The organism is Methanoplanus endosymbiosus, from assembly GCF_024662215.1.
In the GTDB taxonomy this organism is placed as follows: Archaea; Halobacteriota; Methanomicrobia; order Methanomicrobiales; family Methanomicrobiaceae; genus Methanoplanus; species Methanoplanus endosymbiosus.
Genome location: NZ_CP096115.1, coordinates 2,190,799 through 2,248,469 on the forward strand (window position 1 = coordinate 2,190,799; position 57,671 = coordinate 2,248,469).

Consider the following 57,671-nt stretch of genomic DNA (forward strand, 5'->3'; position numbering starts at 1 on the left):
CAATTCCGGGCAGTGAATCTGTAATTCCGGCTGCGATCTCCACAACCTCAAGGGTATGGTGGGCAAGCCCGCCGTAGTAGGCGTGATGGTTCTTCTTCGCCGCCGGTTTTTCATAAAATCCGTCTGATGTTTTTATAGCTTCTCTGACGATCTTTTTAATCCCGCTGTCCTTTATGCCGGAGATATGCTTTTCAAGCTGTTTTTTAATCTCATCCGGATGTACGGGCGAATAGATATAATCTGTAATATTGAGGTTATTTTCATTCTCTCTGTATCTCAGGAATTCTATGCCGGAATTTACATGAATTTCCATTGAGCCTTTATATTCCCTCACTTCCCCGGCAATTCTGTAGATGTTTCCCTCAGCAATCAGTCCATAATATCTCTCAATCTCTTCCTCACTGCTGCCTCTGTTGCCCCAGATCTTGCATTCTCTTGTCCCTGTCCTGTCTGATATTGTGCATGTTATGAACAGTCCGCCTGTTCTTGTTTTAATGGACAGATTTTCGATGAGGAAAAGTGAATCTATCTTCTGTCCAACCGTTATCTCTTCAATATAGATATTTTTCATTGCTGATCTTCCCTTTATTTAACCGGATTAATTATTGATGCGGAACTGTTTGGATACGGGATTTTATGGAGATATTCCAAGCCTCATCTTCAGGAGCCTGATTATCATTCCTGCACCGTCTGCACGTCCCACTGAGGTGTCCTCCCTGTTCTCCCAGACAATTGGGACTTCCTTTATGCTGTAACCCTTCTTCGTAAGCCGCCAGAGCAGTTCTGCATCATATTCAAAACCTTTTGTCTTCATATCGGGCAGAACATCATTCAGTGCATTTCTTCTGAAAACTTTAGCGCCGCACTGTGTGTCGCTGAAACGTATATTCAGAATCAGCCTGATTGCAATATTGAAGAGGCGGCTCTGAACCCTTCTGGAAAACGGCTGCTTTACCACAACATCTGACCCTTTCATCCACCTCGATCCTATTGCACAGTCATAATCAGAGAGATATGAAAACAGGCGTATCATCTCACTCTCGGAGGTAGATCCGTCGGCATCTGTAAATCCGACATACTGCGTCTCTGAGTTCAGAATTCCGGCAGTTATGCCGCCGCCTTTCCCAAGTCTTTCAGGATATTCAAGGCATATGATCTCCGGAAATTTATCCGATATTCTCTCCGAAAAATTCCGTATGACATCAGGTGTCCTGTCAGTTCCGTCACAGACAAAGATTATTGTGCCTTTAAAAGATGATAATGATTCAAGGAAGGGTTTAATCCTCTTCTCCTCATTGTATGCCGGAACAATGATTGTGCAGTCCCCGGCCTTAATATTCTGCATAAGTTATCTGTTCAGTCAGCAGCCGAGTTTTTCAATAATTGCTTCGGCAAATCCCTTTGATACTGTCGGATGATTTGCAGTTATTATATTCATATCTGAGACTACCGGAATATTCAGGTAATTTGCTCCCCCTTCTTCTATCAGTTTTAAGGATGCAGGTGATTCAAAGACTGTTGCCTGCCTGCCCTTTAAGAGTCCTGCGCGTGCCAGAATTACCGGTGCAAGGCATATTGCGCCTATGACCTTCCCTGATTTTCCAAACTCTTCAGTGAGGGTTTTCAGATCGTCATCCGACCAGAGGAAATCACTTGCGCCAAGGCCGCCAACAATCACAATTCCGTCATAATCTGACTCTTTTGCGTCCTTAATCGCAAGTTTTGCCTCAATGATGCCCCCCATCATACCTTCGCACTCACCTGCCTTTGTTGATGCGACATCAAATTCAATTCCGGCCTCCTCAAAGATTTCTGCGGGTATTTCAAATTCCTCTTCCCTGTATCTCTTAGGTGCTACCACCATCAGCAATTTCATACAGGAAATGTGAGGCTTAAAAAAGTATAATATTACTGATGTTTCTCCAGGTGCTGCCTGAGCATAGTGTCAGGTTTACATCTGTCAGCAATCTCAAGCGCCCTCTGCCTCAGTTCGTTATGCTCAACCCTGCATGACTCCGGCACATCACCATTTCTCAGTATCCCCGATGTGTTCTCGGTTATCTGTATAAGTTCGGTTGCTATGAGGGAGTTGAGCCACAGCAGATCTTTAAGCATCTGCCTCTCTTCGTCATTCATACTTTTGTTATAATCTGTGTGAAAAATAAATTTCCGGTTTGATATTTTGTTGGCATAAATGGAAAATGCCATTTTAATCCGGAATATAGTTAAAAGATAATTAAGGGTTATTCTAATATGTCGTATATTGAAGATATTAAATCAAAAGGAAACGCTGCAAATCCTTACTTTTGCCTGATGGGCATTGAAGCAGGAGACTTTGGTGGCGGGCGGGCAGAACTGTCCATGAAAGTCAGGGGGGATATGTTAAACGGCGCAGGATGGCTTCAGGGCGGCGTATATGTATCACTGGCAGATGAGGCTATGGCTCTTGCGATATTTACAGTCCTTGAAGAGGGAAAGGGCATTGCAACAGTCTCCGAGTCAACAGATTATTACAAAGGTCTGAAGAGCGGAATTCTGACTGCTAAGGCAAAAATCATAAAAAAAACCAGAAAGCTGATCTTTGCTGAAAGTATAACCTGCTCAGAAGACGGCAGCACTGTCTATTCAAGGACTTCAGCATCTTTTCTTATCACCGGCTGATATTTGTGTAATATGCACTGCTCCGGATGATTCCATCTGTCCGGACAATTCCATCTGTCCCCGCCGGAAATACAGTACATTCTGCCTTTGATTATTCCGCAGAAAACTCCTTTTCCGGTGGCTTCATCAACGATTTTATCTGTAAAAAAAATCATATATATGAGTAGATTTAATCCGGAAATCTGACAGTTCAGATTCCGGTTTGCAGTAATAATTTTATGGACATATTGTGGACATTTCATTTCTGCTGATATTTATGGAGAGGGTCATTTGAAGTATATAATTGTAACCGGCGGAGTTATGAGCGGTCTTGGTAAGGGAATCACCACCGCGTCGATAGGAAGAATCCTTAAGAACAGGGGCTACAGGGTTACTGCGGTCAAGATAGACCCTTACCTGAACATTGATGCAGGGACCATGAATCCGGCACAGCACGGAGAGGTTTTTGTCCTCAAAGACGGCGGAGAGTCTGATCTGGATCTTGGCAATTATGAGCGTTTCCTTGACATAAGCCTGACATCTGATCATAATATCACAACCGGAAAGGTGTACCAGACTGTTATTGAGAAGGAGAGGCGCGGCGATTATCTTGGAGGGACAGTTCAGATAATCCCGCACATCACAAACCAGATCAAGGAGTTCATCACCAGCGCAGCTTCAAATCCGCTTGAGGACGGAGTGACAGCCGATATGTGCCTCGTTGAGGTCGGCGGAACTGTTGGTGACATTGAGAGTATGCCTTTCCTTGAGGCTGTGCGCCAGATGCACGGTGAACTCCCAAAGGAGGACATAGCACTTGTCCATGTCACCCTTGTGCCTGTTGACAACATGGGCGATCACAAGACAAAGCCAACCCAGCATTCAGTAAAGATGCTCCGTGAGCTTGGTATTCATCCGGACATCATAGTCGGAAGAAGCGATGTTGTGATGGGTGTAGGTACAAAGAAGAAGATCTCACAGTTCTGTGATGTCTCACACCGCGCTGTCATCTCTGCCGCAACAGCGGCTGACATCTATGAAGTGCCGATGGAGATGGAGAAGGAAGGTCTTGCAGATGTCTTAAGAGATCTGCTGGGGCTTGAGAAGAAGGAGGCAGACAATGACTGGTACAGGGTTGTCAGCCGGGAGTACACCAACCGTGCCTCAATTGCAATCGTCAGCAAATACGGCATTGAGGACGTGTACCTGAGTATAAAAGAAGCACTGCGCCATGCAGGAAGGCATCTCTCAACCGAGGTTGATATCCACTGGATTGATGCTGAGTCATATGATGAGAGTGAACTTGCTGAGATGGACGGCATATTAATACCCGGAGGATTTGGTAACCGTGGTATTGAAGGAAAGATCCAGGCCATCAGGTTTGCAAGGGAGAATAAGATCCCATTCCTCGGACTCTGCCTTGGTTTTCAGATGGCAGTCATAGAATTCTCAAGAGATGTCCTTGGCTGGGAGGGAGCAGGTTCTGAGGAGATGGGTGCTGAAAAGAATGTCATTGCAATTCTTCCGGAACAGGAGGATGTAACTGACCTTGGCGGCACTATGAGACTTGGTAACTGTGATGTCGATCTGATGCCCGGAACTATGATTGAGAAACTGTACGGCAGCAGAAAGATTACTGAGAGGCACAGGCACAGGTATGAGGTAAATCCTGAATATATCGATGAGATCGAAGAGGCCGGCCTGAAATTCACCGGAAGGAGCGGCAACAGAATGGAAGTCTGTGAACTTCCGGGCAGTGATGCCTTCTTCCTGGCAACACAGTTCCACCCGGAATTCCGGTCAACACCGACAAAGCCTTCACCGCCATACCTTGGGTTTGTTGATGCGTGCAAAAAATACAGGATGAAAGAGGAGTAAAAGGCCTTCCTGAAAATAATCTGAGTAAAAGTACCGGAGAATAATTATGGTAAATACAGAAAAATTCATTGAAAGTGCAATAAAGGAAATCCGCGGGAAAGCCGAGGGTAAGAAAGTTGTAATGGCGCTCTCAGGCGGAGTTGATTCATCGGTATGTGCTGAGCTTGCAAAGCGCGCAATCGGTGAAAATCTCGTATCAATATATGTCGATACCGGACTTATGAGGAAGGGGGAGACTGAGAGAATTAAGTCTCTCTTCTCCGATATCAACCTTGATGTGGTTGATGCCGGGGACGAGTTTATTGATGCACTGAGGGGTGTCAGTGATCCTGAAGTGAAGAGAAAGATCATTGGTGAGAAGTTCATCAGAATCTTTGAGCGCGAGGCTAAGAAGACAGGAGCTGCATACCTTCTTCAGGGTACGATATACCCTGATGTCATAGAGAGTGAGGGCGGCATTAAGAGCCACCACAATGTCGGAGGTCTCCCATACGATATTGCATTTGAGGGCCTCATTGAGCCTCTCATTGATCTCTATAAGGATGAAGTGCGGGATGTCGCAGGTGCACTTGAACTTCCGCTCGAAATTCAGCACAGAATGCCCTTCCCCGGCCCCGGCCTTGCAGTGCGCTGTGTAGGTGAAATTACGGAAGAGAAGATTGAGATTGTAAGGGAGGCAAACGCAATTGCCGAGGAGGAACTTGTTGAAAAGTTTAAGCCGTGGCAGTGCCTTGCAGCTGTAATCGGACTTGGCACAGGAGTCAAGGGCGATGTCAGGCTTCACGGATGGATTGTCTCGGTAAGGGCGGTATATTCAAGGGATGCCATGACAGCAGACCCTGTGGAAGTGCCCTGGGAGACACTGCACCGTATGGCAACCAGAATCACATCCGAAATTCCGGGTGTATCAAGGGTTGTCTATGACATCACTCCAAAACCGCCCGCAACAATTGAATACGAGTAAATCTGTGGGTAATATCCCATATTTTCTTATATTCTGTGCGGGCCATGAGCACCCGGAATAATATCCGGGTCTTTGGTTTCAATTAAAAATCCGGTTAAAATTCAACTTATGTTTAACCGAAATTTAGCCCATATTTAATGTTAATTGCAATGAACGCCGGAATTGTTAATATTCCGGGATTTGATATAAATCTATATAATTATTCAGTCGTGATCATGAATGAAGAATAATCCGGACTCAAAAGAACTCGACAGCCGCTACTTTATGCAGGCATTTAAGCGCAATCTGAAGATCGTAAAGGGCAGCGGCTCATATGTCTGGGATGATGAAGGGAAGAAATACCTCGACTGTGTTGCAGGCATTGCTGTATGCAGTACGGGACACTGCCACCCAAAGGTTGTTGAGGCGATATGCAGTCAGGCAAAGGAGCTGATTCATGTCTCCAATTTATATTATGTACCCAACCAGGGTGAACTTGCAGAAAAGCTTGTGGAGATCTCCGGGCTTAAAGGCGGACGGGTGTTTATGGCAAACTCCGGTGCAGAAGCCAATGAGGCAGCCCTGAAGCTTGCAAGGATCAGAACCGGCAGGAGTAAGTTCATCTCGTTTAAGGATGGTTTTCACGGAAGAACCTGCGCTTCCCTTGCAGTGACCCACAAACCGGCTATACGTGAGCCTTTCGGGCCGCTTCAGCCATATTGTGACTTTACTGACTATGGTGATCTTGAAGCCTTAACAGAACTGGCCGACAGGGATACAGCAGGCATTTTTGTAGAATGTATCCAGGGTGAAGCAGGGGTTATTCCCGCACCTGAGGGCTTCCTTAAGGGAATCAGGGACATCTGTGATGACACCGGAGCGCTTATGATTACAGATGAAGTCCAGACCGGAATGGGACGTACAGGCAGCTGGTTTGCATACCAGAATGCCGGAGTAAATCCGGATATTGTCTCCATGGCAAAGGGTATTGCAAGCGGTTTTCCGATGGGTGCAATTGTTGCACGTGAGGGTTTATCATTCAATCCGGGTGAGCATGGCAGCACCTTCGCCGGCGGGCCGATAGCATGTGCGGCTGCGCTTGCAACCATTGAAGTGATAGAGGAGATTCTCCCGCAGATTCCGGAGAAGTCGGAGAGGTTCAGAAGCGGCCTTGCTGCTTTAAATCCGCGTGTAAACGGGCTTATGATCGGTATATCTGCCGGTGAGGAGAAATGTCCGGGAGTGCAGCAGAGATGCCAGGAGAAGGGCGTTCTGGTCAACTGTGCAGGGCATGGCAATCTGAGGATTGTTCCGCCGCTGACAATCTCGGACAGTGAGATTGATAGTGCTGTTGAGGCGATTAATGCGTCATTTGATTAGGGATGTTTATTCAGGCGGAGGCTATGTCTTTGCAACAAAAGCAGCAGACATAGCCCGCAGTGCCGGTTATGCCAATCCTGCAAAGCTTGCCAGCAATGAAAATCCTTACCCTCCCTTCCCTAATGCAGTAAGGAAGGCATATGGTGCCCTTGAGGTCTGCAACCGGTATCCTGATGAGAAGATGAGGGAGTTAAAGGATGCACTTGCAGCGAGGCATGGCGATTACACATTCGTAACCGGAGTTGGTATGGATGGCGTAATTGAGACCACTTTAAGGGCACTTATAGATCCGGGTGACAGAGTTTCGGTCTCAGTCCCTACATTCTCCTTTTATGGCCTTGCAGTAAGGGCGCAGGGCGGAGAGTTTGTCGGTATCGGAAGGGAGGATGACTTTACTGTTGACCCTGAGGTTTTCATCCGGAAATCTAAGGGCTGCAAGCTTTCATTTCTCTGTTCTCCGAATAATCCTTCCGGGACAGTGACACCTCCTGAAGTGGTTGCGGAGATTCTTGAGGGCATTGACGGGTTGCTCTTTTTAGACAATGCGTATGTTGATTTTTGTGATACTGATTACCGCTCTCTTATGAAGAAATATGACAACCTGATAATCGGGATGACGATGTCAAAGGCATATGGGCTTGCAGGTATGCGGGTTGGCTATGCCTTTATCCCTGAATGGTTTGAGGAGTACTATAACCGGGCGCAGACACCTTTTGTTATGAATTCTGTATCTGCGGCAGCGGCTGCGGGAGCTCTTGAAGAGCCTGCATATATTGAGGGTTATGTATCTTCTGTCAGGGAGTGGCGGAAGAGGTTTGAGACTGAAACCAGGTTTAAGGCAGTGCCGGGTGGTGCAAACTTTGTGATGTTCGATGTCTCCCCGTACAGGGGTGATGAAATGGTTGAGATGCTTGCAGAGAAGGGAGTTATTGTCAGGTCATGCACAAGTTTTCCGGGACTGGGTGATAACTACATTCGTGTCAGTATAGGGGAAGACTGGGAGTGTGAGAGGTTTTTAGAGGTGTTTAACCCGCTATGATGGCTGCTGTAACCGGTACTCCGGGAACGGGCAAGTCAACTGTTGCCGGAATTCTTGAGGCACGCGGATTTAATGTTATAAGGCAGAATGATACAGTCAAACCCTATATCCTTGAGAGAGACTCTGAGAGGAATGCAGATGTCATTGATGAGGATAAATGGTATGAGGAGTTTGGGAAACCCGATGCGGTTGTTGAAGGCCATCTGACACATATCCTTGATGCAGACAGGGTTGTTATTTTAAGGCTCAGGCCCGATATTCTTTCACAGCGTCTGAGTTCGCGTGGATATCCGGAGGAGAAGGTTCATGAGAACCTTGAGGCTGAATGTCTGGATTCAGTACTGATTGAAACACTTGATATACATCCGGAAGAACATATTCTGGAGATTGACTGTACTTTTCTGACTCCTGAAGAGACAGCAGATATTATTGAAGAGTTTCTGGCCGGAAAAGTGGGTTATTCCTTTGGGAATACTGACTGGTCGGATTATATAGGTACATTAGTATGACACTTGACAGCTTCAGACCAAAGGTAAAGGGAATTATTGAACCTGTGGCGAGATTTTCTGTCCGTATTGGCCTGAGGCCGGATACGTGCACAGTTATCGCTTTCATTGCTTCAGTGATTGCCGGATATGCTTTTTATATCTCAGCTGTATTTGCGGGTGTGATATTTGTCTTCCTTAATGCCTTTTTTGATGCTATTGACGGAGCTATTGCACGTGAGATGCATACTGCAAGCCTTAAAGGGGACTTTCTTGATCATGTCCTTGACAGATATGCTGATATCGTGATGATCTGCGGAATCTTTGCAGGCAGCCTTGCACCCTGGACGGTAGGGGTTTTTGCGCTTACCGGCGTAATTATGTCGTCATATCTCGGCACTCAGGCACAGGCTGTTGGTGCGGGCCGTTTCTATGGTGGAATTTTAGGGCGGGCCGACAGGCTTGTTCTGACAATAGCAGCAGGGTTAATATTTATGGCATTTCCGGGTTATATTGCCGGTCTGAATGCTTTTGGCTGGCTGATGGTTATATTCGGAGTTCTGGGGCATTTTACAGCTATTCAGCGTTTTATTCATGTCTGGAATAATATCTGATGTATCTGTCCTGTAAATTTCACTTAATTTACTATTTTGTAAATATAACATATTTTTAATATGATTGGAATTGATCTTTAACTCAGGCAAAGGTGTTTTTGATGGGGTTTTGATTATGAAAAAAATAGCTATAGCTGCGCTTGGGGAAGGAACGATTGCTGATGAGGTTTCACCTGTCTTTGCAAGGTCACCGGTTTTCTGTATTGCTACTGTAATGTCCGGAGATCTGGTCAGTCTTGAGTCGGTAAAAAATTCTGCCGGAGATATTCCCTGTAGTGCAGGTGCTATCTCGGCTAAGGCTCTGGCAGATCTCGGTATTGACTCTGTGATTGCCGGAGATTTTGGCCCGCAGTCCTGTGGTGTCTTCAGGGAGAGCGGGGTTGCTGCTTATGCTGCCAGTGGCTGCAGGATCTCTGAGGCCCTTGAGAGATACCTTGCCGGAGATCTCTCGTTATATGATTATTCATATATTGCGGATGGCGATTTTTCCGGCAGAAGTGATGTTTCAGGCTTTTACTTTGGGCGCAGGGGTGCGAAACATGCCCAAAGGTCTCATGTCTGTGGCAGGTGCGGCTATATTTCTGGAGATATTAAGGAGAGAGGGGATAAATGCCCCAAATGTGGTCTGATGTCGCTTTGATTTTTTCCTTTATCTTCAGTTTTTTCTGCTCAGAATATTGAGGATATTTTCAATATAACAGAGTTCTCCTTCAATTCCGGTTATTGGTGCGTTGTGGAGTGATATCTTCTCCCTTGACGGGAAGGTTATCCCGAAGAATTTAGCTTTGGGGTATTTTACAGATTCAAATGACGATCCAATGATGAGATCAGGTTTTTCGTGGTTAAGAATCTCTGTTATGGTCTTCAGGTCATTGACGTAATCTTTTCTGTATCTATTGTGCTGATCTTCAGATTTTTTGTTGTATTCCGGAATTTTATCCGGCCTGTGGTCTTCAGGTGACAGATTGTTTCTGAGTCCTGTGTACAGTATATTGGCATCCAGATAATTCTGAAATATTTCTGCTGTATATCCGGCATACCCTTCCGTTGCAAATATTGCAGTTGCCGGCGGGTCGTGTTTTCTTAAGAACCGGTCACAGGCTTTGATGATATTCTCTTCTGCGCTCTCAGCCTCTTCCAGTACTTTATCCGGTCTGCACTGCGGGATCAGCTCTCCGAGTGCTTCAAATGCCCTGATGGTATTCTTTATTCCAAGCACAGAGTGGCTGTGTCCGGCACCCGATACTGCGTAATCCGGGTTTGCTGTAATGCTGAAGTCAGAAGGGTTTTTTACTGAGTCGTAACTGTCAGATGAGAGGATTGCCTCAACAGGCACTTCTGCAAGTGAGAGCAGCCTTCTGCATTCGTTTAAGTTTCCGGCATGGAAGGGATCAATGGAGCAGATCCCGTCTATGTTCACCCCTTCTCTGCCGGCATCCGGTGTTATTCCGATGGCTTCTGCTGCTTTTTTGTATCCGTAATCAAAATCGCCACAGTATCCGGGCAGGTCAACGAAGAGGGTGTCATAGTCGCTGAGAAAGCCGGTTATGTCGTCACCTGTGAGTGACGGCACGCATGTATTGATGACCGCGAATTTATCGTATATGCCGGAGAGGCCATCTATTATCTCTTTTATGCGCTCTTCTGTGCCGAATATAATTTCATCCTGTACCAGAAATGTGCTGCTTAAGGGATCAGGTATAGCGAGTTCGGCAAAGTAATAGCATCCGCTTGAACCGTTTATGACTACTCCGAGATCTTTAATTCCGGCAAGGAAGGATGCCGCACCGACCATGGCACACGGCCAGAGGGGGTTGAAACATGCGTTATGGCCGGTATTATCATTATTCTGCATGTCTGAGAAACCTCCTCCACTGGTGAAGCATTCTTTTTATGCCTGTACTCCCAACCGGCGCTGAGAATGGTATGGGAATTTCAGTGCCGTCATCATCCACCTTTATTCCGAAATATTCTGACATCTCATTGAGGATGTCATAATCTGCATTCTGAAAGCCGAATGAGTCAAAATTAATTGTTCTGCCCTTTATGTCACTGAACTCTTCAATGATGGACTGCTGGTATTTTCTTTCTTCTGCAAGAGCATATCCGGGATTGAGATCTAACTTTTCCGCGACTTTTTTTATGAATTCTATAGAGCCTGTAAATCCGGCGGGGAACTCTTCTATATATTTCAGGCCGGTTTTTTGGGTGAAATGGTCTGTTATGGTGTCCGGAAATTTTTCGCGGAATATATTCAGATCCGCGCTTTTCATATTCTGTATGTCGCTTACTGATGTGTGCCTTGCAAGGCGCATGTTGATTCCGACATTGAGGAGTTTTAGGAGTCTCTTTACTTCGGCATAGTTTTCGTCTATGTCAGATTCGAGGTTTTTCTCTCCGATTATGTTCACAGACGGAATTTTGGTTTTGCTTTGTTTTTTTGTTTTTTTGAGAATGGCGTTTTCATCTTCGGCAATCAGGGCGGAGACTGCGAGAAGTGCCTCTTCAAATCCGCTGGTAAATGATCCGCCGAGGAATCCTGCGGTGTTTACCGGAATTACGGGTATGTCCGTATATTCCCGGCAGACTTCTTCTATGCTGTCCCCTATCGTTGCGGATACGCATGTGCCAAGGACAAATACTGCCTTTGGGTTGTATGTGAGTGCCTTTTCTATAGCTTCTGCAAGTTTTTTTTCCCCGCCGAATATTATGTCGTTTTCGTTTATTTCGCTTGAGAGTATGAAGGGTATGTCAAAATAGCCGTTGTACATCAGGGCTGAGTAAAAGAATGCTGATGACTGGTGGGTACAGCCTGACGGGCCGTGTATTATTGTTATTGCGTCATCAACAAATGCGGTTATAGATAGAGCGCCCTGTATTGTGCAACCTTCATGCCTTGATATATCTGAGTGCGAGGTCTTCAAGTTCATCCATCTCAAGGGGGGTAGGTGTTTTGTCTGCCGCAGGTCTGTTATTGATTATTTTATCTGCAAGTTCTCTGTACACTTCTGCCTGTTCTGATTCCGGCGCGTATTCAAGAACTGTTCGTTTGTTTACCTCGGAGACTCTGACGGTTTTGCTTCTTGGAATGAAGGCTATCATCTCAGAGTTTATGCTCCTGGCAAATTCCTCCACCAGTTCTCTCTCGCCCTCTATGTTGGCTGAGTTGCAGATGACTCCGGCGAGTCTGCACCGGTTCTTTGACCGCTTTGACAGTCTTGCAATAGCCTTGCAGATGTTGTTGGCGGCGTACAGTGCCATGAAGTCTCCGGAGGTAACCAGATATACCTCCTGAGCGTAGCCTTCACGCATAGGCATTGCAAAGCCGCCACAGACGACATCGCCAAGAACGTCATATACGATGATGTCACCGTAGAGTGCTTTGAGCTTTTCGAGGAGCTGGAAGGTTGCTATGATGCCGCGTCCGGCACAGCCGATTCCGGGTTCCGGGCCGCCGGCTTCTACGCAGCGGATGTTGTTGTAGCCTTTGTGGACTATGTCTTCTGTTGTCAGGTTCTTCTCGCCGTTTTCCCGAATGAGATCAAGGACTGTTGGTATCCATTCCCCGCGCATGAGCATCCGGGTGCTGTCATGTTTTGGGTCGCAGCCTATCTGGAGGATATCGAGTTTTTTTTCAGATAAAGCGGCGGAGAGGTTTGCTGAGGTTGTTGATTTTCCTATTCCGCCTTTGCCGTACAGGGCGATCTGTTTCATTGTATATTGGTTTGTTTTGAAAGGGAAATATGGTTGTTGGAATTGTTTAATATCATAAGGTAGCAGTTGCTTAAAGTATCATTATTGTCATATTTGTCTGTAGGTTAACTCAACAATGTCAATAATCAGTGATTCTGTAAAGATAATGCGCTATCTTTTCAGCCCTTTTAAGAAGATAATTGCTCTGTATCTAATAGCTGTTATTATTTTGAGTTTTTTGGAAGTATTCAGAATTTCGCTTGTATATCCAATAATTAATTACGGTCTTGGCGTTGAAAACCAACCAAAACTTCTGGATGCATTTTATGATTTTCTTATTCCTTCATCGGTTGATCCGTTTCTGGCAGCTGCATTTCTGCTTCTTATAACTACACTTATTATTGCAGGGTTTTATGCGGTTGTTGCATACGCTGGAGCATATCTTTTTGCAACAGTTCGTGATTCACTGGACAGAAGGGTTTTTGATACAATACAGAGCAGGCCGTATAGTTTTTTTGCGTCAAAAAAACAGGGGGATCTATTATATATTGGTCAGGGTGCTGTTACAGAGTCTGGCATGGCCATAAATCAGTTTGTTGAACTTTTAAGAAATGCATTGTTGTCACTGTTATACCTGTTATTTTTATTTTATCTTTCATTCTGGCTGACTATTGGTGTTATGGTTCTTGGTGCAGTATATGCATTTTTTGTAAAACAGCAATTATTTTCACGTGTTTACAGGAATAGTGGTGAACTGAATAGATCATTGATGGAAAAATCAGTTGTTTACCAGGAGTTTATTTCCGGAATCAAAACGATGTTCATAACCGGTTCAGTCGGAGTCTGGAAGAAAAAGTATGAATCTTCAATAAACAGTCTCTTAAAAGCATATTTAAATGTAAATGCATTGTCCAAAATCCCGTCCATTGCGAATGATTTTATAATGTTCTCAATCATTGCGCTTGGTGGGATACTTCTGTATTTTTTCACAGGTGGCAACTTCATTCCTTATATTGGAATATTTGGTACATTCATGCTTGCATTATATCGTCTTGTACCTTCCCTGACTGCTGTACAGAGTAATTTGTCTGCTCTGGTGCAATACCTTCCTGCACTTGAGATGGTTTATAATATTCTGTCTGAGGATGAGTTGAACAAATCTCGATTGTCGGATAATTCAGGTAAATCACAAAAATTAAAATTTTCGTTTGAGAAAAAAATTGAATTTCATGATCTTTCTTTTAGATATGATAGTACAAAAGAAAATACTATTCAGAATCTGTCACTTGAAGTAAATAAAAATACTAAGGTTGCTATTGTTGGAAGTTCGGGTTCCGGGAAAACTACAGCTGCAAATCTTCTTGCACTTTTATATAAACCCTCATCCGGAGGAATATTTGTTGATGGTGTGAATTTAAATGATATTGATCATTCTGATTATCTGCGCCATTTGGGTTATATCGGGCAGGAAACTTTTGTTTATCATGATACAATAAAGGAGAATATCCGATTTGGTCTGGACTGTTCTGATAAGGACATAATCAATGCGGCAAAACTTGCTGATGCGCATGGTTTTATCATGGAGGCCGGAGAGGGATATGACACAATTATCGGGGATCAGGGAATAAAACTGTCTGGCGGTCAGAGGCAGAGAATTGCTATTGCGAGGATTATTCTAAGGAAACCTGAAATTCTGCTTTTAGATGAGGCTACAAGTTCTCTTGACAATATCTCTGAGCAGAAAATTATGGAGTCTGTTGAAAAATTATCTATAAATATGACGGTGATCACAATTGCCCATAGATTGTCAACAATTCAGAACGCTGATCTTATTTGTGTTTTAAAGGATGGGAGACTTGTTGAAAGCGGTTCGCATGAGGATTTAATGGAATTAAAAGGGGTATACTGGAATTTGTATCTGGGACAGAATGAGGATAAGGATATATCTTCTATGGATTGCTAAATAGATTACTACCCTTTCGCTGATCCGAGATCCTAAATCAGAGATTGATACAAATGTCCTAATTTGCCACACATTTCACCCAAAAAACATCTCAATTTCCAGAGGTGATAAGTAAAACCAGAATATCATCTTACTCTTTCATGAATAATAATTTCACCTATAATCTGGCACATATGGCCTTAATGTATAAAACAATCCCAAATCTAATGGTTTAAGGTTCAATTTGATCATTTGCCTTTTGAAATGGGCGAAAGGCCAGAGATTAATAAAATAAACAAAGAATATCAAATTAGAAAGATCATATATAATTAAAAGGTGTTACTTTGACTAAACAAGAAGAAATTTCCTGCTATATTTGTGGCAACAAAAAGTGCAGTCAAATCCATGATAATATAAGATATAATCTGTCCCCAAGACCTTTTCGATGTGATCAATGTGGATTTGTATTTATATACCCTAAAATGACTCCGGAAATTGAAAAAGAATTTTATGAAAAAACATATAGATCAGCGTATGATAATCAGGATGCCAAGGGTCTCTGGGAATCAAGTCTACCGGAAGCAAAAAGACGTGTTTCAAGATTTATGGATTTGTTTTCTACTGATTCAAAACTTCTAGAAATTGGATGTGCGTCCGGTTATTTTCTTTTTGAAGCAAAAGAACATGTGAAATCAGTTACTGGTGTAGAATTAACAAAAGATTATGTCAAATATGGAAGGGAAAAGGGATTGGATGTACGAGAATCATTGAATGATGTTCCAGACAATTACTATGATATTATTTTCATGTTTCATGTTCTTGAGCATATCGATGATCCAATTTATTTTCTTCAGGATTTAAAGAAGAAGCTGTCTCCAACGGGAAAATTAATAATTGAAGTTCCAAATGTTGAAGATGTGCTTGTTTCAGTCTATAGAATTAAAAATCATCTTGATTTTTACTGGGAAATTGCTCATAATTACTATTTCTCAAAAATTTCTCTGAAGCATGTGTTAGATCAGGCAGGATACCAGTCGGTAATATATCCATTACAGAGGTATGATTTATCTAATCATATGTACTGGATGCAATTTGGGAAACCCGGTGGCCAGGGGTATTATAATTCAATATTTACACCAGCACTTCTTGCAGAATATGAAAACAATCTGAAGGATAAATTCATCTGTGACACAATATACGCAATTGCGGAAAAAAATTGTGCGGGAACAGATCTGAAATAAAAAAGGCTCCTCGCTAAATTGCGTGGGTAATTATAACAGATTCTAATAAATCACTTTTTTTCATCAGGATTATGAAGCATTCCTTCAGTCAAATCACAGATTTACTGATTCATGACCTAATTTATGATTCTACCTATCAAATGTTACCCACTTGAAACAGTGAGGAGCCCAATTAAAGGAGTGAACTGTTCGCCAGTGTCTCTTTGTTCAATTGCTCCATTGATGAGACCTTCCAAGATCTTTGTAATTTTGTTCTTTTTACGTGCCATTATACTAAATTACCCAAATAGCTGTATATTACGCCCAACTTTGAACAGTACGACCGCACATTTTGTACACCCTGACCGTCGATTTTGAACAGTTAAAATACTGATCCTGAATACCTCTCTTCTTTAGATATTTACCCCCACTTTGCCATCGCTTCAGACGTCTCTATCGAGCCGTCCTTCAGCGAACAAAAAGGATGTATGATACATTGAATTTAGCCTGTGCAAAATAGTCCCTTGGTGTCAATTAGATGCCAAAAAGGAGCGTTTTGTATGAAAAACTACAAAGAGATTCTAAGACTGGAAAGTCTTGGATTAAAGAAAACGGAGATTGCAAAATCCTGCAACTGCTCACGAACAACGGTGGTAAATACACTGAAAAGAGCTAAGGAATACAATCTCGACTGGAACAAAGTCAAAGACCTAAGCAATGAGTCAATAGCAAAAAAGATCATGCCTTCCCATGCACCAAGTGTTTCCTATCAGATGCCGGACTATGAATATATTCACCGGGAGATGGCAAAGAGTGGTGTCACTTTGGGATTGCTCTGGGTTGAATACTGCGAACAGTGCCGCGAATCCGGTCTTATACCCTATAAACAGACTCAATTCAATAAATATTATCGTGACTTTATTCATAAAACCAAAGCTACCATGCATTTGGAGCATAAACCAGGCGAGATCATGGAAGTTGACTGGGCCGGACAAAAGGTAACAATATTTGATACAGATACAGGAAACTCAGTAAAAGTTTCTATTTTTGTTTCTGTTCTTCCATACAGTGGTTATGCCTACGTTGAAGGATTCCTCTCTCAGAATCAGGAGAACTGGATTACAGCTCATGTTAATTCTTACAGATATTTTGGTGGTGTAACAAGGATCCTTGTTCCTGACAACCTGAAAACCGGTGTAATCAAAAATACCGCAGATGAAACAATCATCAACAAAATGTACCAGGAACTTGCAGAGCACTATGGAACTGCAATTCTCCCTGCAAGGCCATACTCTCCAAAAGACAAGGCTACAGTTGAAAAATCAGTAAACACCGTATCAACATGGATACTTGCTGCACTTAGAAACCAGGAGTTTCTCTCACTGCGTGAATTCAATGAGGCAATCCATGAAAAATTAGTTGACTTCAACAAAAATGAATTCCAGAAAAAAGAAGGGTGCAGGGAATCCTGGTTTGAGGAAGAAAAGAATTACCTCATACCACTGCCGGAAAAACCCTATGAACCTGCCATATGGAAAACTGCCACAGTGCAGTACAATTATCATGTAACTGTCGAAAACAAGAATTACTCATGTCCATATGAATACATTAGGCATAAGGTTGATATTCGACTAACAGGGAGAATAGTAGAGATTTTTTACAGGGGCGAACGTATTGCTTCACATCCAAGGCTTAAGGGCCATTCTTCCCAGTATAGTACCCTTAAGGAACACATGCCGCCAAACCATCAGAAATACTCTTCCTGGAATGGAGAACGTTTCCAGAAGTGGGCCAGAAGTTATGGAATAAACACTCATGCTGTAGTCAATTATTTTCTTACACGGGATAAAGTTGAACAGCAGGGCTACAAATCCTGTATGGCACTTTTGAAACTTTCCGACAAATATCCACAACAACACATTGAAAAAGCGTGTGAACGTGCATTATCATATACTCCAAGACCGAGTCTGAAGAGTATCCAGACAATCTTAAGATCCAAGCAGGAGATTTTGCTTACTGAAAATGAATCCAAAGAAAAGGATACTTCCTCACAATATGCATTCACCCGTGGTTCTGATTATTACAGCGGAGATGATGATTGATGCTGGATGAAAATACACTCGGCAAGCTTTATGAGATGAGGCTGAACAGCATGGCACGGGATTTCCGTGAACAGCTGAAAGATAATTCATTTTCAGATATGCCATTTGAAGAAAGATTTGGGCTTTTGGTTGATTCAGAATGGCAATCCCGCAAAAACAGGAAACTGGAACTGCTTATCAGGAAAGCAGAGTATGTCTACCCACAGGCCTGTATTGAAGATATAAACTATGAACCAAGCCGTCATCTCGATAAAGGACAGATTCTAAGACTGTCGTTTTGTAATTACATTCCTGAATGCAATAATGTTATCATCCTTGGTGCTACAGGCACTGGTAAGAGTTATATTAGTTGTGCTTTAGGTGTGTCTGCGAATCGCAAATATTATTCCACAAAATACATCAGACTCCCCGATCTATTCGCTGAAATGGCAGTCTCACGGGGTGAAGGAAAATACAGAGATCTGATTAAAAAATATAAAAAAATAAACTTGCTAATTTTGGATGAATGGCTTTTAATGCCACTTTCACATACTGAAGCAAGGGATCTCTTAGAGATTATTGAAGCACGTTGTAAAAAGGGGTCTACGATATTCTGTTCCCAATTTGAAGTAAAAGGTTGGTATCAAAAAATAGGCAATGAAACTCTTGCTGATTCAATCTGTGATAGAATATCTCATAATGCCTATACCATTGTACTAAAAGGAGACTCTATGAGAAAATTAAATGGACTGAGAAAGGAAGAATTCGGGTTAGCTGATAAAGAATAAACCCACTTTTTTTAACTGTACAATATCTCCGTTTTAAGTGTCCAGAATCAGCGTTTTTAGCTGTACAATGTCTCCGTTTGAAGTGTTCAGACCAAAACGGTCACACTGTTCAATTGAAACGTTATTTACAAATAGCTAAAAAAGTGTACACTACTGCCAGTCATATTTTAAAAATATTAACGTCACTTCGTTATTTCATTAAAATATTCGATATACTGCTGAAAAGGATTTATTGAATGCAGTGTATATGTACACTGCCAGTATGTATTTCTATTCTCCACAAAAATGTCGTAATTTTGGAAATGAAGGATTTAAAAAAGAAATTGACCAATTTATTAAGCAGTAGTGTATTAAAAACTAGCAAAATGGGTAAATTATTATTCTTAATTCAACATAGTAATGTATGTTATCAATCAATAATTCGACACAGGTATTACAGGGTTCCGCAATGTGCGAACCAAGTGTCAAACTTGTGTTAAATATGGGGTCAAGGTAGCAAAACTAAGTTGTAATAATAGCTTTATCTTTGTTAATTTCTAGATATTGCCTCTCCTAAAAAAGCCATTCATGAACCCGCGGGTTCACAGATGGCAGATGAAACAAATGTTTCATAGGAGATAAATGGAGATTTTCAATTGATAATATCAATCTCTAAGACTGAAAATTGTCTAATATTATACCTGATTCTTGCAATATTCACCAATAAGGTGCATATCACACTGCCCTTTGCACTTAATATTAGAATTCAGGTTGAAATGATCCCATCGGAATTGTTGGTATTTTTCACCGTTCCATATATCAAACAACGATTCTTTTGAGACATCTCCAAGTATTATCTCATTATTAAAGTCTTCCATACACATGGCTGCTTCACCATTTGATTTAATTGTCATGGACATCCAAGGATGTTTACATATTTCAGACCAATGTACTGATGCAGTTCCATGATAGTCTTTTCTGTACCACTGCTGATCTTCACTTTTTAGATAGATATAGACATCTTTTCCTGCAAAGGCAGATTTTAATTTTCTAAAATCTTCCATCTGATCCGGCCTGTTGAGATCGAGCATAGTTATGATTATTGTTGTCTTATATCCAAATTCTTTTTTAATTGCAAGTAATTCCAAAATCTTTTTGTAAGAGTCTGAAAAATTTGATTCGTTACCCCTTATTTTTTTATGTGTTGTGTCAGACACACTTTCAAGTGAATATTTAATATAATCCAGATTGTTTTCAAACATTTCCCTGGTTACATCAATATTGATATTTGCCGGGTTGCAGCTGAAATAAGAAAAAAAATCTTTTTCATGCAGTAATCTGACGTACTCAGCCATATTTTGATCCAGAAGTGGATCTCCATAACCATGTAACTGAATAACTTTTGGAATTATATTGAGAAAAAAATGGTTTTCGCTCATATCTTTAGATGAAATCCCATATTCTGACTTGCAAAAGTACTCCCATTTATTCCATTCCTGCGCTGAAAATGGTCTCAACTGATCAATTATTCGTTCAAAGGTTTCCTTTTTTAGAGTTTTCACCGGCCTTGTCATCATTGTTGTCCGTGGACACATTTCACATTTCATATTACAGGCATTGGTAGTTTCGATATTGTACACAACCGGGACTTTGCTACGAAATTCTTCAAATTTTGCGAATAAATTATCTTTGGAAAATTTTTCGCCGGAATTTATCTTTTTCTGGATGTCACGTGCCTTCATATAAAAATTTATATCAAACATTATATTATTACCTCGATGAGAATTTTTCAATGACTTGAGATAAGATCTCCGCCTTTTTCCTTGCCAGATTTAAATCTCTGTAATTAGTTTTAAATTGCATCAAATGTGGCTGAACCTGTTCGGCTACAGGACACAATCCTGAATGATAATGAACATCCTTATAGATCCACGGGCATCGGGCCACAAATTTTCTTTCTGCGATTACAGGTTCAAAGTATGGTACTGCCCATGCACCATAGATTCCATCTCCACCGGCGTTAACATATGCCTTTCTGAATTCTTCCCACGTAACCCCAATACTCTCAAATCCATTATAGACTACTCCTAACGTGTAATACGAATTTGTATATCCTTCAGGTGTTTTTTGTGGAATTAAATAATCACAATGTTTCATAGTCTCAATGAAAATATGTGCCGAATCTATCCTTAACTGCACAAGATCCTCAATTCTTTCCAGTTGGGCCATTGCAATTGCTGCATTAAATTCAGACAGGCGGTAATTCCATCCCAAAGTGTCATGTCGTTTATAATTAGGACTCTGGAACGTATCCTGATTTAGTCGCACCCTGCCTTCGCTGGCTTTAAGATTTTTAAATCCGTGACCTCCAATTTTCCTTGCAGCTTCTGCATACTGTTCATCATTTGTAATCAGCATGCCACCTTCACCACATGAAAGGTGTTTGGTGTTTTCGAAACTATAACTGGCCATCTGTCCAAAAGTTCCGGCCATCTGTCCTTTATATGTACTTAATACACATTGAGCATTATCTTCAATTACTACCAAATCATGCTTTTTTGCGATTTTAAGAATTGGATCATAATCTGGGGGGAGGCCGTACAAGGAGACAGGAATAATTGCCCTTGTCTTATCCGTTATTTTTCTCTCAATGTCTTTTGGATCAATATTATAGGTTTCCGGATTTATATCAGCATATACAGGAACTGCATTTGCATGAATTGTTGCAGTACTATCCATTATAACCGTAAGGCCTGGTGAAATTACTTCATCTCCGGGACCAACACCTGCCGCTTCAAGTGCTGCATGCAGGGTGGATGTTCCAGAATTCATGGAGATGGCATATTTTCTTCCAATTTTTTTTGCAAATGCATCTTCCAGTGCCTGATTCCAATTTCCGGTAGTAGCAGACCAATTTTCTGAATTCAAAACTTTATTTATATATTTTAATTCATTTCCAAGATATTTAGATGGATTTTTATTATGGATCGTAATAGTCCTCCTCCATATTAGTCTATCTTTGTAATTAGTTAACTTTTATTCTTTTATCTGTTTACATTTAGAAGTTATACTTGACGCTCTTAGTAGATTAGATAACTCTTTTATTTATCATAATATTTAGGGACTAAAGTGCTACCATATGTTTATCAAAATGTGGGAGTAATATTTCTTATATATTGAATCAAAAGTAGCCAGTTCTATGATTCGATTGGAATATTTGCAAATAAATATTATGGTTGGATTAACTAACATTTAAAAAATAAAAATGATTTGAAAATAAGAGTTAAATTTCTTATTCCAGCAAAAATATCATTACAATTTCAGTTGTGAAAATAATGAACAGTTTAGATTCTCTTTATTTGAATAAAAAAGTTCTTGTAACAGGTGCAAGTGGATTTATTGGTCGGCATTTACTAGCTCGACTATATAATTCCGGCGCAAATGTTAATACAATCAGCAGGAAAAGGTGTGATTTCCAATTAGAGATCGGGCAATTCATTCTTGACATATGTGACGAAAAAGCCGTACGTGATTGTGTTCTGGAATGCCAGCCGGATTATATCTTTCATCTTGCTGCATACAAGGAGCGAAGTACTACAGTTGAATCACTTTATACTTCAATTGAAACTAATTTAATAGGTTCTCTAAACCTTTTCTCTGCTGCAAAAGATATGGGGTTGGTAAAATCAATTATAACTCTCGGTACTGCAGAAGAGTATGGGATCAATTCACTGCCTTTTTGTGAAAATATGAGGGAATCTCCTGCAACATCATATTCTTTCTCCAAATTGTGCGTTTCTAATTTGAGTGAACTCTTTTGGCGCCTCTATGATTTTCCTGTCACAATCATCCGTCCTACTCTTGCATATGGTCCGGGACAGGGAATAGATATGTTTTTACCTGCATTGATCATATCACTTCGGGATAACAAGAAATTTAATATGACATTTGGAAATCAGACTCGTGATTTTGTTTATGTTGAGGATCTTGTAGAAGCACTATTAGTATCTTCACAGACTTCTTTTTCCAAAGGCCAGATTATTAACATAGGGAGTGGTAAGACTGTTAAACTTTCAGAAATTGCATATATGGTCGAAAAAATAATGGGGAAGATAGGACTTGTTTGCCTTGGAGGGCACCCCTATAGAAATAATGAAGTCATGGATTATTATGTTGATATTAATAAGGCAAAAGATCTCTTGAATTGGAATGTCAAAACCCCCCTTGATGTAGGATTGCAGAAAACCATTGCTTACTATTGTGGAGAGAAAGAAGATTGAAGAAAAATATTCTCTTTTATTCGGATTGTGGATTCTTTGCAGGTTGTGAAAATATGCTTGCTAATTTTTTTAATGATAACTGTTTCACAGAAACTTACAATGTTTTGTTTATTTATCGGTGGACTCAAGAGTATCAAGAGGGATTTCATAAAAGAGTTTTCAATAGTATAAATCAAATTCCCCTTAAGCTCTATGATCATTATGATTTATATGATTCTGTGGATAAAATTCATTATAAATATATTAATAAAATACTTAAAATTGCTATAAATATTCTATTGCTTAAATATATTTTTCTTTTTTTTAACATGATCATCTTATACAAAACAATACGAAAACTGGATGTGGAAATATTACATATTAATAATGGGGGTTATCCCGGAGCATATAGCACCATTTCTATGGTTTTGGCAGCGAAATTGTATGGCTTAAAGCATATTGTGTACGTTGTTAACAATATTGCAGAAGATTATCGTTCGCCAGAACGATGGTTGGATTACATTTTTGACCGTATGGTGATTTGCATAGTGTCGGTTTTTGTAACAGGTTCTAATTTTGCAGGAAGTGCATTGAAAGATAATCTTCATATCCCTTCAAAAAAAATATTATCAATACCTAATGGTATTTCTCCTAGGGTTATAACTGAAACTCCAAAACAGGTTATTAAGAGACTAAACCTTCCCTTAGACAGGATGATCATTTCAGTTATTGCTGTCCTTGATGAACGTAAAGGTCATATATTTTTGTTAAAAGCATTATCTGAGATTAAGAAAAGTCATCCTCAAAATATGCCATATTGTATTTTCGAAGGAACTGGATCAGAAGAAGATTTTTTAAGGAAATATGCTCTGGAACAAAATTTAAATGAGGATATAATGTTTATTAGAAATGAACCACAGATCTTTAATCTCATAAATGCATCTGATTGTATTATTTTACCATCAATACGAAATGAGGATTTCCCAAACATTATCCTTGAATCTATGTTGTTAGGGAAAGCAATAATTGCAAGCAATATCTCAGGAATCCCTGAGCAATTGGATCAAATGAAATCAGGAATAATTGTAGAACCACGAGATATTCAGGGTCTTGCTAATGCAATACGATTATTTATTGAAGAACCTGAATTCCGAGCATCTCTTGGAGAAAATGCAAAAATAAAATATGGCACATTTTTTACGCATAAAAGGTCAATATGCAAATATTGTGATGTATATGATAGTTTCAATTAATATTAATTTATTTGATTGCTATGATGTTGGGTGGCAGATGAGAGGTTGTCCCCAAAATTTTAAAATATGATCTGGATTGTATATTTTGGATATACTATTTGGGTTGTTCAATAACTCTTTAATTTGTTGAATAAATTTCATCTAATAGGAGTTACGCAGAACGATTTTGGAATGGGAAGATCTATATGTTCTGTGTGCGAGATGTGTTGCCAGAATGTCATCAAAGCCCAAATGTAATGATCAGGATTACATCAGCTTTCTGATGGGTGCTCAATGTGAGGTGTCCTGCGTCAGAGGTGCAGATTGCTTTCAAACTTATAGTTTTAATATTGCACATGATGCAATCAACAGATTTCTTTTAAGAGAGCCTCTAAACACGGAGACCTTATGAAATGAAGTAAACCCCTTTATTGAGCTAAAATCAGGCTGGTTGGTGGCAGATGATACTGTAATTGATAATATTCATTCAACAAAAATTGAATCTACATATTTTCAATGGAGAGGTAAACATCGAAAAGTATTTAGTGGAATTGATCTGATTTCTCTAGTTTGGACGGATGGGAAGTAGACATTTCCTATTGATTACAGAATATATGACAAAGATAACGGCGAAAAAACAAATAATGAACGTAACTATTCACCCTATCAATTCTTGAACTGTGTATCCTGCATTCCCGGAAACACATAACCCACTCTGAAATCTAACTCCACATTTTTCTTAATATTCCAAAATACTCTCCAAGATCAAACCGATAGTTTTATAATCGTTATGTGTTATATAATACACATAACGATTAGGTGTTTACATGGTCGCAATAGTTCACCAAACAGACAAAAGATCCGGGATAACCTATGCTTACCGCTCTGTATCATACTGGGACAAGGAAAAGAAACAGTCACGTGCCAAACGTACCCTTATTGGGCGTGTAGACAAAGAGACAGGTAAAATAGTCCCCACTGATGGACGCAACAGGAAGAAAAAAGAAGGTAATCCGCCTGTGAAACGTAATACAAAGAGGGTTGAGGAAGCACATCGTTCATTCTACGGAGCCACATATCTACTGGATGCTATTGGTGAGAAATTAGGTCTCATTCAGGATCTGAAACAGTGTTTCCCCAACACATATGAGCAAATCTTATCCGTTGTGTACTATTTAATCCTTGAAGACAGCACTCCGCTATACCGTTTTGAGAAGTGGGGACTCCTGCATAAGCATCCTTATGGCAAAGACATCACCTCACAACGCAGTAGTGAACTGTTTTCCAGCATTACCGAGGCAAATAAACTACAGTTCTTCAGACTTCAGGGGAAGAGAAGGATGGATAATGAATTCTGTGCTTATGATACAACATCTCTGTCCAGCTATTCAGAAACCCTCAGGCAGGTACAGTATGGTCGCAACAAGGAGCACGACAAACTGGCACAGCTGAATCTTGCTCTGGTCTTTGGACAGGAGTCCAATCTCCCTTTCTATTACAGAAAACTCGCAGGTAATATCCCGGATTCAAAGACCATTACACGCCTGCTTGAAGAGCTGGATATTCTTGATCACTCAAGAGTTAAACTGGTTCTTGACCCGGGCTTTTACAGTGAGGTCAATATCAACAACCTGTTTAAGAATCACGTGAAGTTCCTTGCAGCCTAAGTTTGACAGTTCGTATAATTCCCCCCATTTGTGGCAAAAAAGAATTTGACAGTTACATAGTTTTGCAGAATAATCTCTCAAAATCTCCTTAATTTGAGCTTAGATTGAATGTGACATGAACATTCTAAAAATAAAACGTAACTATTCACCCCCCTAATTTTGTCCCCCAATATAATATTGAATGATCTAAATATTATTGCACACATAATGTGTGGGAATGCCTCATGATTACCTTAAGGATAAAATATTTCGGTTCGTTGTAACTGATCCTGAAGGTGCTACAGACTTAATCAAAATTTACGAATCCACATTAAGTAATTATGAAACTCACATTAATATTCAAGAGCAAAGAATAATAGAACTTGAAGCTCGGTTAAATCAAAATAGCAGCAATAGCAGTTTCCCACCATCTCGTGATATTTATCCTCCAAACAAAAATAAAACAGATGATGAGAATAAAACCAATAATAAGAACAATAAAAGCGATAAAGGCAATAAAGGAAATAAAGGCAATAAAGGAAATAAAGGCAATAAAGGAAATAAAGGAAATAAAGGAAATAAAGGCAATAAAAACCGAAATACCAGTTTAAGAAATAAGTCCGGAAAAAAAGTTGGTGGTCAGCAGGGTCATAAAGGAACAACACTCGAATTAAATAATAATCCTCATGAAACCAGTAATATTGAGGTTAACACATGTCCTTGTGGGAATGATCTTAGCGATGTGGAATCTGAAAAATATATTCGTCGGCAAGTTTTTGATACTCCACCTGTGGATCCCCGCATAACCGAATTTAGGGCAGAAATCAAGTATTGTCCAAAATGCGGGCGTAGAATAGTGGGTCCTTTCCCGGAAAATGTTAATCAAACTGTCCAGTATGGAGATAATTTAAAAGCGAATGCGCTATACATTAAAAATCAGATATTCACATCATATGAGAAAGAAAAGACATATTTCATAGATCAATACTGTATCAGCATAAGCCCAGCCACACTAATTGCATTTGAAAAAAACGCTCATAAAACCCTTAATAAGTTTGAATATGATTTAAGAGAGGAATTGATTAAATCCTCTGTACTAAATGCTGATGAAACTGGTCTTAGAGTTATAGGAGAAAGATGGTGGCTTCATTCAATTGGAAATGAACACCTGACGTTGTATGCAGTACATCCTAAAAGAGGATCTGTTGCAACTGATGAAATGGGAGTACTTCCACAGTATGATGGTGTATTAGTACATGATTTTTGGGTTGGTTATTCAAAATATAATTGTACACATTCTTATTGCAATGCCCATATAATGAGAGAATTAAACGGAGTTTGGGAAGGATACAAACAAAATTGGGCAAAGGATATGATTGACCTTTATAAGCAAATTTACCATTATCTTTTCATTGAGGATAGAAAGGATCCTTTAGAGCTTGAAAAATTCCGAATTAAATATATGAAAATAATTGAATCTGGATTCAAAGAAAATCCACCTCCTGCTGAAAAAAAAGCCGGGCAAAGAGGGCGAGTAAAAAATTCAAAACCTTTCAACTTACTTGTTAGGCTCAGAGATTATGAAGAAGATATACTGCGGTTCATGTACAATTCCTTAGTGGCTGTAATTTTATAAGTCGTCCACGACATAGTAACATTCATCCTTTGGAGCAATAGTATAATTCCATTCACCATGAAATTGATTTGGGAGAAGGAACAATTCGTTCATCTCTTCTTTTGATACTTTCCTTCCAAGAGGATATGAATTGTTATCAACAGAACATTGAACCGTCAATCCCTTAGATGTTCTTGTATTGGCGATTAAATTTACTATTGTCTCCATATTAATCAATGGTCTTCCTCTCCAATTTTTAGAGATTGCAGAAAATAAGCGATGCTCAATTTTATTCCACTTGCTTGTTCCTGGCGGAAAGTGGCAGACTGACACCATAAGGTTAAATTCGTCACAAAATTTTTGCAATTCAACTTTCCATGCTTTTCTCCTATAACCATTACTACCTCCAGAATCTGCTGTTATAAGAAGAGATTCTGCATTGGGGTATATTTCCTGACCCATAGTTATCCACCATCTCCTGATGCTTTCAACTGCAAATTCTGATGTTTCATGATCTACACCTACATTGACCCAACCGGAGTTATTGCTGATATCATAAATTCCATATGGTATTGCTTTCCCAAGTTCTTTATCAATAAAATCATGATCCTTGACTTTGACAGGCTTACCCTTAGGACGCCATTCCTGCCCTTTATTTGTGTAATTCCCAATATTTTCCTTCTTTTTGCAATCAACAGAAATTACTGGTTGGTTATGGGTCTGATACTTTTTGACAAATTCATTAATGAATTCAAATTGTTCGTTTCTGTCCTCATGAGATTTGCCTTCTTCAGTTTTCCTTGGTGCCTGAAGGCTGTAACCCGAATAATTCAATAGCTTTGAAACACAAGTATGGCTTACATTATGCCCTTTATTTATTAATTCCTCAGCTAAATTCCTTGTACTTAGACATGTCCACCTTAGAGGTGATTCGGGATCTCCTCTCGAAGTTGGCTCAATAAGAAAGTCTAGATCATTAATTAATTCAGGATCAATCTCTGTTATTTTTTTCCTTCCAGCTCCTTCAGATCTAACTTTGTCATATGGATAAATCTCTCCAGAATCTAATTGTTTTCTTCCAATATTTATTGTAGATCTTGACATCCCTGTTATTTTAGAAACATTTGTAACTCCACCACGACCATATGAATTAGCCATAGTTGAAGCAAAGATCCTTATTTGCCTCTCATTTAGATGAGGTGTTAGGCCCTCGTAAATATTTGCAATGAAAGCATCCAGATCCATATATTATAATGATGCACATAATAAATTAAATGATCGGTTTATTAATTTACGATGCCTTAGTCCCATTTACAAACAACCTTGCAGAGAGAGATGTACGCATGATGAAAGTACAACAGAAAATATCGGGTACTTTTAGATCTATTGCCGGTGCAGAAAGGTTCTGCAGAATTAGAAGTTATATTTCAACAGTCAGAAAATGCGGCAAATCTGTATTTGAGGCTCTTAAGAGGTTAGTTCAGGGAAATCCATACACAGTTCAAGAATTGATGGGGTGAATAGTTACAATAAAACTCCCATTTTACCCTTAAATTTGGTCAACTGTCAAATTCAATTCCGGCTTTTTTGGATATTTTGGGGTGTAAAATAGACTTTTTGAACCAAGTGTCAAACTTGGGTTGCAGGTGTCAGAATGTCTCTGAAATTTGTCTATGGAGAACTTGATGCAGTCTATGACACTTTTAGGAGCTTTGAACGTTACAGTGAGAATTACGAACTGTATTACCAGACTGTCCGGACCACCTGGAATTATACGCAAGAGCGTCCTTACAAAGGAGATACTCTTCAGGAATCACGCCGTCTTTACATCCACTATTTCTACAATATTGACCTGGCAGCCGAAGATGAGAAAAACTTCGACCGAAAGCTAATCGCACTAAAAAAGGAACTGGAGTCAGGAGAGCGTGTTCCAGGACACGCTAAACTTTACAAGCAGTACTTCATTACCAAAACAACACCTAAGAGAGGAACAAAGGCACAGATTATTGATGAAAATGTCATCAAAGCCAAGCGATATTTTGGGTTTTTTGCTCTGATTACCAATGAAAAGATGGATGCAGTAACTGCTCTTGAACTCTACCGCAACAAAGATGTGGTTGAAAAGGCCTTTGGAAATCTCAAAGAACGCCTGAATATGCGCCGTAAACTCGTTTCTTCAGAACAGAGCCTTGATGGGAAACTGTTTGTGCAGTTTGTGGCACTGATCTACTTATCTTATCTCAAAAAGCAGATGCAGGATCAATGTTACTGGGCAACAAATTTTCTTACAATGGATATGATGCCAACTGGGAAATTGTTATATCAGCCATCACAGAGTTTATGAAAAAAATGCGCGAAATTTTTTTTGAAGGGGTACTGCGTAAATCCTATCAAAAATCCCACACCTTATGGGAAATAATCAGTTGAAATCGAAAAAAAGTTACAGCGCAATCAAATTTAGTTTAATTATTCCAATTTAATTCATAAATAAATAGGGAGTTTCATAGGTCAGGCTTTTCCAAACCGGAATAATGACTCTAATAGGTATTGCCTAATCAGTCAAGGGTAACTTTGAACATTTTTTTAGTAAGTACCAAAAATGACAATTTTTTTTATACACTAACAACAAATAAAAAGTAAATGAATCCGGAAAAAAATAATTACGATATCGTTCTTTTTTGCGGAGGCAGAGGGACACGCCTAAGTGAAAAAACAAGAGAAATGCCAAAACCCTTAATCGAGCTTGGTGAATATCCAATTCTCTGGCACATAATGAAAATCTATGCCCACAATAATTTCAATAAATTTGTTTTGACACTTGGCTACAAAGGCGAGATGATTGTAGACTACTTCTTAAACCAATATAATCTCACTCAAAACTTATGTGTAAAATTATCCGATATAAAAATTCCACCTGCAAAAGACGATTGGGATATCTCATTTGTTCAGACAGGTATTGAATCTAAAACTGCAAAAAGACTTCATATTTGCAGGGAATACATAAAATCTGAAACCTTTATGGCAACATACGGCGATGGGGTAGCTGATATTAATCTTGAAAGCCTTTTAAAAAGACATAAAATCTTAAAGGAAAAGCATGGGATAATTGCAACAATAACAATTACACGTCCCTATTCAAAATATGGAATTGTCAAATTAAATGAGGATTTTGTTGATAGTTTCAGGGAAAAACCCCAGATGGATGAATATATAAACGTAGGCTTCATGGTTCTTGAAAAAGAAATATTTGATTACATAAATGAAGATGAAGACGTGATGTTTGAAGAGACATTACAAAAAATTGCCGATGACGGAAAACTCGGGTTTTATATTCACGACGGATTTTGGCATGCAATGGATACATACAAGGATTACGAAGAATTAAATGAGATATGGAAGGTGGATCCCAAATGGAAGATATGGAACGACTAAGATTCTGGTCGGGAAAAAGGGTGCTTGTTACAGGTGCAACCGGTGTTGTTGGTCTTAATCTTGTAAATACACTTGAGAAATACGATGCTGAGGTTGTTGCACTCGTTCGTGACTGGGTGCCAAAGTCAGGTCTGCTTGGAAAATGGCTATACGGTGAATCATCTGTTAAACTTGTAAGAGGGGAACTTGAGGATTACAACTTAATTTTAAGGACACTTGCAGAATATGAAATAGAATATGTGTTTCATCTGGGAGCCCAGACAATTGTTCAGGTGGGAAACCGTTCTCCTCTGACTACATTTAAAGCAAATATAGAGGGGACTTGGAATCTTTTAGAGGCTGTACGTATTCTAAACCAGTATTCGGATGACATAAAGGCAGTCTGTGTTGCATCTTCTGATAAGGCATATGGTGCAAGCACTATACTCCCATATACAGAGGATATGGCTCTGTGTGGTGAGCATCCGTATGATGTTTCCAAGAGCTGCACTGACCTGATTGCGCAGGCTTACGGAAAATCCTATGGTATTCCTGTATGTATTGCAAGGATGGGCAATATCTACGGCCCTGGAGATCTCAATTTTAACCGTATTGTTCCCGGGACGATCAGAAATATTATTGAAAATAAGGCTCCTGAAATTAGAAGTGACGGGACTCCTGTCAGAGAGTACTTCTATGTTGCAGATGCCGTTGATGCATATCTCACGATGGCAGAGAAGGTAAGCAGCGGCGGTCTTGCAGGTGAGGCATTTAATTTCAGCAGTGGTGAAAAATTCTCCGCACTTGAATTTATTGAAAAGATAAGCGGCATTATGAAATCAAATTTGAAGCCTGTTATTCAGAATACAAGCAGAAATGAGATTCAGGACCAGTATCTTTCCATAAAAAAGGCTGAAGAAATTTTAAACTGGTATCCGAAGCACAGTCTTGAAAATGGCTTAAAGCAGACAATTCAGTGGTACAAAGAGGTATTAAAATGATAGAAGGAGTTGAAATCATTCCTCTCGCAACTTTTTTGGACGAGAGAGGTGCAGTCAGGCATATGCTGAAATGCACAGACTCGCACTTTAATGGATTTGGTGAGATATATTTCTCCCAGATTTTTCCAAATGCTATCAAAGGTTGGCATGTTCACAGGGTAATGGAGTTGAATTATGCAGTTGTCTCCGGCAATATCAAGCTTGTTTTATATGATGCACGGGAAGATTCATCGACATTCGGAGAGATTCAGGAGATTTTCATGGGTGAGAATAACTACGTGCTTGCAAAGGTTCCTCCCCATGTTGTAAACGGTTTTAAGGCAATAGGTGATGAGAAGGCAATAGTTGCAAACTGTGCGACAACTGCCCACGACCCGGATGAAATTGAAAGAATCGATCCCTTTGATGATGAAATTGGTTATGACTGGGATATAAGGCACGGGTGACATGAAAAAAATATTAATTACCGGTGTTACAGGATTTGCAGGGTTTAAAATTTATCATGCTTTAAAGAATTCCGGAAATTATGAGGTTAAAGGAACTGGCAGAAGTTCCGGTGAATCTGTGGATTTTGTTGCTGATCTGACAGATTTAGAATCCGTAAAAAATATGGGGCAGCATTTTTCACCTGACGTTGTTATACATCTTGCAGCAATGGCAAAAACAGATATTTGTGAGAGGAATAAGGATGATTGTTATGCTGCAAATGTGATTTCCACCAAAAATCTTGTGGAAATGTTTCCCGATTGTAAATTTATATATTTCTCAACATATGCTGTATACAATACAAAAAAAGGAAATTGTGATGAATCCTGCAAAATCACAGCTACCAATCATTATATTCAAACCAAGATTGAAGCTGAAAGTTACGTAAATCCCCTGAATGATTATATTATTTTCAGACCTTCAGTCATCTTTGGGTATATGCCACTTAAGATAAAAACAAAAAATTATTTTATGCAACTCATTGAGATGGTGCATGATAAAAAAGTTATGCGTTCTCCCGCAGATCAGTTTTTCAACCCTGTTTCAATAGATGTTGTTGCGGAGATTATCGGGTTATCAATAGAGGGTGATGTCTCAGGCGTTTTTAACATAGGTTCTAATGAGGATATAAGCAAGTATGATTTTAACCTAATGATAATGGAACGTTTTGGGTTTAATTTAAAATATCTAGAACCAGCTGTTGCAGACAGTTTTGCAGTTAAAAGGCCGGGTAATGGTACAGTATCTTCCATGAAAATACAATTCACTCTTTCATATAGGGTTCCAGGTATTTCAGAGATGATTGATTCTTTGTATGATGAAATTAAAGAGAATCCTGATATTCCTGGTGTTTAAATGAGTGAAAGCCCTCTTGTTTCAATATGTATCCCGACATTTAACCGTGCAGGAATGGTTGGAAAGGCAATAGAAAGTGCTCTTTCTCAGACATATCAAAACATAGAAGTTATTGTTGTTGACAATGCTTCAACAGATAATATTGAGGAATTTGTCGCTTCGTTTGACGATTCTAGGCTAAAATTTGTTAAAAACGAAGAAAATTTAGGACTGTTCGGAAATTTTAACAGATGCATTGATCTTTATAATGGCTCTTTTCTTCACATTCTTCATTCTGATGATTACATAGACAAAGATTTTACAGAAAAATGTGTCTGTTTTTTTAAGGAGCATCCTGATGTATGGCTTACTTCGACATCTTCGTGTATTATCGGTGATGATAATATTAAGGAAAACCAGTACTCTGACAAGGATATTGTATTTAAGTCACCCGAAGGTTTCAGGAGGCTTCTTTCGGAGAGATGTTTCATATCATGTCCTTCGGTTATGGTAAGGAGGGGGCTTTATGAGGAGATTGGAAAATTTTCTCTTGAATATCCATATTCATCAGATTATTATCAATGGCTGAGGGTATCGCGTGTTTTTGATATTGGTTATATCAGTGATGCATGGGTAAACTATAGGATTGGAAAGCACTCAGAATCATACAGGCTCTTGTTTTCAACTCCTCTGGGTTATATGGATACATTGGAGATTTATACAAGGCTTGTAGGAGAGTTGGGAAGTGAAGTTGTGGATTATTCGTCTGAGCTCAATCTGTCATTGAGAAGATTTATTGGTGACTGTATATTTGCAGGCTTTATTAGATCTGATAATATGGATAATTACCAATCTGGTATTTTTGTAGGTATTGCTCAGACAGCATGGTCGCTGATTGTAGCATACTCGTTAAAGTCATGGGTAATAAAAATTTATTATTTGTTATTTATATTTTTAATTTTTTTGGGAATTCATTTTTCAACTATACGACATATTGCAATAAAAATAATGGGGAAAAAGGCAGATTTATATTAAACTTGAGTTAGTAAAATTAAGCGAGAGTCTGTCCATATATAGATTTATGATATAATTCTACAATGTCAAATTAAATAATCACCCACATCCAAAACTGTAAATAATAAACAATAAATACTTTAAAATATATATTATGTGCTTGTGTACAAATGGAAGGCTGCGCAATAAAATTAGTTTGACAAAAAGGATTCGTACTTTTCGATCAAACTTGGGACAGTTACCTAAATCAGAGGTTTTTATTGACTTTTTTAAAACAAAGACTAATAATCTATTTCCAATTGGTATAGACTGTATTAAAGGTCTTTTTACAATTGAAAGTAGATCTAACCTTACAAAGATCTCTGATTGGACAAGCGAAAGAGATAATCAGGCCTTTTCTCATTTTCTCTCAAATTCGCCGTGGGATCATTCTAAGATAACACATTGGATTTATTCAAATGTTAACGATTTTGTTGGGAAAAACGGTGCATTAGTCATTGATGAGAAAGGTTCAAAAAAGAAAGGAAAACATTCAGTTGGAGTAAAAAGGCAATATTCTGGGAATACGGGCAAAGTTGATAACTGCCAGGTAGGAGTTTATTCATGCTATGTTAAGGCAGCAAAAAGAATAATTCTTGATTTTAAGCTTTATCTCCCTAAAGAATGGTGTGATGACTCTGAACGATGTGACAAAGCGGGGATCCCTCAGGAATACAGAATTTTCAAAACTAAAGGAGAATTATGCCTTGAATTAATAATTCGAGCAATAGAAGAAGGTGTTAAGTTTAGTTTTGTTTGTATGGATGGATTTTATGGAGGTATTCCGCAGCTGCTAACAAAACTCGAAAAGATGGGAATAACATACATGGCCTCAGTTAAATCAGCAAATCGTGTTTATCTTGAAGAGCCAAAATATGGAATTCCACCGAGGAAAGGCAAAAGAGGGAGAATGCCAACCAGAATTAGAGTACTCAACACCTCACCAATCCACATCTCAAAAATTGCAAAATTGGCTGATGATTGGCAAAAAATTGAGATTAGAGACTCTACGAAAGGTCTTCTTGAAGAAGAATTTATTATGAGAAAGGTTTGGAGGATAGATGGCAAAGAAAACAGAGCTCTCCCAGTCCTTCTTCTTGTTCGTAGGGAATTGGATGAAAATAACAAAATAGTGCACAAATATTCATTTTGTAATGATGTTACAATCACTTCTTTGAAGAAATTAGCAGAAATGCAGGCTTCGAGGTACTGGATTGAGCGCTCTTTCCAGGATGCTGTGGATCTTGCAAAAATGGATGATTATCAGGTTAGAGGTTGGAGGGGATGGCATCATCATATAGCACTTGTAATTCTTGCTATGTTCTATTTATGGCTTGATTTCAAAAATTTAGCGAGTAAAACAGAATTTGAACTCACAATTTATCACATGAGACTCATAATACGATGTAAATACCCTTTGAATCCTATTACGAGTGAAAAAGTTGCCCATATTATAGTGCGAAATTGTATAAACCAAGAGAGAACAAAATTGTCAAAATCGAAGAAAAAGTGCACAACAAATGTAAGTTGAAGCCATAGTCTAAACCACCCTATATACATTTAGTATAGCTTACAGCTTCGATATATTATTTTGTTTTTCCATGATATGTGCCTTTCTAATGTAATATTGTGGTGCACCAATTAATGCAATATTATTTTTAATTTAAATTAGATTCATTTTAGAACAAAAATGACTGTCAAAACCCTAAATATGAATAAATGACAACTTTATTCTGTCTAAAGTGACATTGTAGAGATAAATAAAATGTGGAAAATTGGAGGAAATATTCATGATTCACTTCCAAATAAACTGAAGTTTCTCTATGAAAATGGTTATGCAGAACTTGTAGGTAAGTTTTTGAGAAAAAAACATGAACGACCCTGATTTTGAAAATAAAATGAAAAATCGTGGAGATTGCGAAAGAAAACACTCACACATAAAAAGTACAGTCAAATTTGACGTTAAAGGATATTGGGAAGATAGCAGGGAATTTAATGCCATACTGAATTTTGTCTGCTTCCAATTGCTGGATCTTTCACGTCTACAGTGTGGTATTAAAAATCCTGAGTTTTGCAACTATTACTGATTAGTTGATACACTCCGGATTAGCATCGAACATAGCGTGAGCTGTAAATTTATTTAAGGATTTTGAAGCATATTTTAATTCATCTCTGAAAATAATGTCAAAATTCACAGAAGATTTTTATCAAAACAGAGATTGCAGAGATAATCAGTAATTTTCAAAATATCAGAATAATTCTGTCCTGATAGGATTGGGGTTAACAGGACAGACTCCCTGTTTTCGGACAGCCTCCTAGGTAAAATTAAATCCTCAGACTCCAATTTCAGTACTTTAAAGATTCCGCAAATTTCATCACATAAGACCCCGGAGTTTTCTGCCTAAACTCAAATAGTTAAGTACTTCTCAATATTATATTGTGTCAAAACCTCTGCTGCGTGCCGTGGAATGTTTGCACAATCTGAATCAGACAAATGTTCAATATGATCTTGTTTTTTTGATGTACCAATTGCCAATCAATAGATATATATTGCCTCCAAAACATCATCCTTGTGGCAATATTTGGTCAAAAAAACAGCAAAATCCAGTCAGATACAGGACTGAAGCTTGGAAAACTTGAATTGATCTGTGATATTATTGAGGATCATATCTCCTTTCCAGATGGCAGATATTATGATTCAAAAACAATTGTAAGAGGAACAATAGCAGCGGCATGTTCTAAAAATTCGATTTCAGGACTTGTAAAAATGACAGATGGTTTGCCATCCCATACAACCTGTCTGAAATATTTACATAATATTGACATGGAGAAATTAGAATCAGATTCCTCTAAAATACTTTTATTGGCAGGGGAAGGCATAATTATAGAAGGCAGGGCTTACAATTTTGCTATTGATAAAACCCTCAAGCCATATTATGGGGTTAAAGACGAAGAAGAAGATCCTAATATTATACGCAACAAGAAGAAAGCATCGACAACCAAGTTCTTTGCTTACATGACTTTATCGATTGTGGACCAGGATAAGCACCTCACCCTTCTTGTTATTCCCTGGAAAGATAATGATAATAATTTAGATGGAATAAAAACATGTGTTGAGTTAATTCGGAGTTTAGGTCTGAAAATAAAATGTTTAATGTTAGACAGGGAGTTCTACACTGGTAAAATCTTTAGCTACCTAAAAGAATCAGATGTCCCACACCTCATGCCGGTGAAGCAACATGGTGAGGAACTCAAAAAGAATCTAAAAGGTAAAAAATCAAAATCCTTTAAACACACCCTAAATTCAAAATCAAAGTTCCCATTGGAGATAGAAATAGTTGACTGTATTGTCTATCAAATGGGAAAGAAAGGCAAAAATGGTGTACTTCATCGAGCATTTGTAGTTTATAAGGTATGTAAATCTCCAAAATCGATTAGAAGATTGTATAAACACAGATTTGCCATTGAGTCCACATATGTCCTTGCTAATAAAAGTGGTGCAAGGACATCCACTAAGGATCCGGTAGTTAGGTTTTATTATTTTTTAATCTCTTTTATAATACAGAACCATTGGGTTTCAATCAAATGGAAGAGATTTGCAAAACTTCAGAGGGGACCAAAGGTAATTTATAGAGATCGATTTCCCTTGCACCATTTTATCACTATCTTAATTAAAGAGGCTTGGGAGCATTTCCATTTATTGAGCCTTAATGAAATTGCCATAAGCTGATATTCAGACATCTTCATGAATTGAGTATGCAGATGGCCAGGTTTAGCGGTAGCTATTTTAAATTTTACAATATCTTTACTGGAAACGGTATAATTTCGATTCAAACTCATTTATTCAGACATTTATTCATGAAATATGAAGCAGTGTGTTGTGGTTCAAGTGGGATAAAATGGTGTTAACCAAAATCGGTTTACAAAATACATTTTTATCCCTCAAATTTGAAATGCAGGACATTTGGATATAATATTCAATTTAGGGGTATACAGTAAGACATTTTTAAAACAATATTCATCAATTTTAAATATTAATCGAGCACTTAATTTAAAGTACTGAATTTATATAAGCATTCATTCAAATATTGTGATACAACCATCTGGAGTGATCTATATTAAAAAATTAGTATTTCTTGAGGATTCTGACAGTATATCGTCTATTATAAGAGATTCTTCAATAAATGTCGATATAATTACGTATGTTTCTCTGAATCCGCAAGCATCATATGCATATGATCAATGTAATTTCAAATATCGAACAATCATTGATTATTGTAAAGATGACATCAAATGTTATCAAGAATGTTCCAATCAAGGGTTACAAAATTTCAAAAGAATTGAACGCATATGTGCAATTTTTGAAGAGGAAATTATTCAGCTCCATAAGATTCCTACATTGCACCCAGTTCATTATTCAATATTTAATTTGAAATTTTTATTTGATGGTTTATGGACTACAATAATAAAACTAAAAAAGATTATAGATATAGAAAAACCTGATTGTATTTATCTATACACATCAAAAATCTCAAAAAAGTTTATTGGTAGATATGCTTTTTCTAATGATGAATCTATATATGCAGAAGTATTACTCATGAAAGGGTGGCAAATCCCAATAAAAATAATTCATACAAATATATCGAATGTCAATGTGACAGATGAGGGATGTAATTCTTCAAAAAAAAGATGCTTATCTGTTTTTTTGAAAAAATATGATACATTATTCAATTTGGGATTAATATTCAAAAGAGAGGGCTTTATAGAAACATGTAAAGCCTGTTTTCATTCCTTAAGACTGTGGCACCACACACCTGTGTTGATATATAATTTTGGATATAATTGGGAAGATTCGCTTACTGAATTTTATCGTCGTGGTATACACCCAATATATCGTATTACTGATGAATCTTTAGATCAAGAACACATAGTGATACCTGATTATGAAGATCAAATTGCATTGATTTGTAAGTCACACCCTCAAATGCAGGAATTTAGTGATATTTTAGGAATAGATGTTTCGGCATTTTTTTTTAATAGGTTCTCACAAATTATTGAAATTTCAATCAAAGAATCCATATTATCATATTATTGTGCTAATAAATTAATTCAACGTAAAAAAATAAAATGCCTTCTCCTCTCAACAAGAGAGTTTGCAATAAGTCATGCTATTGTACAGGCAGCACGGGATGCAAAGATACCTGTTGTGTCATGGCAGCATGGGGGTGGGGGATATGCATTTTGGCCAATGATTCCATTCATAGAGTTTTTCAATTCAGATATACACTTTGTATTTTCAAAAAAAGTAGCACTAAAATATATTGAGACATCCCAAAAATTAGGGTTATTCAATACTCCGGTATTTTTACCAGTGGGTTCAAGTTCATTAGATAATTATTATGATAAAATTAGAACTAATTCCCATAGAGGAAAAATAAAAAATATTGTTTATATAACAACACATTACGAAGAAAATTTTGTTTTCATCTCACACCCTTTCAATCCTATAGGATTTGATGATAACCTCTGGATTTTTCAAAAGCAAATAATAGATCTCGCAAGGTTATTTACAGAAATAAATATAATAATTAAATTACATCCTACTCATCATAGTAAAGAACCTTTGAATAGCTATGCTAATGATGGGAAATATAAAAATATTCAGATTATTTCTTCAGAAAAAACAATTCCTGAACTCTTGGATGTCGCAGATCTAATTATAATTGATCATATCACAACTGGCATTCTTCAAATTCTTACTTCAAATATTCCAGTGTTTGCCTATAATGGATTCTCCCATGTTGATAGTGAGGCAATTGAATCCCTAAAAAAACGTACATATGTATATGAGGATATTGAAACATTAATTACAGACCTAAATAAATATATAACTGATCGGATTTCACCGAATCCTTCAGTAAATTATTCAAATACAGATTTTATTTTAAAGTATGGGACAGATATATCCAGACTTAACAGCGCAGAAAAAGCTGTTCAAAAAATTGGAGATTTAATAAATATAAAATAAAATATTAACTATTGATATTTACTTAAAATATTATTTATATTGATTGTAAGATGAGATATTATGAAATTAAAAGAAAAAGTTATTGTTATTGAGCAATTGGATGTTTTCACATCCATTTTCTATTATATTTTTCTAAATAAAGAACATCCAATTGCTTATTATATTCATAGAAGTCATGTTCTCGATTTCCTTTATGCGAACCTGCATTTAATTTCATCGAGATTAGAAAAAAAATTTATCCGACTGAACTTTAACGATTTTTTAGGGTCATATTGTGAAATTAAGGAGGAAACTGGCCTCTATGCAAATGACACTCTTTTCGGTAAAAACAATATGAATATTTTTTTAAATTCAACATTAAATTTTTGTGGAGATGCACGGTATTCTCTCGCTATTAAAAAAGAGCTATATAATCGATATACTGAGAAAAGAATCAAAACATTTGTATTTTTAAAAAAAATTGCAAATAAATCTGATAATATAGTGTTTTTACCCTACGATTCAGAAAATATTAATAATTTTTTATCAGAAAAAAATCAACTGCTTCATGATCCTCAGATACCAATAGTCTATACATATTTGCTAAAATTTTTTGGTGACATTAAAATCATTGGCTCTCTTTTTATTTTTCCTCTCATGCTGTTTTTACTATCTTGTTTTTTTTTATTTAAGGGCATAACATTTAGAAAAATTTCTAAAAAAAAATATACCTATGCAATTGATAGTTATAGTTATGGCATTGACTGGAAAAGACCGTATCATGAATTTTTTATTTACAACAGGAATGATTTTAATCCGGCAAAAATATTGCACGTTTTTAGAAGTTCTTTAACTGATAAGAAAACCAAAAATTTATTTCAAAGATACCATTACCCATCAACGGTCTGGAATCAACAAAAAATTCCATTTCAATTTTTTAGATCACGTATCTTGATGGGTATGTTTATTAAACAACTTGCTGGGTTTTGCTTTAATCTGATAAAAACAAGTAAAAAAACCTTTTTACTGATCCCCTGCCTTGCTGTAATAAAAATAACAGTCGAATCTGAAATTTTTTATTCCAATTATCAAATACATGTTTTTATGTCGAGGGATGAATATTCTTCGGTTCATATTGTGCGAACACTTGTTGCATGGAAAAACAAATCACATTCTATAGGATTTATGCATGGAGACTATACTATTCCTGGAATAGAAACATCTACCTATTTATTATTTGATAAATATGCAATTTATGGGACTTTTTACAAGAATTTCAATAATTCTGGCTTTAAATCTACACATACAGAAATAATTGGAGCAGGGATTTATGGTCTTGATAAGACATTTTTCTTATCTCAAAAAGGATATTTCCCACAGATATATAAAGAGATCAAAAAGAATTACAAGATCCTTTTAATAGTTGGAACTTATAGTGGAAATAATATTGACTCCTGTTTTACTAAACAATTATTAAAAAAATATTACTCCGAAGCACTTATGGCAACCGATGAATTTTCTGATTATTTACGTATTATAAAACCTGCAAGTGATGAATTGTCTGATCATGAATTGAATGAAATAATTCAAGGTCATGAACGAGTCATTGTTGATAAGGATTTATGGATATACAAGCTCATTTTGGTTTCAGATTTAACATTGGTTATTGGAACAACAACCGTTGGACTTGAATCCCTTGTTGCAGGAAAAAGAGTTCTTTATTATGATGTGTATCATTATCCAGAAAATGTATATGCAAAATACTCTGACCTTCTTGTAGCGTTTAATTATGAACATTTTTACAAGAATATACGTTCTGTTATTAAGGATGATCACTACCTTGATGATAATACCCTTGAATTAATACGAGAAGAGCACGGGTACCTATTTGATGGTCAGGTTGTTGAACGATTTCGAATAATGTGTCGTTCTCTTGTTAATGGTAAAGAATAAAAAAAATAAAGGCTCTATATTTTTAGTAACTCAGTTTTTGCTTTCATTTGACCAGATAATCATATTTACTAATTCTCTGAACGCTCCATGCCCGCCTTTGCGTTCACAAATATATTTGACCTTGTTTTTAACAAGGTCTTCAGCATCATCGGGGCAGCATGGAAATCCAACAACTTCAAGTAATGAAAGATCATTGATGTCATCCCCAATAAATGCTACATTTTGGGCCTTGATGTCATATTTGTTCATAATTTCGAGTCCTTTTAATAGTTTGTCTGTTATGCCAACATGAACTTCTTCAACACTGATTTTTGCGGCTCGGCTCAGAACAATCCTACTGTTCTCTTTGGTAATAATAACTGGAATTATATTATTCATTCTCAGTAGTTCAAAGCCCATTCCGTCTCTTGTACTGAAACACTTCAAAAGTTCACCGTTTTCGGAATAATACATGGATCCATCAGTAAGAACACCATCTACATCTGTAATTACCATCATAATTTTATTATTATCCAAAAAACATTTTCTTGATTGATCTACTCTTCCTTTTTTTTCAGGAATACTGTTCAAATCCATCTCCTCCTAAATATCCGGATATTAATAAGTAATTTTGTCGTAATGGCGTGCACCTCTGAATGAAACATCTCCTTTGAAATAGAGGTCATGGTATGTCTGAATCATCTCTTCTGCTTCTTTTTTATCTCCTTCTGTTTTCTCGAAATGATCATAGATCAACTCTTTATTTGCCTCAAACAGGAGTGAATAAAATTTCTCTTCAGGAATATCCGTAAAATTTACAAGCATTAAATCAATATTTTTGAATTTATTGAAAAAATCATCGGGGCCTTTTAGAAGATTCCGGTTAATTGCTTCATAATATAAATCACAGCCAGGATAAGGAGTAGGCGGTTTAATCGTTCTTAATTGAGAGTACACATTATAATCCTTTATTAACTGCAAATCTTCTTTTAAAGATTTTTCTGTATCTCCTAAATTACCCCATAAGATATTCAGTCCATATGCTATGTTATGTTTCCTTGCTATTTTAGCAGCATCAGTATTTTGCTTTACCGTAGTTCGTTTATTCATTAAGTCTAAGACATTCTGATCTGCTGATTCCATTCCAAAATTTACAAATGTACACCCGGAATCCTTCAAACACTGAGCTATTTCATCATCAAAAATGTCAACTCTTGCTTGGCATTCATATTTGATGCTTAAATCATTTTGTTCCAGAGATTCCTTAAATTCAAAGAGTCGCTTTTTTGAGGAGAGAAATAACTCATCGTTCATTGCAAAAAAACTGACACCATATTTTTCATTCAAAATTTTGATCTCATCTATAACATTTGTGTATCATATCCAAAATCGGAGAAATAGGTTAAAAATGAATTTTTATAAGTTGGATGAAATGTATCTGTGTTGACCTACCGGTACATTTGAAAGGTCCTCTTTTGTAGCAACTGAATTTTTACCCTCTATTTTAAGATCATCCAAGGTTGCTTTCTGGTTTTTGCATGCTATTATCTCAGCAAGTGATTTTTGTCTATGACCATTTATGATCAAACCGGCTATATGATCAAAGGGATTTATGTCCAACTTCTTAGCAGTTTTAACAATTGTTAAATTTCTGTCTACAACATTTGTTCCTTTCTCATTTCTTGTAAATAAGCTTATATCACGATGTCTGACCTGTGCTCGTGCTCCAAGCTCAGCATCATTATTATGAAGAGGGACGTGAGGGTGATCTAAGAATGTGAGTAAGAAGTCTTTATTCCGGTGTGTCTTCTCAATTCTTAGGTTCAACTCTTTATATTCAGTCTCGCTGTTAAATAACTCATCAAAGTCCTTTCTAATTTTTAATGCCCACTCTGGAGATGGATTGTCTTTATATGCTCTCATCTCTCTGTAAAATGCCCAAAACCGATCCATGAAATCTTCATGGACTTTTCTCATTACAGCAGTTTTAGGTTTTAATTTTTTATAGTGTCTGGCTTCATGAACCCAACATAACTGGTGTTCTTCAGTGATATTGTCGTATTGGGGTGCATCATCTGTAAGAAGAATTTTTGGAACTGGGTAATCTTTCTGTGATCTGTAATAAGCAATCAATCCAGCCTCAGTAACTCGCTTTTTAAGCGTTTTAAATCCTTCTTGACCAAATAACTCAACCAAACTATTTTCTAATTCAAATTCACTAAAGCAAGAGTTGTAAATATTTTCTCTAAGTTTTTTGATCCATTTTTTTGCGGTTCTAAGATTGGATAAATGTTCAAAGGCAAACTCATTGAATAGGTACTTGGGTTCTAAAACTTCCATAATGTGCTTAACTATGCTAATTCTATCCTTTTTTGGAGAAGTTCTAAATGCTGTGAAATTATGGTTTGAAAAGATATGTGTATTATATTGAGTGCCATTTACATTAGCTCCAGTTGTATCTGTCTGGAGGTAATCGGAGGACTTTATTCCTTCTTTTAGTATATCTTCCGATTCTTTATCTAAAACCTCATTCTTTTCAGTTAATTTCCTTGAGATTGTAGATTGGGCTATAAAGATACCATGGTTATTTAAAAAGGCTCTAATTCCATTTTCACTCATTCCACAAATTGCTTTGCATTCAATAATAAGTGCCTTTATTCCAGGACCAAATTCTCCACCATATCCTTGAGGTCGATCAGTTAAGAGATATCTTCCTTCTGAAGGGGAATAATATTTTTCAAGTAAAAACTTTGTATTTCTCGGACGAATTTCAATGTCCTGTATGATTAATTCAGAAAAGCCTTTAAAAACTGCATCTTTCGGAAGTTTATTTTTGTCAGAGTACCAGATCTTTTCTTCATGGATTTCGATTTTATGATTACGTTTTCCTCTGCCTTTATTTGGATTATTTTGATCTGATTTCTCTTTTTTTGAGCGTTCCTCCTCAGTAGAATGATTTTTATTGCCAGAACCCCCTTTTCTTTTTCCTTTTTTTGCGGCTTCCGGCCTACCCTGTTCACCAATTAGATGATTGTAATCATCTCTGAGTTGAAGATGCTCTTCATATAATTTATCGTATTTTGCAGATAGTTCCTCAAAGGCTGAGATGAGCAAATATATTATGTCTTTATCCGGAGAATTATCTATCCGATCAGGAGTTATTACGGATTCTAATTCTTTGAAGATACCATTTGACATAATGTATTCTATATTTTGAATTTATAAGTACAAATTATTATCCATTATCACATTACCTCACATTATGGATATGATACACATTTGTAATACTCCGGAACCTAATTCCTTTTTCAAGACGGTAACAAAAGTTGCAACGATTAGTACAACCACGACTTGTAATGATGGGAATTGATTTATCTTTAGGATTCATTCCATAAAATTTTAAACAGGTTGTATACTCATCCATAGGAAATAAGGACCATTCAGGAAATGGAATTGTGTCCAGTTTTCTGATTGGTTTCCTTCGCTCATTAATACTGATCTTTCCATTGATATTATAGGCAACTCCCTGAATTTTTGAAATATCCCCGTTATTCACTTTACAGTTGACAAGATCAACGAGGGTCTCTTCACCTTCACCAATAGCTACAATATCAGCGCTGGTGGTTTTTAAAATATATTCAGGAATTGCAGAAGGGCCATGTCCTCCAAGGACAAGCCAGGCATCTTTCTTATGTGAATTTATTGTTTTACATAATTCGACTACCGTTTCTTTAAATCGTGCTGCCAGAAAACCAAGCCCGATAATATCAAAACTCTCTTTTTTTAGATATTCAGCTAATTCCTCATTTGTGTAATGATAAATATCCTGACAATAAACACTAACTTCATAGCCATTGGCTTTTAAACATGCAGCCATATATCCTACACCGGATGGAAAATAATTATCTTTTTGATAGACATCATGTACAATAAACAGAATTTTACCCTTCATCACTCACCTCTTCCGATATTTTTAATCTAAACTATTAAATTTTTGAGATTATTAATTCCTACAATAAAGTATTTGTAATTAGAACTAATTTAATTAATATGAAATTCTTTTCATTATCATTACAAAATTACTTTATTCTACTAAATAGACAATAAAAGCCTACATTTTTATAATTATTTATCCTTTAATTTTACTGATCCATAAAGGTTATTATAACGTTGACTGTATTTTTCCTGCATTTTTTCATTTATCAGGACAATTTCCGGATGGGCCTTGAGAAGCCGGAGAATTTCCCTTAAGGAAAAAAATCCCCCTTCCGTATAAAGATGATCAAAAACAGTACTAAAAAATTCATAATCCTCCTGATAGTCCAAAGTCATTCTTAGATCCGGCTGATTTAATTCCACGTTCTTGACCTGAATATTCTTAACATTAAACAATCCAGTTTTAGTAAAAAATCTTTCCTGACCCTGTGTGTCATCAACATCCTTAATTTCGCATATTTTCCTGAGAGCGGAAACTCTGATACCTGTCGGAGTTACACCGAAAGGTAATCCTTTACAGGTAATATAGTCATATTCACTTGTCTGTAATTCATGCACAATTAGATCAATATATTCCGGGTCACAAAAAACATCATCAGCTTCAGCGCTGATAAAAGAGTCTGCTTTGAAATGATCTGCTGTATCCAGCCACCTTTGAAGTATATCAGTAGGGTGACCTCTAAAAATTTTGATGCTACAGCGACGAGCAATTTCCTCGAAAACATCATCCTCCGGAAGTACAGTGGTACAAATTACAAATAATTTTGATTTATGCGAATTTTTTACCCTTGTTATCATCTGTTCAATAATTGGTTTACCACATATAGGCAACAGATGTTTTCCAGGCAGGCGTGTTGAACCGACACGGGCAGTGATGAATACAGGAATATTCTCTTTGGTAAATTGTTTTGAATCGTTCATTGTTGTAGTTTCCTTTTTTTGATATTATCTCTATCATACTCGATGGCGGATATAATTATTTAGTAATTTGTATTAGTTATGTTATATTAGTTATTTTTTCTGTCCAAGTCCGTCAAAACTGAACACTCCTTCCACATGGAGTGAACACTTAAAATCAAACCTCATAATATATTTGGCAAAACCCTTGCGCAGTTCGCTTCGCGAACGCGCTCTGGCCTCAGGGCTTGCGCTTGAGTGATGGCCTGCTTCAAGAATACACTCGCGGGTATTTTCAGCAGGCGAGAGATTATTCTGTGATCTGTTATCATATGCGCAAATGATCCAAATTAGGGTGAATTATAAAAATAAGCCTAATTTGTTGCCAATTGTCTGTAAATTTAGGTGGGGAAAACTACTATGGAGATATTATTATTTTCAGCTTCATAATCTATTCAATGTTGCCGGAAAGGGTGTTCAGTGTCAGACGGAAAAGGTGTTTAATTCAGACGTAATATACAGATGAATGGATCAGTAATAAGTTAAAATTCAGAACTTATGTAGAGTGTATCGGGTGATGGGGGTTTTAGAGAAATACTGAATTTGTTAATATCCTTTATTCTAAAATAGTTTAAGAGATGATTAATATTACATGGATTTTGAAAACTTAGAAAGCCCATATTTTATTGGAGAAATTGGCATTAATCATAATGGTGATCTTCAAATTGCCAAAAAACTAATGGACGCCGTTTTTGCATGTGGCTGGGATTGCGTCAAATTCCAAAAGAGAAATCCCGATGTCTGTGTTCCGGAAAAACAAAAAAATGTAATTCGTGATACTCCCTGGGGTAAGATGACCTATCTTGACTATAAATATAAAGTTGAATTTGGGAAAACCGAATATGATTATATCAATAAGTACTGCAAAGAAAAACCTCTTAACTGGACAACGTCAGTATGGGATTTGGATAGCTTGCAGTTTACAATAAATTATGATGTACCATTTATCAAAATACCTTCTGCTCTGCTTACAAATCTTGAGCTGTTAAAAGAGGCAGCCCAGACTGATATTCCCCTTATAGTTTCAACGGGAATGTCTACATTTGAGGAAATCGACACAGCTATAAATTTAATTACAAAACATGGAGCAAAACCTGTTTTGATGCATACAAATTCCAGTTATCCTACACCCAATTCTGAATTAAATCTGAATCTTATCCCTGTGCTAAAAAAGAGATACGATTGTATAATTGGTTATTCTGGACATGAATATGATTTGGAACCAACAGTTATTGCAGTGGCCTTGGGAGCTCAGGTAATTGAACGGCATATTACTATTTCGCACAATCTGTGGGGGACTGATCAAAAATCAAGTCTGGAAGTTCACGCAATGGATCTGCTTAAAAAAAGGGCAAATGAAATATGGAATATGCTTGGTTCTTCTGACAAGGTTGTAACTCCCAGTGAAATACCTATTCGGGAAAAATTACGAATTTCCTGATACTTTTTTTCCTGATTAAAGTGTTGTATCTTACTTTCCGCAGATCTAAAAAACGTTTTAGCATAATTTATTCTGAACTAAATGAAAATTTTCGCTTTAAATCAAAATAGGGCCATTTAGTTTGGTTTTGTCAAATCAGCACTTTTAATTTGAAACATTTCATGCCGTTTTAACCTAACTCTGGCAAACAATATTCTCACTTGTATAATTTGGTTGTGAGAATATGATCATTCCTTTACAACAATGACATATGCTCTCCAGCCTCTGTATTTTTTTGGTACATCGACTTTAGCAGAGTTGCCAAACGGTGTAACTTTCTTTTCATAAACTACTTCTACTTCTTCCTGTAAGGTGAAATTCTTCTCAACAACATCTACTTTTCTCACACTTAAATATATCTATGGATATCCCTAAATACTTTGTGATCGAAATATATAGGATATGTTGATTCCCCACCTGGATTTGAGATACTGGGTACAGTTTACTTTTGGGTTTGGTGAAAAGCAGTGAATAATGAGGATTTACTCGATTTAATGCCTGAAAAGCTTGATGCGCTACCAATTATCAATTATTTTATTGATAAACTTGAACTTGACGATATTTTGAAATGTGCAATGCCTCATGCAGATCCAAGTAATCATATTATGCCACATATCTCAATTGGCATCGTATTAAGAAATATAATTGCGGGACGACTGGCACTTTATAATTTCAAAGACTGGGTGGATCCATTTGCACCACAACTTTTTCATCTTAATTCGGAACAGGTTGATTACATCAATGATGACAGGGTTGGTAGGGCACTTGAAAAGCTATTTGATGCCGACAGAGCCAGTCTTATGACTGAAATTGTCTTAAAAGCAGTTCGTAAATTCGATATCGAAATGGATCAGTTTCACAATGATTCAACCTCAATAACTTTCTATGGTAACTATGAAGATGCAAACGGGGAAGACCAGCGTGGGAAATCAACACTTAACATTACCCATGGGCATAACAAAGATCACAGACCTGATCTTAAGCAGCTTGTATTTGATCTAACTGTTTCGTCTGACGGAGCTATACCTATACACTATAAAAATTACGATGGTAATCGAACGGACGATACAACACATATTGATACTTGGGATACGCTTAGGAAAATCAAAGGGGATACTGAGTTTATTTACGTGGCGGACAGTAAATTGTGTGTTACTGAAACAATGAAGCATATCGATAAAGAGGGAGGATTCTTTATCACCATTCTGCCGAAAACAAGGTCTGAGGAAAAATGGTTTAGGGATCATGTTGCCGAAAATAAGGTCTCATGGGATGAAATTTGTAAGGTTCAGAATCCAAGGGATAAGAAAGGACAAACCATTACGTGGAAAATGGTAGAATCGCCCATATGCTCAAAAGAGGGATTTAGAATTGTGTGGGCATGGAATTCCAAAAAAGAAGAAATTGACCAAAATCGCCGGCAAAAAAGGATAGATAAAAGTATTTTGGAACTTGAGGAATTGCAAAAGAGATTAGAAAGTAAGCGATGCCGCCTGAAAACAAAACAGGCAGTATCACAAGAAGTAGAGACTATTATAGAAGCAACAGGCACAAAGCGCTGGATTGATGTGGAAATAGATGAAATAAGCAAAATATCCTATAAACAGGAAAAGAGAGGACGGCCAACGAAAGATACCAAATATGTAGCTAATACTAAAAGTCCAGTACCAAGTGAAATGGAAAATCAATGACGTAAACGTCAAAACTGATGCACGTAGCGATGGTATGTTTCCTCTAATCACAAATTGTAAAGAGATGACTCACGGGGAGATCCTGGAGAAATATAAATATCAACCAAAAATTGAGAAACGTCATGAACAACTTAAGACTGTATATGGAGTAGCGCCCATCTTCCTGAAAAATATTACCCGTATTGAGGCACTTTTGTTCATTTATTTCGTTGCACATCTGGTTCAGTCATTAATTGAGCGCGAAATAAGGATAAATATGAAAAAATCAGGGATGGAATCAATTCCGATTTATCCCGAAAAGCGGCAATGTGCTTCACCTACTACAGATAGAGTACTGAGCTTATTTGATGACATGAAGTGCCAGCATCTCACTAATGACGGAACATTAGTCAAAACATTCAATCCAAAACTAAACGACATACAAATTACCATCTTAGACCTTCTTAATATGCCCCACTTAACATATTCTCAATATTATTGACTCCTTTTTTCTGAAACTTAGGTAATTCTTTTTTTAGCGAAATGAGATGTGCGGAAAGTAAGATTTAATAAACCATAGGTACTGGACTATAATTTAAAATGTGATACGGCCATTTTAAAAATGGCTCGTTAGGAATTTTCGGGAATCCAAGTTAAATGATGATGTTATTGGCCGTACTCTTGATGCAGTTTACGAATATGGTGTGACCAAATTATTCAATGAAATTGTAGTTAAATCTTTAATCAATGATGAATTTGCAGCTAAACTGATCCATGTTGACACTACCAATTTCAGTGTTTATGGCAAATATAATCGTAATTCTGACAATACTATCAATATTACGAAGGGGTACCCAAAAGACGGAAGATGGGATCTTAACCGTTTTGTGCTTGGAAGAGGGCGCAGGAGTAATCCTGTGTCCTTATTCGACGACATCATATAATTGTTGCAATTTAATTGTGACCCCTATTTTTTCTAACATTATTCAATAATTATCCTGCTGATTTCCCCAAGGGTGCGAAATCTAAAATCCTAGGAAAATCTCTATTTGTTAATATGACATATTACTATTACGATCTATGAAAAAAACATTGGATTTGGGTTGTGGGAATAGAAAGAAAGAAGGTATGATTGGAATTGATATAAATCCTAATACTGATGCAGATATAATTCATGATCTTAATATTTTTCCTTATCCGTTTGAGGAATCTACTTTTGATGAAATATATGCTGATAATGTGATTGAACATCTTGATAATCCAATAAAAGTGATGGAGGAGTTACATCGTATCAGTAAAAGTGGTGCATCAATTATTATTAAAGTTCCATATTTTCGATCTAGGTATGCATTCATCGATCCTACCCATCGGCATTTTTTCACTGTAGAATCCTTCACATATTTCGATCCTGAGCATTCACATCACACACTTTTTAATTATTCTGAATTTATGTTTGAAACAAAAAAAATAATTTTTGACGAAAATTTATACCCAAAGAATTTGCGACATCCCATCCATTCAATACTGAAATACTTTTGTGACAAATATCCGGTGTTTTATGAGCATCATCTAAGTCATCTGGTCCCCTTAGATGAATTAACATTTTATCTTAAAACTATTAAACTGGGTAAAATATGAAAAAAGTTGAAAAAAAAGAACTTGATATTAATAAGAAAAAATTAGACATTTCTTTCATCGTCTCTCCAACAAATGTAACAAGCGAATACATGCCTTTTTATTTTCTTTACCTTTCGGGTTATCTAGAAAAAGATGGATTTGAATGTGAAATATTTAATGAAATCATAAAATAATGAGGAGGAATTGGGATGATACAAAAGGTTAAAAAAATATTTGATCATATTATGTTGAACCCAACATATGTCAGTACAAAAAAAATAGAACAGGTTCTTAAAAAAAGTAAACTCTTAAATTGCAATAAAATATTGGATGTTGGTTGCGGTGACAAAAAATATCATAAATTATTCAGCTCTTCGTCTTATATTGGATTAGAATATCCTTCAAACACAGAAGATCACCCTGTTGACATAAAATTACCTGACATATGGGGTGATGCCCGTAAATTACCATTTAAAGATAATTATTTTGAAGCATTGATTTGTTTCCAGGTATTAGAACATATCCCTGAAACATCAGAGATAATTCAAGAGTTCAACAGAGTATTAATGCTTGATGGTAAATTGATTATCTCAGTTCCCCATTCTTATCGTATTCATGAATCACCGTATGATTTTTGGAGATTTACAAAATATGGTCTAATATATTTACTATTAAAAAATGGATTTGAAATTATCCAGATTGAACCAACAACGAATAGTTTTTACAATGCATGGAATATTTTATTAACTACTCTTTTTCAACCAAATGTAAAATGTACAAAACTAAAAATAGCTATTTTGACATTGACGATGTATTTTTTGAAATTAACTGTTTATAATATGGATGACCAGAAAGAATGGGAAAATCCTGTTGATTGGATTGTAATTGCAAAAAAAAGTAAGTAAGGTGTATATTCCGTTTCATTTGGACACCAGTTCCGTCTGACCCTGAACAGTAAGTCGAATAACAGGGCGGGATTACTACCACCCCGTCTTCCAAGAACGCACCGGTGCGACTTTCACCGCAGTACGCTCACGCATTCCACTACCCGTTAACGGGCGGCAGAGCAAAATAAGATTATTTTGTTTGGAACCATGGTGTTTGTCTTCTCATCCTGTCCTTTTCTTTTGAGAAAATATTTCCTGTCAAGATAAGGATTAGCATTAAGTTTTGGGTAAGAAGGCACAGTCGTATTTTTCAGTGATATGACATCTGAAACAGACAATGTCAGCTTAGATCAGCTGAAAAACTAATCTATGCATAAAAATGATCAGTCATCACTGATTTTTCAGAAAGTGCCGGTAAGAATGTCTACGGATGGGAGCTTCAGAGAATTGTATTATAGTCATCCGCATAAGATCTTGTAACCTGCATTCCCGGAAACACATAACCCACTCTGAAATCTAACTCCACATTTTTCTTAATATTCCAAAATACTCCCCAAGATCAAACCGATAGTTTTATAATCGTTATGTGTTAAATAATACACATAACGATTAGGGGTTTACATGGTCGCAATAGTTCACCAAACAGACAAAAGATCCGGGATAACCTATGCTTACCGCTCTGTATCATACTGGGACAAGGAAAAGAAACAGTCACGTGCCAAACGTACCCTTATTGGGCGTGTAGACAAAGAGACAGGTAAAATAGTCCCCACTGATGGACGCAACAGGAAGAAAAAAGAAGGTAATCCGCCTGTGAAACGTAATACAAAGAGGGTTGAGGAAGCACATCGTTCATTCTACGGAGCCACATATCTACTGGATGCTATTGGTGAGAAATTAGGTCTCATTCAGGATCTGAAACAGTGTTTCCCCGACACATATGAGCAAATCTTATCCGTTGTGTACTATTTAATCCTTGAAGACAGCACTCCGCTATACCGTTTTGAGAAGTGGGGACTCCTACATAAGCATCCTTATGGCAAAGACATCACCTCACAACGCAGTAGTGAACTGTTTTCCAGCATTACCGAGGCAAATAAACTACAGTTCTTCAGACTTCAGGGAAAGAGAAGGATGGATAATGAATTCTGGGCTTATGATACAACATCTCTGTCCAGCTATTCAGAAACCCTCAGGCAGGTACAGTATGGTCGCAACAAGGAGCACGACAAACTGGCACAGCTGAATCTTGCTCTGGTCTTTGGACAGGAGTCCAATCTCCCTTTCTATTACAGAAAACTCGCAGGTAATATCCCGGATTCAAAGACCATTACACGCCTGCTTGAAGAGCTGGATATTCTTGATCACTCAAGAGTTAAACTGGTTCTTGACCGGGGCTTTTACAGTGAGGTCAATATCAACAACCTGTTTAAGAATCACGTGAAGTTCCTTGCAGGTGTCAGAATGTCTCTGAAATTTGTCTATGGAGAACTTGATGCAGTCTATGACACTTTTAGGAGCTTTGAACGTTACAGTGAGAATTACGAACTGTATTGCCAGACTGTCCGGACCACCTGGAATTATACACAAGAGCGTCCTTACAAAGGAGATAATCTTCAGGAATCACGCCGTCTTTACATCCACTATTTCTACAATATTGACCAGGCAGCCGAAGATGAGAAAAACTTCGACCGAAAGCTAATCGCACTAAAAAAGGAACTGGAGTCAGGAGAGCGTGTTCCAGGACACGCTAAACTTTACAAGCAGTACTTCATTACCAAAACAACACCTAAGAGAGGAACAAAGGCACAGATTATTGATGAAAATGTCATCAAAGCCAAGCGATATTTTGGGTTTTTTGCTCTGATTACCAATGAAAAGATGGATGCAGTAACTGCTCTTGAACTCTACCGCAACAAAGATGTGGTTGAAAAGGCCTTTGGAAATCTCAAAGAACGCCTGAATATGCGCCGTACACTCGTTTCTTCAGAACAGAGCCTTGATGGGAAACTGTTTGTGCAGTTTGTGGCACTGATCTACTTATCTTATCTCAAAAAGCAGATGCAGGATCATAACCTTTTCAGGAATTACACATTGCCTGGTATGTTGGACAAACTGGATGTCATCGAGTGTTTTGAACAACCAGGAAAATCTCTCAGAGTGGGTGAGATACTCGATAAACAGGAGCAGCTGTACCGGGACCTGGGGGTGACACCACCCACATCGTTATGAATGGGCGGGAATCCAGGATTAAAGCTGTCAGTTGGGAAACAGTCTGCACCTCTGACACAGGACAATTCACACTGAGCACCCATAAGAAAGCTAATGTAGTCCATCTCTGTGTATTTGGGCATTGGTGGCATTCTGGCAGATTACATTGTCAATATTATATATAGATATTTCGATTTTAAAAAAGTTCTGCGTAACTCCTATATAATACACATATCTTTTCAAACCATAATTTCACAGCATTTAGAACTTCTCCAAAAAAGGATAGAATTAGCATAGTTAAGCACATTATGGAAGTTTTAGAACCCAAGTACCTATTCAATGAGTTTGCCTTTGAACATTTATCCAATCTTAGAACCGCAAAAAAATGGATCAAAAAGCTTAGAGAAAATATTTACAACTCTTGCTTTAGTGAATTTGAATTAGAAAATAGTTTGGTTGAGTTATTTGGTCAAGAAGGATTTAAAACGCTTAAAAAGCGAGTTACTGAGGCTGGATTGATTGCTTATTACAGATCACAGAAAGATTACCCAGTTCCAAAAATTCTTCTTACAGATGATGCACCCCAATACGACAATATCACTGAAGAACACCAGTTATGTTGGGTTCATGAAGCCAGACACTATAAAAAATTAAAACCTAAAACTGCTGTAATGAGAAAAGTCCATGAAGATTTCATGGAGGTTTTGGGCATTTTACAGAGAGATGAGAGCATATAAAGACAATCCATCTCCAGAGTGGGCATTAAAAATTAGAAAGGACTTTGATGAGTTATTTAACAGCGAGACTGAATATAAAGAGTTGAACCTAAGAATTGAGAAGACACACCGGAATAAAGACTTCTTACTCACATTCTTAGATCACCCTCACGTCCCTCTTCATAATAATGATGCTGAGCTTGGAGCACGAGCACAGGTCAGACATCGTGATATAAGCTTATTTACAAGAAATGAGAAAGGAAAAAAGGTCGTAGACAGAAATTTAACAATTGTTAAAACTGCTAAGAAGTTGGACATAAATCCCTTTGATCATATAGCCGGTTTGATCATAAATGGTCATAGACAAAAATCACTTGCTGAGATAATAGCATGCAAAAACCAGAAAGCAACCTTGGATGATCTTAAAATAGAGGGTAAAAATTCAGTTGCTGCAAAAGAGGACCTTTCAAATGTACCGGTAGGTCAACACAGATACATTTCATCCAACTTATAAAAATTCATTTTTAACCTATTTCTCCGATTTTGGATATGATACCTGGCCTTTCGCCCATTTCAAAAGGCAAATGATCAAATTGAATCTTAAATCCTCATATTTGGGATTAATTTATACATTAAGGCCATATGTGCCAGATTGTATATGAAATTATTATTCATGAGAGAGTAAGATGGCATTCTGGTTTTACTTCTCATCTCTGGAAATCTGAGATGTTTTTTGGGTAAAATGTGTGGCAAATTAGGACATTTGTATCAATCTCGGATTTAGGATCTCGGATCAGCGAAAGGGCAGTGATACCTTCTTTCCGTAATATGGGGTTAGCGTTATATCAATTGCAAAATCATACTTCTGACCTTTCTTAAGGATTCCTTTTCCCACTTTTAAAAGCATTTTTGGAGTATTTAGAGTTAATTCATCTATATCAAGGCCGTGAAGTTTCTTTAGGCAAGTCGTATGAGACGGTAGTCCTTCCGTCATTTTTGCAAAACCGGATATTGAGTTATTAGAACATGCCGTAGCGATAGTTCCTCTAATCAATGTTAGACTATCATAGTTTCTGCCACCTGTTAAGGTTACATTCCCCTCGACAAGGGCACATATCGGTTCAAGATTTCCAAGCTTATTATCTCTATTAAACTCCGTTTTATCCATTTTTTGACCATTGGGAGTTATATGGGGCAGTTTTGAGAGTATATAAACCTCTTCATGAATCAACCGTACGTCAAAAAAATAAGATGAAATCTGGCTAAATTCTGAAAGAATATGAGATTATTGTGGTAAACGCGCAGTAGCCATGATGGTTTGCCATTAAACTAGAGAAGTACTTAACTTTCTCAAGTTAGGCAGAAATACTCTGAGCTAAAAATGGGGTTTTTCAGGAAATGTTTAAAGTACTGTACTTACATTTTTAGATTATCCACACATCCCTCTTCATAATAATGATGCTGAGCTTGGAGCACGAGCACAAGTTAGACATCGTGATGTAAGCTTATTTACAAGGAATAAGAAAGGAACAAAGGTCGTAGATAGAAATTTAACAATTGTTAAAACTGCTAAGAAGTTGGACATAAATCCCTTTGAACATATAGCCGGTTTGATCAGAAATGGTCATAGACAAAAATCACTTGCTGAGATAATAGCATGTAAAAATCAGAAAGCAACCTTAGATGATCTTAAAATAGAATGTGAAGATTCAGTGGCTGAAAAAGAGGACCTTTCAAATGTACCGTTAGGTCAACACAGGTCCATTTCATCTAACATATAAAAATTCATTTTTAACATATTTCTCCGATTTTGGATATGATACCAATTTATATCAATCTGTAAATTGAAGATGAACTGAGATTAGTTTTTCAGTTAGTTTATTTGCATCATAGTTATCAATAACATCTTTTCGTCCAATTATACCCATTTTTCTCCTCTGATCCGGATTTAATTTTAAAAATTTTATTGCTTCTGAAAG

At 37.4% G+C, this 57,671-nt stretch carries 51 protein-coding genes and 4 pseudogenes (2 of these 55 only partly in view); 37 read left to right on the forward strand and 18 right to left on the reverse strand.

Going from position 1 to position 57,671, the window contains the following annotated elements; all coding sequences use genetic code 11:
- From L6E24_RS09720 to L6E24_RS09735, 4 genes are all read right to left on the reverse strand, one after another.
- Positions 1-571, reverse strand: the 5' portion of a protein-coding gene (locus L6E24_RS09720; protein WP_257741792.1) for a 3'-5' exoribonuclease YhaM family protein. The gene continues 491 nt to the left of window position 1, outside the view; only the first 571 of its 1,062 coding nucleotides appear in the window; the start codon lies at positions 569-571; its stop codon lies beyond the left edge, outside the window.
- A 63-nt stretch (positions 572-634) separates the two neighbouring features.
- A complete protein-coding gene (locus tag L6E24_RS09725) occupies positions 635-1,345 on the reverse strand; it encodes a dolichyl-phosphate beta-glucosyltransferase (protein WP_257741793.1) in 711 nt (236 codons plus the stop codon).
- Positions 1,346-1,360: 15 nt separating this feature from the next.
- Positions 1,361-1,864, reverse strand: coding sequence for a DJ-1/PfpI family protein (locus L6E24_RS09730; protein WP_308219117.1), 504 nt, complete (start codon positions 1,862-1,864; stop codon positions 1,361-1,363).
- Positions 1,865-1,908: 44 nt separating this feature from the next.
- Positions 1,909-2,136: a hypothetical protein gene (locus tag L6E24_RS09735; protein ID WP_257741795.1), complete on the reverse strand. Its 228-nt coding sequence runs from the start codon at positions 2,134-2,136 to the stop codon at positions 1,909-1,911.
- A gap of 117 nt (positions 2,137-2,253) precedes the next feature.
- Between L6E24_RS09735 and L6E24_RS09740 the strand changes: the two genes are divergently transcribed.
- From L6E24_RS09740 to L6E24_RS09775, 8 genes are all read left to right on the forward strand, one after another.
- The gene (locus tag L6E24_RS09740; protein WP_257741796.1) at positions 2,254-2,661 is read left to right on the forward strand and encodes a PaaI family thioesterase; all 408 of its coding nucleotides are present in this window, start codon (positions 2,254-2,256) and stop codon (positions 2,659-2,661) included.
- Positions 2,662-2,931: 270 nt separating this feature from the next.
- On the forward strand, positions 2,932-4,518 hold the full coding sequence (pyrG, locus tag L6E24_RS09745) for a glutamine hydrolyzing CTP synthase (protein WP_308219118.1): 1,587 nt from the start codon (positions 2,932-2,934) through the stop codon (positions 4,516-4,518).
- Between the two features lie 46 nt (positions 4,519-4,564).
- Positions 4,565-5,482 carry a glutamine-hydrolyzing GMP synthase gene (gene guaA, locus L6E24_RS09750; protein WP_257741797.1) on the forward strand — a complete coding sequence of 306 codons (918 nt, stop codon included), beginning with the start codon at positions 4,565-4,567 and terminating at the stop codon, positions 5,480-5,482.
- A gap of 219 nt (positions 5,483-5,701) precedes the next feature.
- Entirely contained in the window at positions 5,702-6,841 is a 1,140-nt protein-coding gene (locus L6E24_RS09755; protein ID WP_257741798.1) for an aspartate aminotransferase family protein, read from the forward strand.
- Complete coding sequence (locus L6E24_RS09760; protein ID WP_257741799.1) at positions 6,825-7,880, forward strand: pyridoxal phosphate-dependent aminotransferase; 1,056 nt, start codon at positions 6,825-6,827, stop codon at positions 7,878-7,880. The genes L6E24_RS09755 and L6E24_RS09760 overlap by 17 nt, the downstream gene beginning before the upstream one ends.
- Entirely contained in the window at positions 7,877-8,389 is a 513-nt protein-coding gene (locus L6E24_RS09765; protein ID WP_257741800.1) for an adenylate kinase family protein, read from the forward strand. Before L6E24_RS09760 ends, L6E24_RS09765 begins: the two co-directional genes overlap by 4 nt.
- Positions 8,386-8,979, forward strand: a complete 594-nt coding sequence (locus tag L6E24_RS09770) for a CDP-alcohol phosphatidyltransferase family protein (protein ID WP_257741801.1) — start codon at positions 8,386-8,388, stop codon at positions 8,977-8,979. Before L6E24_RS09765 ends, L6E24_RS09770 begins: the two co-directional genes overlap by 4 nt.
- A gap of 115 nt (positions 8,980-9,094) precedes the next feature.
- Entirely contained in the window at positions 9,095-9,619 is a 525-nt protein-coding gene (locus L6E24_RS09775) for a NifB/NifX family molybdenum-iron cluster-binding protein (RefSeq protein WP_257741802.1), read from the forward strand.
- Between the two features lie 15 nt (positions 9,620-9,634).
- On the opposite strand, the gene L6E24_RS09780 is transcribed toward L6E24_RS09775, so the two are convergent.
- From L6E24_RS09780 to cfbC, 3 genes are read right to left on the reverse strand one after another with little or no spacing between them, the layout of a single operon-like run.
- On the reverse strand, positions 9,635-10,834 hold the full coding sequence (locus tag L6E24_RS09780) for a nitrogenase component 1 (RefSeq protein WP_257741803.1): 1,200 nt from the start codon (positions 10,832-10,834) through the stop codon (positions 9,635-9,637).
- A complete protein-coding gene (locus L6E24_RS09785) occupies positions 10,824-11,909 on the reverse strand; it encodes a nitrogenase component 1 (protein ID WP_257741804.1) in 1,086 nt (361 codons plus the stop codon). Before L6E24_RS09785 ends, L6E24_RS09780 begins: the two co-directional genes overlap by 11 nt.
- Complete coding sequence (gene cfbC, locus L6E24_RS09790) at positions 11,869-12,693, reverse strand: Ni-sirohydrochlorin a,c-diamide reductive cyclase ATP-dependent reductase subunit (protein WP_257741805.1); 825 nt, start codon at positions 12,691-12,693, stop codon at positions 11,869-11,871. The genes L6E24_RS09785 and cfbC overlap by 41 nt, the downstream gene beginning before the upstream one ends.
- A 115-nt stretch (positions 12,694-12,808) precedes the next feature.
- On the opposite strand from cfbC, the gene L6E24_RS09795 reads away from it, so the two are divergent.
- The 4 genes from L6E24_RS09795 (at position 12,809) to istB (ending at position 18,703) form a co-directional block, all read left to right on the forward strand.
- Positions 12,809-14,635, forward strand: coding sequence for an ABC transporter ATP-binding protein (locus tag L6E24_RS09795; RefSeq protein ID WP_257741806.1), 1,827 nt, complete (start codon positions 12,809-12,811; stop codon positions 14,633-14,635).
- A 323-nt stretch (positions 14,636-14,958) separates the two neighbouring features.
- Positions 14,959-15,855 carry a class I SAM-dependent methyltransferase gene (locus L6E24_RS09800; RefSeq protein ID WP_257741807.1) on the forward strand — a complete coding sequence of 299 codons (897 nt, stop codon included), beginning with the start codon at positions 14,959-14,961 and terminating at the stop codon, positions 15,853-15,855.
- A 539-nt stretch (positions 15,856-16,394) separates the two neighbouring features.
- Positions 16,395-17,936, forward strand: coding sequence for an IS21 family transposase (gene istA / locus L6E24_RS09805; protein ID WP_257741808.1), 1,542 nt, complete (start codon positions 16,395-16,397; stop codon positions 17,934-17,936).
- Entirely contained in the window at positions 17,936-18,703 is a 768-nt protein-coding gene (gene istB / locus L6E24_RS09810) for an IS21-like element helper ATPase IstB (RefSeq protein WP_257741809.1), read from the forward strand. The genes istA and istB overlap by 1 nt, the downstream gene beginning before the upstream one ends.
- A gap of 674 nt (positions 18,704-19,377) precedes the next feature.
- Here istB and L6E24_RS09815 read toward each other — a convergent pair.
- Positions 19,378-20,445: a radical SAM/SPASM domain-containing protein gene (locus tag L6E24_RS09815; RefSeq protein ID WP_257741810.1), complete on the reverse strand. Its 1,068-nt coding sequence runs from the start codon at positions 20,443-20,445 to the stop codon at positions 19,378-19,380.
- A 7-nt stretch (positions 20,446-20,452) separates the two neighbouring features.
- On the reverse strand, positions 20,453-21,610 hold the full coding sequence (locus L6E24_RS09820) for a DegT/DnrJ/EryC1/StrS aminotransferase family protein (protein WP_257741811.1): 1,158 nt from the start codon (positions 21,608-21,610) through the stop codon (positions 20,453-20,455).
- 407 nt (positions 21,611-22,017) lie between these two features.
- On the opposite strand from L6E24_RS09820, the gene L6E24_RS09825 reads away from it, so the two are divergent.
- From L6E24_RS09825 to tnpC, 4 genes and pseudogenes are all read left to right on the forward strand, one after another.
- The gene (locus tag L6E24_RS09825) at positions 22,018-22,962 is read left to right on the forward strand and encodes an NAD-dependent epimerase/dehydratase family protein (RefSeq protein WP_257741812.1); all 945 of its coding nucleotides are present in this window, start codon (positions 22,018-22,020) and stop codon (positions 22,960-22,962) included.
- On the forward strand, positions 22,959-24,194 hold the full coding sequence (locus tag L6E24_RS09830; protein ID WP_257741813.1) for a glycosyltransferase family 4 protein: 1,236 nt from the start codon (positions 22,959-22,961) through the stop codon (positions 24,192-24,194). Before L6E24_RS09825 ends, L6E24_RS09830 begins: the two co-directional genes overlap by 4 nt.
- An 806-nt stretch (positions 24,195-25,000) precedes the next feature.
- Positions 25,001-25,834, forward strand: a pseudogene (locus tag L6E24_RS09835) (IS1634 family transposase); the annotation flags it as partial.
- 223 nt (positions 25,835-26,057) lie between these two features.
- Positions 26,058-27,455 carry an IS66 family transposase gene (tnpC, locus tag L6E24_RS09840; protein ID WP_257741815.1) on the forward strand — a complete coding sequence of 466 codons (1,398 nt, stop codon included), beginning with the start codon at positions 26,058-26,060 and terminating at the stop codon, positions 27,453-27,455.
- Here the strand turns inward: tnpC and L6E24_RS09845 are convergent.
- Positions 27,450-28,679, reverse strand: a complete 1,230-nt coding sequence (locus L6E24_RS09845) for an ISAzo13 family transposase (protein ID WP_257741816.1) — start codon at positions 28,677-28,679, stop codon at positions 27,450-27,452. The genes tnpC and L6E24_RS09845 overlap by 6 nt on opposite strands.
- 59 nt (positions 28,680-28,738) lie before the next feature.
- Here L6E24_RS09845 and L6E24_RS09850 point away from each other — a divergent pair.
- The 11 genes and pseudogenes from L6E24_RS09850 to L6E24_RS09900 form a co-directional block, all read left to right on the forward strand.
- Positions 28,739-28,954, forward strand: a pseudogene (locus tag L6E24_RS09850) (IS66 family transposase); the annotation flags it as partial.
- A gap of 128 nt (positions 28,955-29,082) precedes the next feature.
- Positions 29,083-29,695, forward strand: a pseudogene (locus L6E24_RS09855) (IS1634 family transposase); the annotation flags it as partial.
- Positions 29,696-30,074: 379 nt separating this feature from the next.
- A complete protein-coding gene (locus tag L6E24_RS09860) occupies positions 30,075-30,866 on the forward strand; it encodes a sugar phosphate nucleotidyltransferase (protein WP_257741818.1) in 792 nt (263 codons plus the stop codon).
- Positions 30,845-31,846, forward strand: a complete 1,002-nt coding sequence (locus L6E24_RS09865; protein ID WP_257741819.1) for a GDP-mannose 4,6-dehydratase — start codon at positions 30,845-30,847, stop codon at positions 31,844-31,846. The genes L6E24_RS09860 and L6E24_RS09865 overlap by 22 nt, the downstream gene beginning before the upstream one ends.
- A complete protein-coding gene (locus tag L6E24_RS09870; protein ID WP_257741820.1) occupies positions 31,843-32,292 on the forward strand; it encodes a dTDP-4-dehydrorhamnose 3,5-epimerase family protein in 450 nt (149 codons plus the stop codon). The genes L6E24_RS09865 and L6E24_RS09870 overlap by 4 nt, the downstream gene beginning before the upstream one ends.
- A 1-nt stretch (position 32,293) precedes the next feature.
- Positions 32,294-33,187: an SDR family oxidoreductase gene (locus L6E24_RS09875; RefSeq protein ID WP_257741821.1), complete on the forward strand. Its 894-nt coding sequence runs from the start codon at positions 32,294-32,296 to the stop codon at positions 33,185-33,187.
- The gene (locus tag L6E24_RS09880) at positions 33,188-34,201 is read left to right on the forward strand and encodes a glycosyltransferase family 2 protein (protein WP_257741822.1); all 1,014 of its coding nucleotides are present in this window, start codon (positions 33,188-33,190) and stop codon (positions 34,199-34,201) included.
- 175 nt (positions 34,202-34,376) lie between these two features.
- A complete protein-coding gene (locus tag L6E24_RS09885) occupies positions 34,377-35,750 on the forward strand; it encodes an IS701 family transposase (protein WP_257741823.1) in 1,374 nt (457 codons plus the stop codon).
- A gap of 1,041 nt (positions 35,751-36,791) precedes the next feature.
- Positions 36,792-37,949, forward strand: a complete 1,158-nt coding sequence (locus L6E24_RS09890; protein WP_257741824.1) for a transposase — start codon at positions 36,792-36,794, stop codon at positions 37,947-37,949.
- Between the two features lie 378 nt (positions 37,950-38,327).
- On the forward strand, positions 38,328-40,247 hold the full coding sequence (locus tag L6E24_RS09895; RefSeq protein ID WP_257741825.1) for a glycosyltransferase family protein: 1,920 nt from the start codon (positions 38,328-38,330) through the stop codon (positions 40,245-40,247).
- Positions 40,248-40,307: 60 nt separating this feature from the next.
- Positions 40,308-42,179, forward strand: a complete 1,872-nt coding sequence (locus tag L6E24_RS09900) for a hypothetical protein (RefSeq protein ID WP_257741826.1) — start codon at positions 40,308-40,310, stop codon at positions 42,177-42,179.
- 30 nt (positions 42,180-42,209) lie between these two features.
- Here the strand turns inward: L6E24_RS09900 and L6E24_RS09905 are convergent, their stop codons facing one another.
- From L6E24_RS09905 to L6E24_RS09925, 5 genes are all read right to left on the reverse strand, one after another.
- Positions 42,210-42,755, reverse strand: a complete 546-nt coding sequence (locus L6E24_RS09905) for a KdsC family phosphatase (protein ID WP_257741827.1) — start codon at positions 42,753-42,755, stop codon at positions 42,210-42,212.
- Between the two features lie 21 nt (positions 42,756-42,776).
- Positions 42,777-43,505, reverse strand: a complete 729-nt coding sequence (locus L6E24_RS09910; protein ID WP_257741828.1) for a B12-binding domain-containing radical SAM protein — start codon at positions 43,503-43,505, stop codon at positions 42,777-42,779.
- 69 nt (positions 43,506-43,574) lie between these two features.
- A complete protein-coding gene (locus L6E24_RS09915) occupies positions 43,575-45,356 on the reverse strand; it encodes an IS66 family transposase (protein WP_257741680.1) in 1,782 nt (593 codons plus the stop codon).
- Between the two features lie 52 nt (positions 45,357-45,408).
- Positions 45,409-46,110 (reverse strand): B12-binding domain-containing radical SAM protein, encoded by a 702-nt coding sequence (locus L6E24_RS09920; protein WP_257741829.1) that lies wholly within the window; start codon positions 46,108-46,110, stop codon positions 45,409-45,411.
- Positions 46,111-46,283: 173 nt separating this feature from the next.
- A complete protein-coding gene (locus L6E24_RS09925; RefSeq protein ID WP_257741830.1) occupies positions 46,284-47,075 on the reverse strand; it encodes a cytidylyltransferase domain-containing protein in 792 nt (263 codons plus the stop codon).
- 628 nt (positions 47,076-47,703) lie between these two features.
- Here L6E24_RS09925 and L6E24_RS09930 point away from each other — a divergent pair.
- Positions 47,704-48,552, forward strand: a complete 849-nt coding sequence (locus L6E24_RS09930; protein WP_257741831.1) for an N-acetylneuraminate synthase family protein — start codon at positions 47,704-47,706, stop codon at positions 48,550-48,552.
- A 227-nt stretch (positions 48,553-48,779) separates the two neighbouring features.
- Here L6E24_RS09930 and L6E24_RS09935 read toward each other — a convergent pair whose 3' ends face one another.
- Positions 48,780-48,938: a DUF2080 family transposase-associated protein gene (locus L6E24_RS09935; protein WP_257741832.1), complete on the reverse strand. Its 159-nt coding sequence runs from the start codon at positions 48,936-48,938 to the stop codon at positions 48,780-48,782.
- A 147-nt stretch (positions 48,939-49,085) separates the two neighbouring features.
- Here L6E24_RS09935 and L6E24_RS09940 point away from each other — a divergent pair, with 147 nt between their 5' ends.
- From L6E24_RS09940 to L6E24_RS09980, 9 genes and pseudogenes are all read left to right on the forward strand, one after another.
- Positions 49,086-50,282: an IS1634 family transposase gene (locus L6E24_RS09940; protein ID WP_257741833.1), complete on the forward strand. Its 1,197-nt coding sequence runs from the start codon at positions 49,086-49,088 to the stop codon at positions 50,280-50,282.
- Positions 50,263-50,763: a hypothetical protein gene (locus tag L6E24_RS09945; protein WP_257741834.1), complete on the forward strand. Its 501-nt coding sequence runs from the start codon at positions 50,263-50,265 to the stop codon at positions 50,761-50,763. The genes L6E24_RS09940 and L6E24_RS09945 overlap by 20 nt, the downstream gene beginning before the upstream one ends.
- Before the next feature lie 139 nt (positions 50,764-50,902).
- Positions 50,903-51,190 (forward strand): annotated as a pseudogene (locus L6E24_RS09950) (DUF4277 domain-containing protein); the annotation flags it as partial.
- Between the two features lie 151 nt (positions 51,191-51,341).
- Complete coding sequence (locus L6E24_RS09955; RefSeq protein ID WP_257741836.1) at positions 51,342-51,899, forward strand: class I SAM-dependent methyltransferase; 558 nt, start codon at positions 51,342-51,344, stop codon at positions 51,897-51,899.
- Complete coding sequence (locus L6E24_RS09960; RefSeq protein ID WP_257741837.1) at positions 51,896-52,072, forward strand: hypothetical protein; 177 nt, start codon at positions 51,896-51,898, stop codon at positions 52,070-52,072. Before L6E24_RS09955 ends, L6E24_RS09960 begins: the two co-directional genes overlap by 4 nt.
- Before the next feature lie 15 nt (positions 52,073-52,087).
- Entirely contained in the window at positions 52,088-52,783 is a 696-nt protein-coding gene (locus L6E24_RS09965) for a methyltransferase domain-containing protein (RefSeq protein WP_257741838.1), read from the forward strand.
- A gap of 603 nt (positions 52,784-53,386) precedes the next feature.
- A complete protein-coding gene (locus L6E24_RS09970) occupies positions 53,387-54,997 on the forward strand; it encodes an IS1634 family transposase (RefSeq protein ID WP_257741839.1) in 1,611 nt (536 codons plus the stop codon).
- Between the two features lie 287 nt (positions 54,998-55,284).
- Positions 55,285-55,713, forward strand: a complete 429-nt coding sequence (locus L6E24_RS09975; RefSeq protein WP_257741840.1) for a hypothetical protein — start codon at positions 55,285-55,287, stop codon at positions 55,711-55,713.
- Complete coding sequence (locus L6E24_RS09980) at positions 55,661-56,206, forward strand: IS66 family transposase (protein ID WP_257741841.1); 546 nt, start codon at positions 55,661-55,663, stop codon at positions 56,204-56,206. The genes L6E24_RS09975 and L6E24_RS09980 overlap by 53 nt, the downstream gene beginning before the upstream one ends.
- Before the next feature lie 279 nt (positions 56,207-56,485).
- On the opposite strand, the gene L6E24_RS09985 is transcribed toward L6E24_RS09980, so the two are convergent.
- Positions 56,486-56,923 carry a hypothetical protein gene (locus tag L6E24_RS09985; RefSeq protein ID WP_257741842.1) on the reverse strand — a complete coding sequence of 146 codons (438 nt, stop codon included), beginning with the start codon at positions 56,921-56,923 and terminating at the stop codon, positions 56,486-56,488.
- Between the two features lie 601 nt (positions 56,924-57,524).
- Positions 57,525-57,671 carry the end of a glycosyltransferase family 4 protein gene (locus tag L6E24_RS09990; RefSeq protein WP_257741843.1) on the reverse strand. The gene runs 798 nt beyond the window's last position, so the window shows 147 of its 945 coding nt (coding positions 799-945); its start codon lies beyond the right edge, outside the window — the gene reads right to left on this strand; its stop codon occupies positions 57,525-57,527.

Bases quoted from the DNA above. Each gene is read 5' to 3' on its own strand.
- L6E24_RS09725 (WP_257741793.1), bottom strand. From the start codon at position 1,345: ATGCAGAATATTAAGGCCGGGGACTGCACAATCATTGTTCCGGCATAC.
- L6E24_RS09730 (WP_308219117.1), bottom strand. From the start codon at position 1,864: ATGGTGGTAGCACCTAAGAGATACAGGGAAGAGGAATTTGAAATACCC.
- L6E24_RS09735 (WP_257741795.1), bottom strand. From the start codon at position 2,136: ATGAATGACGAAGAGAGGCAGATGCTTAAAGATCTGCTGTGGCTCAAC.
- L6E24_RS09740 (WP_257741796.1), top strand. From the start codon at position 2,254: ATGTCGTATATTGAAGATATTAAATCAAAAGGAAACGCTGCAAATCCT.
- guaA (WP_257741797.1), top strand. From the start codon at position 4,565: ATGGTAAATACAGAAAAATTCATTGAAAGTGCAATAAAGGAAATCCGC.
- L6E24_RS09755 (WP_257741798.1), top strand. From the start codon at position 5,702: ATGAAGAATAATCCGGACTCAAAAGAACTCGACAGCCGCTACTTTATG.
- L6E24_RS09760 (WP_257741799.1), top strand. From the start codon at position 6,825: ATGCGTCATTTGATTAGGGATGTTTATTCAGGCGGAGGCTATGTCTTT.
- L6E24_RS09765 (WP_257741800.1), top strand. From the start codon at position 7,877: ATGATGGCTGCTGTAACCGGTACTCCGGGAACGGGCAAGTCAACTGTT.
- L6E24_RS09770 (WP_257741801.1), top strand. From the start codon at position 8,386: ATGACACTTGACAGCTTCAGACCAAAGGTAAAGGGAATTATTGAACCT.
- L6E24_RS09775 (WP_257741802.1), top strand. From the start codon at position 9,095: ATGAAAAAAATAGCTATAGCTGCGCTTGGGGAAGGAACGATTGCTGAT.
- L6E24_RS09780 (WP_257741803.1), bottom strand. From the start codon at position 10,834: ATGCAGAATAATGATAATACCGGCCATAACGCATGTTTCAACCCCCTC.
- L6E24_RS09785 (WP_257741804.1), bottom strand. From the start codon at position 11,909: ATGAACTTGAAGACCTCGCACTCAGATATATCAAGGCATGAAGGTTGC.
- cfbC (WP_257741805.1), bottom strand. From the start codon at position 12,693: ATGAAACAGATCGCCCTGTACGGCAAAGGCGGAATAGGAAAATCAACA.
- L6E24_RS09795 (WP_257741806.1), top strand. From the start codon at position 12,809: ATGTCAATAATCAGTGATTCTGTAAAGATAATGCGCTATCTTTTCAGC.
- istA (WP_257741808.1), top strand. From the start codon at position 16,395: ATGAAAAACTACAAAGAGATTCTAAGACTGGAAAGTCTTGGATTAAAG.
- istB (WP_257741809.1), top strand. From the start codon at position 17,936: ATGCTGGATGAAAATACACTCGGCAAGCTTTATGAGATGAGGCTGAAC.
- L6E24_RS09815 (WP_257741810.1), bottom strand. From the start codon at position 20,445: ATGTTTGATATAAATTTTTATATGAAGGCACGTGACATCCAGAAAAAG.
- L6E24_RS09825 (WP_257741812.1), top strand. From the start codon at position 22,018: ATGAACAGTTTAGATTCTCTTTATTTGAATAAAAAAGTTCTTGTAACA.
- tnpC (WP_257741815.1), top strand. From the start codon at position 26,058: ATGCCTCATGATTACCTTAAGGATAAAATATTTCGGTTCGTTGTAACT.
- L6E24_RS09845 (WP_257741816.1), bottom strand. From the start codon at position 28,679: ATGGATCTGGATGCTTTCATTGCAAATATTTACGAGGGCCTAACACCT.
- L6E24_RS09860 (WP_257741818.1), top strand. From the start codon at position 30,075: ATGAATCCGGAAAAAAATAATTACGATATCGTTCTTTTTTGCGGAGGC.
- L6E24_RS09865 (WP_257741819.1), top strand. From the start codon at position 30,845: ATGGAAGATATGGAACGACTAAGATTCTGGTCGGGAAAAAGGGTGCTT.
- L6E24_RS09870 (WP_257741820.1), top strand. From the start codon at position 31,843: ATGATAGAAGGAGTTGAAATCATTCCTCTCGCAACTTTTTTGGACGAG.
- L6E24_RS09875 (WP_257741821.1), top strand. From the start codon at position 32,294: ATGAAAAAAATATTAATTACCGGTGTTACAGGATTTGCAGGGTTTAAA.
- L6E24_RS09880 (WP_257741822.1), top strand. From the start codon at position 33,188: ATGAGTGAAAGCCCTCTTGTTTCAATATGTATCCCGACATTTAACCGT.
- L6E24_RS09900 (WP_257741826.1), top strand. From the start codon at position 40,308: ATGAAATTAAAAGAAAAAGTTATTGTTATTGAGCAATTGGATGTTTTC.
- L6E24_RS09905 (WP_257741827.1), bottom strand. From the start codon at position 42,755: ATGGATTTGAACAGTATTCCTGAAAAAAAAGGAAGAGTAGATCAATCA.
- L6E24_RS09915 (WP_257741680.1), bottom strand. From the start codon at position 45,356: ATGTCAAATGGTATCTTCAAAGAATTAGAATCCGTAATAACTCCTGAT.
- L6E24_RS09920 (WP_257741829.1), bottom strand. From the start codon at position 46,110: ATGAAGGGTAAAATTCTGTTTATTGTACATGATGTCTATCAAAAAGAT.
- L6E24_RS09925 (WP_257741830.1), bottom strand. From the start codon at position 47,075: ATGAACGATTCAAAACAATTTACCAAAGAGAATATTCCTGTATTCATC.
- L6E24_RS09930 (WP_257741831.1), top strand. From the start codon at position 47,704: ATGGATTTTGAAAACTTAGAAAGCCCATATTTTATTGGAGAAATTGGC.
- L6E24_RS09940 (WP_257741833.1), top strand. From the start codon at position 49,086: ATGCCTGAAAAGCTTGATGCGCTACCAATTATCAATTATTTTATTGAT.
- L6E24_RS09955 (WP_257741836.1), top strand. From the start codon at position 51,342: ATGAAAAAAACATTGGATTTGGGTTGTGGGAATAGAAAGAAAGAAGGT.
- L6E24_RS09960 (WP_257741837.1), top strand. From the start codon at position 51,896: ATGAAAAAAGTTGAAAAAAAAGAACTTGATATTAATAAGAAAAAATTA.
- L6E24_RS09965 (WP_257741838.1), top strand. From the start codon at position 52,088: ATGATACAAAAGGTTAAAAAAATATTTGATCATATTATGTTGAACCCA.
- L6E24_RS09970 (WP_257741839.1), top strand. From the start codon at position 53,387: ATGGTCGCAATAGTTCACCAAACAGACAAAAGATCCGGGATAACCTAT.
- L6E24_RS09975 (WP_257741840.1), top strand. From the start codon at position 55,285: ATGGAAGTTTTAGAACCCAAGTACCTATTCAATGAGTTTGCCTTTGAA.
- L6E24_RS09980 (WP_257741841.1), top strand. From the start codon at position 55,661: ATGAAGATTTCATGGAGGTTTTGGGCATTTTACAGAGAGATGAGAGCA.